The 57,671-nt window shown below is 57.7% G+C and carries 47 protein-coding genes (2 of these 47 cut by a window edge); 9 read left to right on the top strand and 38 right to left on the bottom strand.

The features are described 5' to 3' along the window. From atpG to J4E00_RS06150, 8 genes are all read right to left on the bottom strand, one after another. Positions 1–498, bottom strand: the 5' portion of a protein-coding gene (gene atpG / locus J4E00_RS06185; RefSeq protein WP_208174243.1) for an ATP synthase F1 subunit gamma. The gene continues 387 nt to the left of window position 1, outside the view; 498 of the gene's 885 nt are visible here — the first part of the coding sequence; its start codon is at positions 496–498; its stop codon lies beyond the left edge, outside the window. An 86-nt stretch (positions 499–584) separates the two neighbouring features. Then, positions 585–2,168 carry a F0F1 ATP synthase subunit alpha gene (gene atpA / locus J4E00_RS06180; RefSeq protein WP_208174242.1) on the bottom strand — a complete coding sequence of 528 codons (1,584 nt, stop codon included), beginning with the start codon at positions 2,166–2,168 and terminating at the stop codon, positions 585–587. A gap of 117 nt (positions 2,169–2,285) precedes the next feature. Next, entirely contained in the window at positions 2,286–2,846 is a 561-nt protein-coding gene (gene atpH, locus J4E00_RS06175) for an ATP synthase F1 subunit delta (protein ID WP_208174241.1), read from the bottom strand. Between the two features lie 96 nt (positions 2,847–2,942). After that, positions 2,943–3,440, bottom strand: a complete 498-nt coding sequence (locus J4E00_RS06170; RefSeq protein WP_208174240.1) for a F0F1 ATP synthase subunit B — start codon at positions 3,438–3,440, stop codon at positions 2,943–2,945. Between the two features lie 153 nt (positions 3,441–3,593). Beyond that, positions 3,594–3,866, bottom strand: a complete 273-nt coding sequence (atpE, locus tag J4E00_RS06165) for an ATP synthase F0 subunit C (protein ID WP_208174239.1) — start codon at positions 3,864–3,866, stop codon at positions 3,594–3,596. A gap of 126 nt (positions 3,867–3,992) precedes the next feature. Next, positions 3,993–5,054, bottom strand: coding sequence for a F0F1 ATP synthase subunit A (atpB, locus tag J4E00_RS06160; RefSeq protein WP_208174238.1), 1,062 nt, complete (start codon positions 5,052–5,054; stop codon positions 3,993–3,995). A gap of 39 nt (positions 5,055–5,093) precedes the next feature. Then, positions 5,094–5,498, bottom strand: coding sequence for a hypothetical protein (locus J4E00_RS06155; RefSeq protein ID WP_208174237.1), 405 nt, complete (start codon positions 5,496–5,498; stop codon positions 5,094–5,096). Between the two features lie 136 nt (positions 5,499–5,634). Further along, entirely contained in the window at positions 5,635–5,868 is a 234-nt protein-coding gene (locus J4E00_RS06150) for an AtpZ/AtpI family protein (RefSeq protein ID WP_208174236.1), read from the bottom strand. A gap of 172 nt (positions 5,869–6,040) precedes the next feature. On the opposite strand from J4E00_RS06150, the gene J4E00_RS29795 reads away from it, so the two are divergent. The 3 genes from J4E00_RS29795 (at position 6,041) to uvrC (ending at position 13,614) form a co-directional block, all read left to right on the top strand. Further along, entirely contained in the window at positions 6,041–9,133 is a 3,093-nt protein-coding gene (locus tag J4E00_RS29795) for a hypothetical protein (protein WP_208174235.1), read from the top strand. A gap of 122 nt (positions 9,134–9,255) precedes the next feature. Further along, a complete protein-coding gene (locus J4E00_RS06140; RefSeq protein WP_317196596.1) occupies positions 9,256–11,595 on the top strand; it encodes a penicillin-binding protein 1A in 2,340 nt (779 codons plus the stop codon). Positions 11,596–11,778: 183 nt separating this feature from the next. Continuing rightward, entirely contained in the window at positions 11,779–13,614 is a 1,836-nt protein-coding gene (uvrC, locus tag J4E00_RS06135; RefSeq protein WP_208174234.1) for an excinuclease ABC subunit UvrC, read from the top strand. A gap of 79 nt (positions 13,615–13,693) precedes the next feature. Here uvrC and gldN read toward each other — a convergent pair whose 3' ends face one another. From gldN to lipB, 10 genes are all read right to left on the bottom strand, one after another. Continuing rightward, complete coding sequence (gldN, locus tag J4E00_RS29440) at positions 13,694–14,665, bottom strand: gliding motility protein GldN (protein WP_236049526.1); 972 nt, start codon at positions 14,663–14,665, stop codon at positions 13,694–13,696. A 58-nt stretch (positions 14,666–14,723) separates the two neighbouring features. Next, the gene (gldM, locus tag J4E00_RS06125) at positions 14,724–16,304 is read right to left on the bottom strand and encodes a gliding motility protein GldM (protein WP_208174233.1); all 1,581 of its coding nucleotides are present in this window, start codon (positions 16,302–16,304) and stop codon (positions 14,724–14,726) included. Positions 16,305–16,362: 58 nt separating this feature from the next. Further along, complete coding sequence (gene gldL, locus J4E00_RS06120) at positions 16,363–17,172, bottom strand: gliding motility protein GldL (protein WP_208174232.1); 810 nt, start codon at positions 17,170–17,172, stop codon at positions 16,363–16,365. Positions 17,173–17,258: 86 nt separating this feature from the next. Continuing rightward, positions 17,259–18,278: an SUMF1/EgtB/PvdO family nonheme iron enzyme gene (locus J4E00_RS06115; RefSeq protein WP_208174231.1), complete on the bottom strand. Its 1,020-nt coding sequence runs from the start codon at positions 18,276–18,278 to the stop codon at positions 17,259–17,261. A gap of 248 nt (positions 18,279–18,526) precedes the next feature. After that, entirely contained in the window at positions 18,527–19,672 is a 1,146-nt protein-coding gene (locus J4E00_RS06110; RefSeq protein ID WP_236049525.1) for a PorP/SprF family type IX secretion system membrane protein, read from the bottom strand. Between the two features lie 30 nt (positions 19,673–19,702). Continuing rightward, on the bottom strand, positions 19,703–20,533 hold the full coding sequence (locus tag J4E00_RS06105; protein WP_208174230.1) for a uroporphyrinogen-III synthase: 831 nt from the start codon (positions 20,531–20,533) through the stop codon (positions 19,703–19,705). A gap of 75 nt (positions 20,534–20,608) precedes the next feature. Continuing rightward, positions 20,609–21,799, bottom strand: coding sequence for a DUF4271 domain-containing protein (locus J4E00_RS06100; RefSeq protein WP_208174229.1), 1,191 nt, complete (start codon positions 21,797–21,799; stop codon positions 20,609–20,611). Positions 21,800–21,803: 4 nt separating this feature from the next. Then, the gene (locus J4E00_RS06095) at positions 21,804–22,886 is read right to left on the bottom strand and encodes an MraY family glycosyltransferase (RefSeq protein WP_236049519.1); all 1,083 of its coding nucleotides are present in this window, start codon (positions 22,884–22,886) and stop codon (positions 21,804–21,806) included. Positions 22,887–22,958: 72 nt separating this feature from the next. Beyond that, complete coding sequence (locus J4E00_RS06090) at positions 22,959–23,378, bottom strand: hypothetical protein (RefSeq protein ID WP_208174228.1); 420 nt, start codon at positions 23,376–23,378, stop codon at positions 22,959–22,961. A gap of 66 nt (positions 23,379–23,444) precedes the next feature. Continuing rightward, positions 23,445–24,254 (bottom strand): lipoyl(octanoyl) transferase LipB, encoded by an 810-nt coding sequence (gene lipB / locus J4E00_RS06085; protein ID WP_208174227.1) that lies wholly within the window; start codon positions 24,252–24,254, stop codon positions 23,445–23,447. A 156-nt stretch (positions 24,255–24,410) separates the two neighbouring features. On the opposite strand from lipB, the gene J4E00_RS06080 reads away from it, so the two are divergent. Beyond that, entirely contained in the window at positions 24,411–24,770 is a 360-nt protein-coding gene (locus tag J4E00_RS06080; RefSeq protein WP_208174226.1) for a YraN family protein, read from the top strand. Positions 24,771–24,845: 75 nt separating this feature from the next. On the opposite strand, the gene J4E00_RS06075 is transcribed toward J4E00_RS06080, so the two are convergent. Both J4E00_RS06075 and J4E00_RS06070 read right to left on the bottom strand, forming a co-directional pair. Next, complete coding sequence (locus J4E00_RS06075; protein ID WP_208174225.1) at positions 24,846–25,901, bottom strand: toxin-antitoxin system YwqK family antitoxin; 1,056 nt, start codon at positions 25,899–25,901, stop codon at positions 24,846–24,848. Between the two features lie 213 nt (positions 25,902–26,114). Further along, entirely contained in the window at positions 26,115–26,930 is an 816-nt protein-coding gene (locus J4E00_RS06070) for a cyanophycinase (RefSeq protein WP_208174224.1), read from the bottom strand. Positions 26,931–27,214: 284 nt separating this feature from the next. Here J4E00_RS06070 and mgtE point away from each other — a divergent pair, with 284 nt between their 5' ends. Both mgtE and J4E00_RS06060 read left to right on the top strand, forming a co-directional pair. Further along, positions 27,215–28,591, top strand: a complete 1,377-nt coding sequence (gene mgtE / locus J4E00_RS06065; protein ID WP_208174223.1) for a magnesium transporter — start codon at positions 27,215–27,217, stop codon at positions 28,589–28,591. Between the two features lie 52 nt (positions 28,592–28,643). After that, positions 28,644–29,387: a hypothetical protein gene (locus J4E00_RS06060; protein WP_208174222.1), complete on the top strand. Its 744-nt coding sequence runs from the start codon at positions 28,644–28,646 to the stop codon at positions 29,385–29,387. Positions 29,388–29,611: 224 nt separating this feature from the next. Here J4E00_RS06060 and arfB read toward each other — a convergent pair whose 3' ends face one another. From arfB to J4E00_RS06035, 5 genes are all read right to left on the bottom strand, one after another. Beyond that, a complete protein-coding gene (gene arfB, locus J4E00_RS06055; RefSeq protein ID WP_208174221.1) occupies positions 29,612–30,016 on the bottom strand; it encodes an alternative ribosome rescue aminoacyl-tRNA hydrolase ArfB in 405 nt (134 codons plus the stop codon). A gap of 140 nt (positions 30,017–30,156) precedes the next feature. Next, entirely contained in the window at positions 30,157–31,104 is a 948-nt protein-coding gene (locus J4E00_RS06050) for a 3-oxoacyl-ACP synthase III family protein (RefSeq protein WP_208174220.1), read from the bottom strand. 290 nt (positions 31,105–31,394) lie between these two features. Further along, complete coding sequence (locus J4E00_RS06045; protein ID WP_208174219.1) at positions 31,395–32,111, bottom strand: head GIN domain-containing protein; 717 nt, start codon at positions 32,109–32,111, stop codon at positions 31,395–31,397. 79 nt (positions 32,112–32,190) lie between these two features. Continuing rightward, positions 32,191–32,787 carry a Uma2 family endonuclease gene (locus tag J4E00_RS06040; protein WP_208174218.1) on the bottom strand — a complete coding sequence of 199 codons (597 nt, stop codon included), beginning with the start codon at positions 32,785–32,787 and terminating at the stop codon, positions 32,191–32,193. Between the two features lie 53 nt (positions 32,788–32,840). Continuing rightward, complete coding sequence (locus J4E00_RS06035; RefSeq protein ID WP_208174217.1) at positions 32,841–34,277, bottom strand: carbohydrate porin; 1,437 nt, start codon at positions 34,275–34,277, stop codon at positions 32,841–32,843. Between the two features lie 104 nt (positions 34,278–34,381). Here J4E00_RS06035 and J4E00_RS06030 point away from each other — a divergent pair, with 104 nt between their 5' ends. From J4E00_RS06030 to J4E00_RS06020, 3 genes are all read left to right on the top strand, one after another. Further along, complete coding sequence (locus J4E00_RS06030) at positions 34,382–35,164, top strand: alpha/beta fold hydrolase (RefSeq protein WP_208174216.1); 783 nt, start codon at positions 34,382–34,384, stop codon at positions 35,162–35,164. Between the two features lie 661 nt (positions 35,165–35,825). Further along, a complete protein-coding gene (locus J4E00_RS06025; RefSeq protein WP_208174215.1) occupies positions 35,826–38,582 on the top strand; it encodes a PQQ-dependent sugar dehydrogenase in 2,757 nt (918 codons plus the stop codon). 398 nt (positions 38,583–38,980) lie between these two features. Continuing rightward, a complete protein-coding gene (locus tag J4E00_RS06020) occupies positions 38,981–39,688 on the top strand; it encodes an SAM-dependent methyltransferase (RefSeq protein WP_208174214.1) in 708 nt (235 codons plus the stop codon). Positions 39,689–39,771: 83 nt separating this feature from the next. Here J4E00_RS06020 and J4E00_RS06015 read toward each other — a convergent pair whose 3' ends face one another. From J4E00_RS06015 to feoB, 13 genes are all read right to left on the bottom strand, one after another. Further along, on the bottom strand, positions 39,772–41,139 hold the full coding sequence (locus tag J4E00_RS06015) for an ammonium transporter (protein ID WP_208174213.1): 1,368 nt from the start codon (positions 41,137–41,139) through the stop codon (positions 39,772–39,774). Between the two features lie 120 nt (positions 41,140–41,259). Further along, positions 41,260–42,573, bottom strand: a complete 1,314-nt coding sequence (locus J4E00_RS06010) for a sensor histidine kinase (protein WP_208174212.1) — start codon at positions 42,571–42,573, stop codon at positions 41,260–41,262. A gap of 152 nt (positions 42,574–42,725) precedes the next feature. Next, a complete protein-coding gene (locus J4E00_RS06005; protein ID WP_208174211.1) occupies positions 42,726–44,114 on the bottom strand; it encodes a sigma-54-dependent transcriptional regulator in 1,389 nt (462 codons plus the stop codon). A 184-nt stretch (positions 44,115–44,298) separates the two neighbouring features. After that, positions 44,299–45,006 carry a head GIN domain-containing protein gene (locus J4E00_RS06000; RefSeq protein ID WP_208174210.1) on the bottom strand — a complete coding sequence of 236 codons (708 nt, stop codon included), beginning with the start codon at positions 45,004–45,006 and terminating at the stop codon, positions 44,299–44,301. Positions 45,007–45,149: 143 nt separating this feature from the next. Continuing rightward, a complete protein-coding gene (locus J4E00_RS05995; protein ID WP_208174209.1) occupies positions 45,150–46,349 on the bottom strand; it encodes an ABC transporter permease in 1,200 nt (399 codons plus the stop codon). Positions 46,350–46,510: 161 nt separating this feature from the next. Further along, complete coding sequence (locus tag J4E00_RS05990; RefSeq protein WP_208174208.1) at positions 46,511–47,773, bottom strand: ABC transporter permease; 1,263 nt, start codon at positions 47,771–47,773, stop codon at positions 46,511–46,513. Then, positions 47,755–47,922, bottom strand: a complete 168-nt coding sequence (locus tag J4E00_RS05985; protein WP_208174207.1) for a hypothetical protein — start codon at positions 47,920–47,922, stop codon at positions 47,755–47,757. The genes J4E00_RS05990 and J4E00_RS05985 overlap by 19 nt, the downstream gene beginning before the upstream one ends. A gap of 12 nt (positions 47,923–47,934) precedes the next feature. Next, entirely contained in the window at positions 47,935–48,603 is a 669-nt protein-coding gene (locus tag J4E00_RS05980; RefSeq protein WP_208174417.1) for an ABC transporter ATP-binding protein, read from the bottom strand. Positions 48,604–48,702: 99 nt separating this feature from the next. Continuing rightward, positions 48,703–50,160: a TolC family protein gene (locus tag J4E00_RS05975; RefSeq protein ID WP_208174206.1), complete on the bottom strand. Its 1,458-nt coding sequence runs from the start codon at positions 50,158–50,160 to the stop codon at positions 48,703–48,705. Between the two features lie 12 nt (positions 50,161–50,172). Further along, entirely contained in the window at positions 50,173–51,420 is a 1,248-nt protein-coding gene (locus J4E00_RS05970; protein WP_208174205.1) for an efflux RND transporter periplasmic adaptor subunit, read from the bottom strand. A 178-nt stretch (positions 51,421–51,598) separates the two neighbouring features. Beyond that, positions 51,599–52,744 (bottom strand): PepSY-associated TM helix domain-containing protein, encoded by a 1,146-nt coding sequence (locus tag J4E00_RS05965; RefSeq protein ID WP_208174204.1) that lies wholly within the window; start codon positions 52,742–52,744, stop codon positions 51,599–51,601. A gap of 148 nt (positions 52,745–52,892) precedes the next feature. Next, complete coding sequence (locus J4E00_RS05960) at positions 52,893–55,343, bottom strand: TonB-dependent receptor (protein WP_208174203.1); 2,451 nt, start codon at positions 55,341–55,343, stop codon at positions 52,893–52,895. Positions 55,344–55,481: 138 nt separating this feature from the next. Beyond that, positions 55,482–57,671, bottom strand: the 3' portion of a protein-coding gene (feoB, locus tag J4E00_RS05955) for a ferrous iron transport protein B (RefSeq protein ID WP_236049518.1). 3 nt of this gene lie beyond the right edge of the window; 2,190 of the gene's 2,193 nt are visible here — the last part of the coding sequence; its start codon lies off the right edge, out of view — the gene reads right to left on this strand; the stop codon is at positions 55,482–55,484.

The raw sequence follows: 57,671 nt of genomic DNA, 5'->3' as shown, positions 1-57,671 counted from the left end.
CAGCCCGTCGCGGAAGCCTTGCATGGCTACCTCGGCAGCGGCCCGCACCGTCTCGAACGACAGTTTGGCGAAGACGTGGGTGTAATCGCCCACAGTTTGGCCACGGCGGCCGTAGTAGTCGTGCGCCTTCTTGCCAATGGCCATCACCGAGATGTTGGCCGCCGGCAGGTTGCTGTAGCGCGAAGCAATGGCTGCGTTCACGCCCTTAAACACGTTGGTGTTAAAAGCACCCGCCAAACCGCGGTCTGAAGTGATGGCAATCACCAGCACCTTGCGTACCTCGCGAGCCACACCGTAGTCGCTCACAATGTCATCGTCAGCATTGCGGGTCAGGTTGCTCAGGATGGCATTCAGGCGCTGGGCGTAGGGCCGCATCCGCACGATGTTGTCCTGGGCCCGGCGCAGCTTAGCCGCCGCCACCATCTTCATGGCTTTGGTAATCTGCTGCGTGCTGCTCACCGACTGAATGCGGTTGCGGACTTCTTTTAAGCTTGCCATTTAAACTTGATATCAGTTATTGGTTGTCGTCAGATGGCCGCCAATCATTAGCCAGAGCTAACAACTGACAACCCATAACTGACAACTTACTTGGCCGCGTAGTTCGCCGAAACGTCCTTAGCTACCTCGCGGATGGCCTTGGTGCCGGCATCCTCCAGCTTGCCGGCCTTCAGGGCCTTCAGCACGTCGGGGTAGCGCGAGTTCATCGTCTGGCCGAACTCCTTCTCAAACTCGCGTACGCGGTTTACAGGTACGTTGTCGAGGAGGCCGTTGGTGGCGGCGTAGATAATGGCCACTTGGTCCTCCACCTTCACGGGCGAGTACTGGGGCTGCTTCAGGATTTCGAGGTTGCGACGGCCGCGCTCAATGGTGAGCTTGGTCGAGGCGTCGAGGTCGGAGCCGAATTTGGCGAAGGCTTCCAGCTCGCGGAACTGGGCCTGGTCGAGTTTCAGCGTACCGGCCACTTTCTTCATCGACTTAATCTGAGCATTACCACCCACGCGCGATACCGATATACCCACGTTGATGGCCGGGCGAACACCTGAGTTGAACAGGTTGGTCTCAAGGAAAATCTGGCCGTCCGTAATCGAAATCACGTTGGTCGGGATGTACGCCGATACGTCACCAGCCTGCGTCTCAATCAAGGGCAGTGCGGTCAGCGAGCCGCCGCCTTTCACCAGGTGCTTAATGCTGTCAGGCAGGTCGTTCATGTCGCGGGCGATTTCGTCCGAGGCATTGATTTTAGCGGCACGCTCCAATAGGCGGCTGTGCAAGTAGAATACGTCGCCGGGGTAAGCCTCACGTCCGGGAGGACGACGGAGCAGCAGCGACACCTCGCGGTAAGCCACGGCCTGCTTCGACAAGTCATCATACACTACGAGAGCCGGACGGCCCGTGTCGCGGAAGTACTCGCCGATAGCAGCACCGGTGAAGGGGGCGTAGAACTGCAGAGGAGCAGGGTCCGAAGCCGAAGCCGACACCACTACCGTGTAGTCCATAGCACCGCCTTTGGTGAGGGCCTGCACTACCTGCGCCACCGTCGAGGCCTTCTGGCCCACGGCTACGTAGATGCAGAATACCGGCTGGCCGGCTTCAAAGAACTCGCGCTGGTTGATGATGGTATCGATGGCCACAGCCGACTTGCCGGTCTGGCGGTCACCGATAATCAGTTCGCGCTGACCCCGACCAATCGGAATCATGGCATCAATCGACTTGATGCCGGTTTGCATCGGCTCGGTCACCGGCTGACGGAAGATTACACCGGGAGCCTTGCGCTCTAGGGGCATCTCGTACAGCTCGCCGGCAATGGGGCCGCGGCCGTCGATGGGCTGGCCCAGCGTGTTTACCACGCGGCCCACAATGCCCTCGCCTACTTTGATAGAGGCGATTTTGTTGGTCCGTTTCACCGTAGCGCCTTCCCGGATTTCCGAGTAGTCGCCCAGCATTACCGCACCCACGTTGTCTTCTTCCAGGTTGAGCACGAGGCCTTGCAGGCCGTTCTCGAATTCAATCAGTTCGCCGGCCTGAGCTTTGCTCAAACCGTAGATGCGGGCCACGCCGTCGCCGACCTGCAACACGGTGCCGACTTCTTCCAGCTCGGCTTCCGACTTGAAATTGGACAGTTGCTGCCGCAGGATTGCGGAGACTTCATCCGGACGTACTTCTGCCATTTGTATTGGGAATTAAGTAGTAGTTAGTAGTAAGTAGCTAGTAGCAAGTAGTTGGTATCCATAGGAAAGCGTAGCGTTAGCTAACTACTTATTACCTGATACTTAATACTTAAAACCCTACAGTTTGCTTTGATATGAATTTTCTTGCAGCGAAGTGCGCATTCGGCGGAGGCTGGTGCGCACGGAATCGTCAATTTGGTTATCGCCTACCCGCAGTATGAAGCCACCGATGAGTTCGGGGTCTACTTTCTCGGTGAGCTGCACCTCGGCGTGACCGGTCTGCTGGGTCACCAGCTTGCGAATTTCGAGGCGGGCAACAGCCGTCAGAGGCGTGGCCGACGTTACTTCCGCCGACTGGATGCCTTGCATGGCGTTGTATTGTGCCAGAAACTCGGGCCCAATGCCTTCGATGGCCGCCTCACGGTTTTTCTCGGTGAGGATGGTGAAGAAGCGCAACGTCATGTCCGACACCTTGCCTTCGAAGATGGCCTTCAGGATGGCCAGCTTCTTATCGTGCTTCACAATCGGGTTCCGCAGCAGCAGACGCAGCTCGCGGCTTTCGGTCATGGTCTTGCTCAGCAGGTCCATGTCGTCTTTCACTGCGCTCAGGGTGCCCATCTCCTTGCCCAAGTCGAGGAGCGACTTGGCGTAGCGGGCCGCTACTCGTTGGTCAGCCATATTTAGTAGTAGTTAACGGTTAATGGTTAGTGATTATTTTTTTCAGCACAATGGCTAGCGTATATGCACTAACCACTGACCGTTAATCATTAACCGTTAATTCAGTTTTACGTCTTTCAGATAAGAATCGACCAGTTGCGTTTGGGCGGCAGGGTCGGTCAACTCGCGGCGCAGGATGCGCTCGGCGATATCAAGCGACAGCTTGGCGGCGGTGTTTTTAACTTCGGCGAGGGCCGCGTTTTTCTCCGTCTGGATGGCTTCGCGGGCTTGCTGAATGATGTTGTTGGCTTCGGCCGTAGCGCGGGCCTTTTCGGCTTCGCGGTGTTGGTTGGCCATTTGGGTGGCTTCCTGCATCATGCGGTCGCGCTCAAGGCGGGCTTCGGTCAGCAACTTCTCGTTGCCGGCTTTCAGCTGCTGCATTTCAATCTTGGCTTGGTCGGCCATGCGCAGGGCGCCTTCGATGCTGTCTTCGCGCTCTTTGAGGGCGAGCAGAATCGGCTTCCAGGCAAACTTCGCCAGCAGGAACAATACCAGCAGGAAGATAACCAGTTGCCAGAAAATCAGGCCGAGTTCGGGGGATAAGAAAGCTGGCATAATAAGTATTAGAATGGGAAGCTGGCTTAACAAAACCCGGCTTCAACAATTACTGGTAGTAGGAGCAGGTAAGCCCGCCGCGCCACCTGCGTATTGCAGCAGCGGGCGGCGGGCTTCCTAGCTACTTCCGGGCTCGGAGCCCGGCAAAACTTCTTAGAGTTTGGTCCAGATAAGTACGCAGACTACGACTGCGAACAGGCCCAGACCTTCAATCAGAGCGGCGGCGATAATCATAGCCGTCTGGATTTTGCCCGAAGCTTCCGGCTGACGGCCGATAGCATCCATGGCGCTGCCGCCGATACGGCCGATGCCCAGACCAACGCCCAGAGCAACCAGACCTGCACCGATACCGGCACCCATTACAGCCAGACCAGGACCGTAATTAGCTGCCATAGCAGCAACTTGCAACAACAAAGAGAGCAACATAAAAATTGGAAAAAGGGGATAAGAAAAAGTTCGTCAGTCCCGCAGCGGGGGGGGGGGGATTGCCACGGTCTGGCCGAAACAGCCAGGGTGCTAAACGCTAACTGCGCCTAGCAGTGAAATCAGTTATTAGTGGGCGTGGGTCGAGGCCGAACCGTCGTCGTAGCCCATTTGCATGTCGGCATCGTGGTGCTCCTCCACCGCGCCACCGATGTACATCGAGGTGAGCAGGGTGAAGATGAAAGCTTGTAGCAAGGCTACCAGCAGTTCGAGCACGTTGATGAATAAGCCGAAAGCTAGCGTCACGGGTGCTACGGCCCACGATTTGAAGATGAACACTAGGCTGATAAAGCTCAGCACTACGATGTGGCCTGCCGTGATGTTGGCGAACAGACGAATCATGAGCGAGAAGGGCTTGGTGAAAATACCAATCACCTCCACAATAATCATGATGGGCAACAGCGGCTTGGGTACGCCGGGCGTGGCGAAGATGTGGGCCCAGTAGTATTTGTTGCTCGAAGCCAGCGTGATAATCAGGGTCATCACAGCCAGTACCATGGTCACGGCAATGTTGCCGCTGAGGTTGGCCGCACCGGGCGTGAGGCCCAGCAAGTTGTTGAACCAGATGAAGAAGAACACCGTGAGCAGGTATGGCATATAACGCTCGTACTTAGGACCGATGTTTTTCTTGGCCACTTCGTCGCGGATGAAGATGATGATGGGTTCGAAGAACGACTGGATGCCTTTGGGGGCACGGCCGTGGTTCTTCTTGTAGCCGCTGGCTACGGCGGTAAACACAACCAGCATCAGCACGGCACTGCCGAGGAGAGCAGCAATGTTTTTGGTGATGGAAAAGTCGTAGACTTTGCTGCCATCGGTGCTCACGAGGTGCTCGTGTTCTAGTTTCAGGCCTTCGTATTCTTTAGCGGCACCTTCCGATTCACCGTTCGAAATATGCTTCGAAGAGAACACCGACAATCCTTTGCCAGGGCGGTAGGCGATGATGGGCAGGTAGGTGGTAAAATTGCCGTTATCGGTGGCTAGCCAGTGCCACTCGTGCGAATCGCCGATGTGGTGCAAAATCATTTCGCCAGGGTTGAAGCCTTCGGCCTTTTCGCCCTCGGCAGCAGGTTCGTTAGCGAAAACGGACAGGGAAACGAAACAAAGAAGAATCGAGAGTAAACGCTTCATCCAAAGTTAATTAATGACTAATTTCAGGCTAACGCATTATCATTGCGTGACTTGCTTTCCTGAAATCGGCCGCAAGTTACTCAAAGTAGCCCAGATTTCAAACCCAGCCCACGAAAAGTACAGGATGAAGAAGGCTCCGAGGAAGGTCCAAACGCCCTTCGGCTCCTTGGCAATTCCACCAGCTAATAGGACGGTGACAAGAGCCAACGAAACCAATAAACGTACCGTCATACCTATCAGGTAACCGATGCCGAGGCTGGACGGGTCGCGGGCCACGAGCCGCGCCGTGAGGCTGTAGGCAAAATAGGTGAGTGCGGCCATGACCACAAAAATGAGCCCAGTACGCGGGTGCACCACCGCCGGGCCATACGCCAGGTGCAGCCCGTAGATGGGTAGGCCCAGAGCCACGGCGAAGATGAAAAACTGGCGCAGGAATTTGGGCATTGGAAAGGTAACGTTAGTAAGAAGGACGTCATGCCGAGCGGAGCCTAAGCATCTTGCGGGGCTCATTACACCAATTGAGTTACTGCTACACGCGTAAGATGTCTCAGCGGTGCCCAACACGACGGAGCGTGACCTTTTACAAAGATTCTTTGGTAAGGCTGCGAATGACCTGGAACACGGCTATGAACACCCCGAGCAGCAACAGCCCGATGGTGAGCCACGGGCCGGTACCCATCCGGCCATCGAGCCAGTAACCGAGCCAGGCACTGCCACCGATGACGACCAGCATCTGAAAGGCCAGGCCGGAGTACTTGAGGACAGCCTGCATGCGGCCGGTACCGGCGGGCTGAGGGTCGGGTGGAATGGACATTGGGCGGGAGTGGAAAGGCGGCAGACAAAGTTACGGCGCGGGCCGGGCTGTGTTTGCCCGAGGAAAAACGTAATTTTACCCGTGCGGCTTCGTTAACGTGCGGAGTTATCGAACATTTCCGGGAGCTTTACGCGTTTTGGCCGCTCTGGCTCGTCCTTCTTTCGCTTTGATTTTGACACATACTTCGCTGAAATACCGTTGGTCGGCGCTGCTCCTGTTCTTACTAGGAGTAGGCGTGGCCAGCTGCGCGTCGGATAAAAACCTGGTTTCCCACGCGTTCAACAACGTGGCGGCCCGGGACAACGCCTACTTCCTGGCCCGCGAGAAGCTGCACGCCACCGAGGACAAGCTTTATGCGGCGCGGGTGAACGACTACAATCAGACGCTCCCGCTTTTCCCGACACTGGACAGTGCCAGCGTGAAGGCCAACCGAGCCGATCTGAACGATATTATTAAGAAGGCATCAATGCCGATTCAGCACCGGCCGGGCTCCGACTGGACGGATGACGCCTATGTGCTGGTGGGCTGGTCGCGCTTCTACCAGATGCAGTTCGACGACGCGGCTCAGACATTTAAGTATGTCAACTCGACCAGCAAGGATGCTAACGCCAAGCACGAGGCCCTGATTGGCCTGATGCGCACCTTCGTGGCGCAGGGCGAATTGGAGAGCGCCAAGGCCGTGTCGGACATGCTGGATAAGGAACAAGGCCTGCCCGAAGATGCCCGCCAGCTGTTCCTGACGCGGGCCGACTACTACATCCGAACCGATGAGCCAGCGAAGGCCATCCCACAGCTAGAGAAAGCCATTCCGCTGATTGAGTTCAAGAACGAACGGTCGCGCACCCGCTACATCCTGGCGCAGCTGTACCAGGATGCCGGCGAGAACAAGAAGGCCTACCAGCAGCTCGACCAGATTTTGGCCCGTAACCCGCCGTATGAGCTGGACTTTCAGTCCAAGCTGATGATGGCCCAGGTCTCGGAGCTGAGCCCGAAAGACCGGGAGCGGCTGAACAAGAACTTTGCTGGCTTGCTGAAAGACCTGAAAAACAAAGACTACCGCGACAAGATTTACTACGAGATGGCGCGGCTGAACTACCGCGAAAAGAATTACCCCGAGGCGCTAAAGCTGCTGCAAAAGTCCATCAAGGCCACGACAACTAACCGGACCCAGAAAAGCTATACCTATCTGCTGGCGGGGCGCATCTACTACGAGAACCTGCAGAAGTACCGCCTCGCCGCTGCCTATTACGACAGTACGGTGCAGAACCTGGCTAAGGAAGCCAAGACCTACGCCGCCATTAAAGAGCGGAGCGACATTCTCCAAGAGTTTGCTAAGCAGTACACCATCGTTGAAACGCAGGACAGCCTGCAAGCCCTGGCCCGCCTCGCGCCTGATGCGCTAACGCAACAGCTTAGCACGTATGCTGATGCGGAGATTGCAACCAAGGCCGTGGCAGCCGCAAAGCTGGCCGCCAAGCAGAAGGAACAGGAAAAGGCGGCCGAGTTTGCCGCCCGTACTACGTCCAGCAGCAGCAACCTAGGCAGCAACCTTCCCAGCGGCGCCCCCGCCCCCGACCCGATGGCCTTTGACCCCACAGCTTTGGCTTCGGGCGGGCAGTGGTATTTCGATAATCCGACCTCATTGGGTACGGCGCGGGCGGAGTTCATTCGCAAGTGGGGCGACCGGCAGTTGCAGGACAACTGGCGAACCAGTCGCCAAGCCAGCAGCTCACCCAACACCACTGCTAATGGCGGGGCACCGCTTGCGCTGACCGGCAACGACGGCACCCGCGTGAATGGCGGCCAGACCGACTCGGTGAAGACGGCCGCTGCTGCTAACCCGGATGCCGCGAGAAACGCCCTCGTAGCTCAGTACCGGAAGGACATTCCCACTACACCTGCCCAACTAGCTGCGTCCGATAAACAGGTGGAAGCAGCGCTGTATGAGTTGGGCGGCATTTATAAGGAGCAGCTGAAGGAGCGGGAGAAAGGCTTCGAGACGTACGAAAAGCAGGTGACCCGCTACGTGCGAGGCGAACACGCTCCCGACGCCTACTACCTGCTCTATATCTATTACAAAGACAAACCCGATGCCACCAAGATGGCACTGTATGCGGCGGCTTTGCAGCGTGAGTTTCCCCAGTCGATTTATGCCAAGCTCATTGCCGACCCACTGTACCGCGAGCACGAGCTGGCCCTGCACAATGCCGTAGCCAGCCGCGTCGATTCGGCTTTCACTTATTACAAGGACCAACAGTTTCGCAAAGCGACGGCGGTATTGGCCCGTACTGAGAAGCAGTATCCCAAAAGCGACCTCAACGACCGGGTGGCTTACCTGAAGACGCTGCTGGTTATCCGGACCCAGCCGCCGCTCACGGCGCGCTCTTCGGTGGAGAAGTTCTACAAAGACTACCCCGACAGCCCGCTGGTGCCGCAAGCCCAGGCACTGGCCGAAACCTATAAGAAGCAGAATACTGGCCAGATTGCCGGAGCCTTGGCTTCCACGGAAAAGCCGGTAGTCTCCGTGTTCCGGCCCGGTGAAGTTGACAACCGAATGCGCATTTTCTTCCGCGAAGATGAAAGCCCTGCCAAAGCACTGGGACCGCAGCCGGCCGCCCCGACTCCCGCCGCGCCGGAGCCGGATAAGTTGGTACCAATGAAAAGCCCTGCTACGATGCTGGCTCCCGCCAGCTCGGCTGAGATGGCTCCTGCTACTCCGGTACCAGCGGGCAAGGGTAACCCCAACACCAAAGCGCCTGTTGGCGCACCAGTTCCCACCAATACCCCCGCTCCAGCTGCTCCCGCTACTGTGCCCGTTACTCCGGCTCCGGCTCCGGCTCCTGGCGGTAGCCCAGCCCCTACCATTGGTGCCAGCACCGCTTCATCGGCTCCCACCACGGCCTATACCACGCAGTTGAGTGGTGCCCACGCGGTAGTGCTAGTGTTTCCGAAGTCTTCCCCGGCCGCTACCGGCCTGGGTCCGCAGCTGACTACTTACAACAACCGCTTCTTCAAAGCCAATAACCTGCAAATTGAAACGCCCTCCCTGGGTGCCGAGCAGGATTTGTTTGTGGTGCGGGCATTGCCAGGGGCCAAGGTAGCTCAGAGCTACGCCACCAAGCTGCGCGGCCCGCAGTCGCCGCTGGCACGCCTGCGCGGCGCCGGCTACCAGACACTTGTCATCAGCCTGGAGAACCTGACGCTGCTGCAAAGCAGCGGTGACTTGACGGGTTATCAGAGCTTTTACCAGCGCGTATACAAATAAGTGGGCGCTGGCCGCTGTTGACCATGCCATGAGATGGGTGACCAATGCGTCCAAACCGTATAAAGCCTCCGTCCACCATCGGAGGCTTTATTTTTGCCTGATTATTTCCGTTTTCTTTCCTTATGCCGACTTCCCCTCCTACTCGCCGCCCCAAGCCCCAACCTTTAAAACCGGCTCGCCCGGGGCGGTTTACGGCGTTTGTGCGCACCATGTGGGTGCTGTTTGGCTTGGGTGTGGTGGGCCTTGGACTGTTCGTGTTGGCCGTGAGCGGTAACTTCTTAAACCTGTTCGGGCGCATGCCCAACCTCAAAACCCTCGAAAACCCACGCTCCGAGCTGGCTTCCGAGATTTATTCGGCTGATGGGGTGCTACTGGGCAAATACTTCCGCGAGAACCGCACGCCCGTCGAGTTCAAGGACCTGCCCCAGAACCTGATTGATGCCCTTATTGCCACCGAGGACGTGCGCTTCGAGCAGCACTCGGGTATTGATGCCAAGAGCGTGCTGCGGGCTGTAACTGGCGTACTCACCTTTTCGCACAGCGGCGGCGGCTCCACACTCACCCAGCAGGTGGCCAAGGTGCTGTTTCGTACCCGCGCCGACCTCAACGACGGTACGCTCAATGGCACTGGCAAGCTGGGATTGCTCATCACCAAAACCAAGGAGTGGATTCTGGCCATTCGGCTGGAGCGCAACTATACCAAGCGCGAAATAATCCGGATGTACCTGAATACGGTGGAGTTTGGGTCCAACTCGTTTGGCGTTAATGTAGCAGCCAAGACCTTTTTCAACAAAGCCCCCAAAAGCCTGACCACGCCCGAAGCCGCCACCCTTGTGGGCATCGTGAACGCGCCGGGCCGCTTCAGCCCGGTGGTGCACCCGGACCGCTCGCGCCTGCGTCGCAACTGGGTGCTGCGCCAGATGGCCAAGGCCAACTACATCACCAAAGAAGAGTTGGCCCAGGATACCGCCAAAGCCATTGTGCTGCACTACTCGGTGGAGAACCCCAGTAAGGGCCTGGCCCCTTATTTCCGGGCCGAGGTGGTGAAGTCGCTGCTGGCCTGGGCCAAGGAAACCGACCACGACCTGTACGCCGACGGCCTGAAAATCTATACCACCGTCGACTCCCGCATGCAGGCTTATGCCGAGAAGTCGCTGGCCGAGCACCTGGCCCTGCAGCAAAAGTGGTTTACCGCCCACTGGAAGGGCCAGCTGCCCTGGCGCGACGAGAACGGAAAGGTTATCCCCGACTTTTTGAACAATGCCATGCGCCGTACCCAGCGCTACAAGTCGCTGATGGCGCAGTACGATGGCAACCGGGACTCCGTCAATTTCTACTTGCGCCGGAAATATAAGATGCCGGTGTTTACCTGGCAGGGCGAGAAGGAGATGCTCATGTCGCCGCTCGATTCGCTGGCCTACTACAAGCGCATGCTGCAAGCCGGCTTTATGGCCATGAACCCCCTCAACGGCCATGTTAAAGCCTGGGTGGGGGGCCCCAACTACAAGTTCTTCAAGTTTGACCACGTGCGGCAGGGCAAGCGCCAGCCCGGCTCCACGTTCAAGCCCATTGTGTACGCCGCTGCCATCGAGCGAGGCTACTCGCCCTGCTACCCGCGCCCCGATGTGGCCACTACGTTCCCTGGCGTGGCCGGCCGGCCGCCTTACACGCCCAAGAACTTTGAGGGCGGGTACTCGGGCCGCGTGTTCACGCTACGGCAGGCCCTGGCCCGGTCCATGAACTCTATCACGGCCTGGCTGGTGATGCAGATTGGCCCCGAGAAGATTGTAGAGTGTGCCCAACGCCTCGGCATCACCTCCCCCATCGATGCGGTGCCTTCCGTCGGTTTCGGGGCTTCCGATTGCAGCATTTACGAGCTGTGCGGGGCCTATTCAGCCTTCGTGAACAAGGGCGTCTGGACTTCGCCCATCATGGTCACGCGCATTGAGGACAAGAATGGCAACGTGCTGCGCGAGTTCGTGCCCCGTACCCACGAGGCCCTCAACGAGGAGCATGCCTACCTCATGACCTATATGCTACAAGCCAGCACCACCGAGCCCGGCGGCACCAGCACCATTCTGCACACGGGCTTCAAGTTTCCCTATGAAATCGGGGCCAAAACCGGCACCACGTCCAACTATTCCGATGCCTGGTTTATGGGCATCACCCCTGACCTGGTGTGCGGCATGTGGATTGGCGGGGAAGACCGCAGCATCCACTTCCGCACCGGTGCTTATGGCCAGGGCGCCCGCCTCGCATTGCCGCTCTACGGCCTCTTCATGCAAAAAGTGTACAAGGACAAGAGCATTGGCATCAGCACCGCGCCCTTCCCCAAACCTACCGCTCCGCTCAGCATGGAAATCGACTGCTCGAAGTATTACGGCGGTCAGCGCGACACCATCCCCTACGACCAGAAGATGAACGCACCCGACGCGTCTGAGCTGGACGACAAGGACATCTAGGCTAACTCATCGGGTCGGCTTCCTCAACTCATCGGGTCGAGTTGGGTAAGTCGACCCGGCGAGTTGCGCAAATTCCCGGCGGCATGATGCGTCAACCACAAAACCCTTGAAAATTTTGATATGGCTGGCGACTTTCGTCAGCCATATTTCGTTAAAAATAATCCCCCGCTAAATCTGCGATTCATGGCTGCCAAACCCGAGCTTCAAGCCCAAATAAATGCCCTGCCCCACAAGCCCGGCATCTACAAGTATTTCGATGACGAAGGCATCATCTACGTGGGCAAAGCCATCGACCTGCGCAAGCGCGTGAGCAGCTATTTCACCAAGCAGGACCACAACAAGAAGACCCAGCAACTGGTCCGTAACATCAAGCGCCTGGAATTTACCATCGTAGACAGCGAGTCTGATGCCTTTCTGCTTGAAAACAACCTCATCAAGCAGCACCAGCCCAAGTACAACATCCTGCTGAAGGACGGCAAAACCTACCCCTACATCTGCCTCACCAACGAGCGTTTCCCGCGCCTCATTCCCACCCGCAACAAGATTAACGACGGCTCACGTTACTACGGCCCTTACGCCAACGGCACAGCCCTGAACGTACTTCTGGAGCTCATCCGGGCCCTCTACCCGCTCCGTACCTGCAACTACAACCTCACGGTGCAGAACGTAGAAGCCGGCAAGTTCAAACCCTGCTTAGAGCTGCAAATCGGTAACTGCAACGCCCCCTGTGTAGCGAAGGAAGACGAGGCCACCTACAACACCTACATTCAGCAAATCCGCCAGATTCTCAATGGCGACCTGCGCATTCCCAAGCAGTATTTCCGTGAGAAGATGGCTGCTGCCGCTCAGGAAATGCAGTACGAGCTGGCCCACCAGTTCAAAGTGAAGCTCGATAAGCTGGAAGACTTCCAGGCCAAGTCCACCATCGTCAATGCTTCCCTCACCAACATCGATGTCTTTGCCATCGCCAGCAACGAGAAGTCGGGCTTTATCACCTATCTCAAGGTGATGAACGGCAGCATTATCCTAACCCAAAGCATCGAAGTCACCAAGAAGCTCGACGAAGAAGATGCCGAAATCCTGGCCCCACTCATCATGCAGATGCGCCAGGAGTTCGAAAGCGAATCGCGCGAAATCCTCACCAACGTGCCTGTCGACCTCCCGTTGCCCGGCGTCACTCTCACCGTTCCTCAAATTGGTGACAAGCGCAAACTCCTCGAACTAGCCCTCAAAAACGTGCTCTACGCCCGCAAGGAGAAGGAGAGCATGAACGAGCGTAGCAAGGACCTCAACGAGGTGCGCATCATGGAAACCATTAAGAAAGACCTGCGCCTCACCGAGCTGCCCAAGCACATCGAATGCTTCGACAACTCCAACTTCCAGGGCGATAACCCGGTATCGGCTATGGTCTGCTTCCGCAACGCCAAGCCCAGCAAGAAGGATTACCGCCACTACCACGTCAAAACCGTCATCGGCCCCAACGACTTCGACACCATGTACGAAGTCGTCACCCGCCGCTACCGTCGCCTCGTCGATGAAGGTGCCAGCCTCCCCCAGCTCGTTATCATCGACGGCGGCAAAGGCCAACTCAGCATGGCCGTCAAAGCCCTGAAAGACCTCAACCTGTGGGGCCAGATTCCAGTCATCGGCATCGCCAAGCGCCTCGAAGAAATCTACGTCCCCAACGACCCCCTCCCGCTCTACATCGACAAAAAGAGCGAATCCCTGCGCCTTTTCCAGCGCATGCGCGACGAAGTCCACCGGTTCGGCATCACCTTCCACCGCTCGCGCCGCGACGCCGCTACCCTCAAAACTGAGCTAACTGACGTCAAAGGTCTTGGTCCCATCACTGCCGAGAAACTCCTCAACAAGTTCAAGTCCGTTAAGAAAATCCGCGAGCTCACCGAAGCCGACCTAATCGCCGAAGTAGGCAAAGCCAAAGCCAAAGTCCTCCAAATCTACTTTGCCGAAAACGAGGCTCCCTCCCTTCCCATGCCTGCCCGCCAGCTTCCTACCTAGCCAATTATTCTATTAAGCTGATAAAAAGAAAAGCCCTCGCATCACTACGAGGGCTTTTCTTTTTATCAAACCGATGAGGCTAGAAGCTCCACAGGTTGTATTCGTATTCCACTAGGTCAGCGGCAGTCTGCTGAGCTGCCAGAATGCCTTGCTGGGCACCACCGTAGATGTCATCCAGACGGCTATCGCCAGCGTTCGAAACTTTGGTGATGTAAGAGTTGAACAACCACAACTCAAAAGCATCAGCGAGGTTCTTGTGCTGCGCATCATTCTCCGCATTGAACCAGATGGCGTTTTGCGGATTGCTGCGGAAAACCTTCACCAAGTCGCTATACTTGAAGTAGCCAATCGGCTTCTCAATGCCCGAGGTGTTAGATGAAAGCGTTGAAGGAACGAACAATCCAATCGACTTAATGTCGTGATACATTCTCGACCGCTTCTTGTCGAAAATCATATCCTCTTTAATCTCCATCTCATACAAGTCCTTGAAACGATACAAGTTTACGGGTGGAGGGGGGGGAGGAGGAGGCGTTACCGCTACGGTTTCGTAAATGATTTGGCCTCTTCTATCCCGCATGGGCCGGCCGTTAGTACCCAGCCGGGGCTGACGTACTGTTCTAGCGCCAGCCGCACCAGCCGCACCATTTCTGGGCCGTGGATTATTCCAGTCACCTGTATCATCCGTCAAGCCAGCAGCAGCTTCATCTGCACTCAAGCCAGCCTTTTCTTCAGCAATCGACATGTTGCCGCTTACTTCGGTGGGAGTATAAGTGGAGGTCAGCGAATCGTTTTTGTAGGCTTGCAACTCTCCGCGCTTCACCGCTTCGAGAATAACCCGACTAATTTCTTTGCCTTCCGAGAACATCGGCTTATTCTGCTTCTCGCGCAGGTCAACTTGACGCCAGATGCTCTTGCGGAACATTTGGTCGGAAGGTGGTATGGGCCGATGCGAGCCCGTGCTGCTCGCCGTGGTAGCCTGCTCCTGGGCCGACACCGTCAGGGACAGTGACAATCCAGCGGCAATAGCGGCCAAAGTGTGAATGGATTTCATAACGGGCAAAAGCAAATTGATTGTAGGATAGTTCGCTAACGAGACTAAAGAGAAAATATTATAGCAGCGGAATATTAAACTGCTTCGACACGCTTACCGGCTCGATTTCGTTGCGGAAGTTCATACGCTGAACGTCTTTCACTTCAATGTATAGGCGGTCGCCTTCACGATAGGAGTTCACTACATCGCTCAAGTCAGCAGTCGGACCGCTAATTGTTTTCGTGGGCATAGCAGGGCGACGGCCACGAACCAAGGTGACTTCATAACGAGCCACGCGAAAACGAGCATCCTCGGGCAGGAAGGTAGCGAAACCAGCATCCGGTACAGCCTTCAGGTTCATCGAGCGCACAGCGGTACCAGGAGTACCCTGCTTCTCGTTAGCCTGACGGCCACCTACGTAGCATTCGATAGTAGGCTTAGGAATCGGACGTACTTGGAACGTTTGCGAACCGATAGCATTGCCGCCGCTGCTCACGTTCAGAGTTACTTCCTTGGCATTAGGCACGAGGGTCACGTCGCCCACTTTGCTGCCAGGAATAGCTGCTGCACCCGAAGCCGAGAAACCAGGCTTGTACTGTGCCCCAAGAGCAGGCACTGAAACATTCAGTTTGTTGCCGCACTTGAAATAAAGGGCCTGAACCGACGCCGACTGAATCTGCATTACTGGTTTAGTGATGGTATAAGGCACCATTACTTTAAAGGTGGTATCACGACCATTCTGGTTGAAACGAATCGTACCAGTCCAGGAAGCCTTTGCAGTACCTTCAGCATTGAATGCACCAGGCCGAGCAGTGAACTCAACTTTGCCGTGACCATCAGGACCAACTGCCAGTGAACCACCGTTCAGCGTCATCGTAGGATGGATGCTTGAGGCAGCAGCCGTCAGGAACAATTCAGCCTTGTATTTGGTACCAGCAGCTACCGTATTCGACTCAGCGCTAGCGAAAGCACCAATTTTGTCAAAAACAATCGTTTTGGCACCTACTTTTTGAGCTTGAGCTGACAGTGCTTCTGCTTCATACTTCAACACTTCGGTTTCCTTTTGCGAGATAGTTGCCAAAGCAGCTACTACAGGGGTGTTCTCGAAGTTGATTTCAGCAAAGTTTTTGTTCTTCTGTGCCTTCTCAGTTACGCGGCTATCTTCTTTACCATCAAGTGCCAAAGGTGTAGCAGATGGAACGAATTTTTTGATAAATTCCGAATATTCATTCAGTTTTGGCTTCAACTCCTTATAAGCAAGACCGTCATTCTTGCCGCCCAGCATGGTTATAGCTACTTTGTCCTCACCACTCAGGTTGGTCATTTCGGGACCAGTATTCTCAGTGGCTTTCAACAATTTCTCGCGCAGACCACGCAAGTAAGCCGTCATCTCCTTGGTCTTGGTCCGAATTTCTTCGCTTTCTGCCAAGACTGCTTTATCACGGGCCTGATTCTGGTTTTTCGTCACGGCTTCGCTGATACCCTTGATGGTGTTATCAGCTGCCACTGACGTTTTATCGTTGACGCCCAAAAGGCTGTCGTCGATAAACTTGAACTTCAGCAGAATTGCTGAGTTCACTTGGAGCGCCAGAAGAGCGGTTAGCACGAGATACATCATGCCAATCATCTTCTGCCGCGGGGATTCTTTTCCGCCTGCCATTATCTGTTTCCGCTAAAAATTGGAATAAGAACTAATTTTTTGCTTCTTCTGCCAGCAATTAAGCCTGGGCAGGAGCACGCATGGCATTCAGCATGTTGCCATACACCCGGTTCAGCGAGGTCAGGTTGCCGGTCAGGTCAGATACTTGCTTCTGGAACTGCTCGGTGTCTTTGCCAGCCTGGGTCATGTTGTCCATGGCTTTGCTGAGGGTACCATAGAACTGGTTCATGGATTTGAGGTGCGTGTTGGCATCCTGCAATTCCATTTCATACACAGCATTCAAAGCGCCAAGGTTTTTGGTCACGTTCTGAACCTGCATGTGGTACTCCTTAGCATCAGAGGTAGCATTCGACATTGCCGAAATAGCATCTACCGTGTTCGAGTAAGCCACGTTGATTTTTTCGAGTGAATCGGCAGCCGAGCGAACTTTTTTGGTATATTCGTCGGTCACATTCGTTGCCTCGCCCAATTGCGACAGCTGTGAAGTAGTAGTGCTGAGACGGTTTAGGCCTTGGCCCAGGCTAGTGAGGGCTTCAGGAGTAACATTGGCATTTTTCAGCATATCGTCCAGCTTCATTGTGAGGCCTTTTGCATTGCTGGCTTCTACAGCTTTAGTACCACCTGTCGAGGGGTCATAGCCATCATTCAGTTCAGGATATACCAAGCTCCAATCGGGCTCGTGAGCGGCGGGTTGGAATGCGCTAAGGAAAAAGATAACGGCTTCCGTACCCAGGCCTACAATCAGCATCGTATCGGCACCTTTCCAGTGTTCGATTTTAAACAATGCACCAACAATTACAACGGCTGCACCGATACCGTAGATTTTGGGCATCAGCGTATCATAGAGAAAACTTTTTTGGGCTGCCATGGGAGTCTAACTAATTGAGAAATGTTGAAGTAAGGTGAGGGGAGGGTGTTTGAGTAATGGCCTTAGCCTTTTATAATAGTTAGGTATTAGTTAAGCGCGCTGTTAGTACCCATGCCAATCTGAATCATCGAGCAGCGGAAGCCAATGTAGGAGCGGGCAGAATCTTGGTATTCGAAATTCCGAGTACCAGTTTCGAGGAAATACGCAATGTCTTTCCACGAGCCGCCACGGACTACTTTGCGAGGTTCGTTGTCATCCGGGTTGGTAGGGTTCAAGTCCCAAACAACGGGCACCGAAGCTTCCATGTAAGCATCATCGCACCACTCCGAAACGTTACCAGCCATGTCATACAAACCAAAGTCATTGGGGAAGAATGAACCAACTTCCGATGTATAAGCGAAGCCATCGGAAGCGTAATCGCCACGTCCAGGCTTAAAGTTAGCCAGCATGCAGCCTTTGGTATTGCGCAGATAAGGACCACCCCAGGGATAAGTAGCCAAATCGCGGCCACCGCGAGCAGCGTACTCCCATTCAGCCTCAGAAGGCAGTCGGAAGTTCGGGTCGCTAGCTAAGCCTGTTTCTTCGCGGGCAGCATTCCGGAACTTGGTACGCCAGTTGCAGAAATATTTAGCGGCAAACCAGTCAACCCCCACTACCGGATAATCATCGAATGCAGGGTGCGTATAGTAGTACTCCAGCAATGGGTCGCCCATGTGATAAGTGAAGTCGCGAACCCATACCGTGGTATCGGGGTAGAGTTCAGTCATCACATATTCTTCACCTAGTACATCAAGCGAGTCCTGCTTAATGGCATCGACAAACTGACGGTATTCGTTGTTAGTAATTTCGGTTTCATCCATGTAGAAGCCGGCTATGGTCACCTGCTTGTTCATGTTAACCATCGAAGCCGATATATCTTGGTCGGTCTGGCCCATGTGGAAGGTACCGCCGGGGCAGGGTACCATTCCAAAGGGAACTTCCTGTGGGTTAAAGAACGGACGGTCTTCGGAACCTACAAGGTCGCCCGTAGGACCTTTACCAAAACCGCACCCGCCTAATAATGCCCCGGAAATAGCAAAAAGGGATAATGCTAAAATCTTGTTCATGAGAGTTAGAAATCTGTTTTAATTGTCGATACCGCTAAAGTACAGTTGGATGGTATGGCAAATCTACACTCTTTTCGGGCAAGGTGCAATACCTACATTCCGATTTAAGAGACCAAATTGTTGGTAAACGCGTTGAATAGCGTAAATAAGCCGGTTAATCCGATTTATTGGCCAAAGGGCCGACTAAATTTTATCCTAACTCAATAGGACAATGCTCATCTTTAGTGCAAGACAAGAAAATAGGAGTATTAGAAGCTGTAGCGGGGCGTGCGGATAGCAGGGCGAGTAGTTGGGCCTGGCTTCGGCAAACGGTAGGTGAGCATAATTTCGTGCGAGCTGAATGCACGGGCATCCTGATTGAAAGCAATGAAGTCAAATGCGTAGCCTACACGGATAGCATTGTCTTTGGCAAAGCTCAAGCCCAGCAGACCCGACACAGACTCTTCGTGGCGATAGTTAGCACCAATCCAGTATTTGTCATCGATAGTGGCACGAACGCCACCTTCAAAAGAGTAGTTCTTTGCGTTATCAAATTTGCTAGAGCTAGAGAACTTGCCTGGTAATACGGCTTTAGCCAGTACCATTGGAGTCACGATAACGGAAGACGAGGCTTCGATATTGTATCCGGCAGTGAAGTAGGCGTGGTTCTCAGCAAGGTATGGGCTTTTGTTGCCTTTGGTGCTGCCGTCGGCACTCTTGAAAGAGTACTCTGAGCGGAGCAGATTATTCATGCTGATGCCAGCGTAGAACTTTGGCGATTCGTACCAGATACCAGCACCAGCGTCGAACTTGTTGTCGGAAGCATCTTTAGGCACGTTGATGTCTTCCGGGTCAATAGCGATGTAAGTGCCTTTGCTCAGGTACGTGTAGATGCCTTGAATGCCAATGCCCAGTTTACCCGAACCCAGCTTGATGTGCTGCGAGTAGGACAGCGCAGCATTGGTCATTTTGGCCTGACCAACTTGGTCGTAGTACACTGCCAAACCTACACCACCGCTGAGCGCAGGAACAGGCAATGAAACGGTAACGAGGCCCGTGCGGGGGGAACCGTTGTTGCCGTCAAAAGTACCGTTGTAATTGAGGTACTGATAGCGACCAATTAGGCTTACTTCACCTTGACCCTTGATGCCCGCATAAGCTGGGTTTAGAGACATGCCGTTGAGGCCGTAGTGGGTGAATTGGGGCTGTTGCTGAGCAAGCGCCGAGCCAGCTGCTGCCGTTAGCAGCAGGGTCGCGAGTAACGTTCCTTTCATAGAAGCGGGGGTGGTGATGGTGGAAGAAGAGGGAGGTGTCTTGAAAGAGATGGGGGTGGCTGCTACAGGATGAATAGCTTCCAAATGTAAGGCAAAAACCTGCTTTAAAAAACTTGGCCAAAAAAAACCGGCGCAAAGCAAGGTTGCGCCGGTTATGTGCTCCGTAATGGGCTAAACGTTTGGTCGGGTATTTTTAGTACTTGCCTTACCTACATCTGGTTGGGCATGTTGCCGGATGTAAGCCTCGATTGCTCCGGTCATGGATGGAGCATTAGGTTGAGGTGCTTCAATGTCTAAAATGAGCCCGGCATCAGTGACTGCTTTAGCAGTGGTAGGACCAAAAGCCGCAATACGGGTTCCTCCCTGCACAAAATCAGGAAAATTTATAAACAGAGAACTGATGCCAGATGGACTGAAGAAGGCGAGGCAGTCGTATTTCACATCCGACAAATCGGACAAATCGCTGGCTACGGTACGATAGATAACGGCCTCCGAAAACTTGAGATTATTGGCCCGCATAAACACCGGCAAATCGTCTTTGCGGATATCCGAACAGGGGTACAAAAAATTCTCACCTTTATGCTTTTTGATGATATCAAAAAGGTCAGCAGCGGTACGTTCGCCCACGAATAGCTTACGCTTGCGGAGCACAATGTACTTCTGAAGGTAGTTAGCGGTCTGTTCCGAAATGCAGAAATACTTCATTTCGGCTGGCATTTCCAGCTTAGCCTCTTGACAGATGCGAAAAAAATGGTCGACGGCGTTACGGCTGGTAAAAATAACCGCCGTATAGTCCAATATATTTATTTTTTCGCGCCGAAAATCCTTATAGGATACTGGCTGCACTTCAATAAACTCCCGGAAATCTACCTTAATGCCGTATTTCTCGGCAATGGTAAAGTAAGGGGAAACGTCGGTGGTGGGCTTGGGCTGGGTAACCAGGATGCTACTGATGCGCGTGGCGTGCCGGCCTGTGCCCGGCTTTTCTGCACTATCGGCCATACAGGGAAGAAAGGGTAATGCTTAGAACGATATGAAGAAGGAAATGAACTAAGGCGAACAGCCCCAGGAGGCCAATCAGTACGTGAAGACGATAAGCTTAAGCAAAACCAATAAAGGCAGTACTTCGGTAGCACAAAGGTAGGCAAATAAATGCAAATTCAGCAGCGAGGCATGATGATGCAACGTACGCCCTACCCGCAATACTGACCCAACCAGAACGATGCCTATTGCTGCACTAGCGGCCCAAGCCACTGATTGTGGAAAGGCATTGTTGAGGCTTAAGTAGAGAAGCAACACTAATGGCAGAAACAGGCCCGCCAGCAATGTGGTGCGCAGAAACTCACGGTACTGAATATCGACTAGCGGCAGCAGGTCGAAGATGTAGGCCATGATGCCAACAAACAGGTATTTGCCAAAAACAAAGGCAGTAATAATACCGGTGTAAAGCAGCACGCGCGCAACAATGGCGGTTTCGGGCACATTGAAGAACCGGCGTAGGAACGGCAGGTTTTGCAGGTCGGTATGGATAGCAGTGAGGAGGAGTGCAAAGGACAGCGCGAAGAGCAATACCAGCAATAGGTTGAGCAACGAAAAAGCTGGCTTGGACAAAAAAGCCTGCTGGTCGCTGCCGCGCCCAAATAGCTCGTCAAGCTGGAATATGCGGGCTAGGCCGGGCTGGTAAGTGGTGCGTACGGCTCCATAGGACAGGCCCAGCACCAAGAGCAAACTCAGGTATACGCTTTGGCCTTGCGGACCAGGCAAGCGCGGCTGAGCTTGGCCAACAAGCGAAGCCGTGCTGGGGCTGGTGCTACTGCCTTGGCGCACACCAGAGAACGAAGCAAGCGCCGGAATACCATCGGGCTGCCAGACAGCTAATAGGTGGCGGCCGGCTGGCAGCCGGGCTGGCAACAAATGCGCTAAGTCGAGCGAGTAGGTAGTAGCGGAGCGCGCCGTGAAAATCAGCTGATTATCAAGAAACAAGCTGAGGCCGCGCTGAGCGGCGAATGACAAAGGGAACGACTGGCTGCGGCTGACTTGTACCCACTGGTAGTAGGCGTGAGCAGGCTGGTGGTAGCCGGGCAAAAAGAAAATCAGGCGGTTACGGGCGGCATCGTGAATCAGCCAGTCGGCCGACAAAGATGCTGGGGCAGCGGGTGGCAACTGGCGGTACTCGCTGGCGAAAGTGGCTATACTGCTGGCCAGCGCTAGCCCCAAGACCATGGTGACCCGCCATGTGAGGTAGAGCCAAAACTTCCGGGCAATCATGACGCTAATTGCTGGTTTCGGAAGCCAGCAGTTGACGGCGGGAAATGCGGCTTTGGTATACGCCGAAGAAGATGCTTAATAACGCTGAGAATACGGCCAGGGCAGTAATTAAAGCCGTGTTGCCAAGGTAGGCGAAGTGAATCACCAAAAGGGCAACCAAGATATTCAGCAAGCCAAGCAGCAACACCGTGCTTATTTGCTGAAAGCCCATGGCCAAGATGCGGTGGTGGATGTGGTTCTTATCGGGTGAGAAGGGCGACTTGCCAGCCAGCATGCGCAGCGAAAATACCCGTAGCGTATCAAACAGTGGCACAAACAGGATGCCTACTGCTACCGATGGAGCCGATGAGCCAAAGGGCTGCCCCACCCGCAGGCCCATTTCTATAAACTGAATGGCTAGCACCGACACGATGAAACCGCAGACAAGCGAGCCCGTGTCGCCCATGAAAATGGGCGCACGGTGGAAGTTATAGCGAAGGAAGCCCAGCAAGCCCCCAATGAGGCAAACCGCTACGTAAGCATAGTTGCCGTAGCTGGCACCGCCATATTGATAGAAATAATACCCAAACGTGCCGCAGATAATCAGGACGATGGTGCCAGCAAGGCCATCGAGACCGTCGATGAGGTTGATGGCATTGGTAATGCCCACGATAACGCCCAGCGTAAAGGCATAGCTAATGCCGATAGGCAGGGTACCAATGCCCAAAATACCCTGAAAGCTGGTGATGCGCACATCGGCCATTATCATTACAATACCCGTAGCAAGCAGCTGGCCCACAAATTTCTTGGAAACCGACATACCCACAAGGTCGTCCTTCAGACCCACAAAAAACAGGATGATGCACCCGGCCAGCAGCTCTTTGGCGCCGTTTTGCAACGGAGCGAAGATGGTGAGTGCTGACATAAAGCCCGCAAACACCGCTACGCCACCCAAACGTGGCGTAAGCGACTGGTGCACAGTGCGGCCGTTGGGCGTATCAAGCATGTTTTTGAGGTGGGCAATGTAGATAATGGACGGCACGGCGAACAGCGACACGAGCATTGCCCACATCCAAGAAAGGCCCAGGGGTATATCAAAATGAGTCATAGTGGAACAAAGTACGGGTTGGAGGCATTGGCAAAACCGCCGAAAAGCCGCGTGGCAGAATAAAGGTTGGCACTAGCTGTGCAAAATGCCTACTCGGTCAAGCAGGGCAATGTGCGTGAAATTGTCGGGCACAATGGAATCGGGCACGAAGATGAATTTTTTGTCAAAAATTTGGGAGCCGTGGTAGTAGCTCACCCAGTATTGATTGTTGAGGTGAAACAGAGCTGGGTCGAGGGGTTCAACAGGGATGGCGGTGTGCGCTGGTACCTCCTCGAATAGATAGCGCAGGGTGGAAGTCCGTACTTTTTCACCGTCTTCCTGCTGGCCATAGCCATTGGCATTGACGATGACACTGGTCAGCGGAAAATCATTGTGGTTGAGCAGGTATACCTGCCACAGAGGGTGGCCGTCGGGCGTCAGGGCATTATCGGCCGCGGGCACAATGGCAACCGAAACGCCTTCTACCTGTTCAAAAGGGATGTCTTGCTTCACAGGACCTCGGGATTTTAGCGGGGGTTGATAAACTAAAACAGCTGTACTGCAGCCGCAAGCACTTAATCAGGCAGCTGTTGTGTTAGCAGTTGGTGTAGCACCCAGCAGTTCTAGCAGGTGGGGCAGCAGCCGTTCTTGCACTTCGGCCACCGATACAACAGTGGCGCCGCCCAGCTCTTGCGCCAGGGAAGTCACAGCTTTATCGGTGATGCCGCAGGGCACGATGTGGCCGAAATACGAGAGGTCGGGATTTACGTTGAGTGCAAAACCGTGCAGGGTTACCCAGCGGCTGCATTTCACGCCGAGGGCGCATATTTTGCGGGGGTTGGCTGCGCCTTCTTCCCAATCGAGCCACACACCGGTGAGACCAGCAATGCGGCCGGCATTCAGGCCATACCCGGCGAGGGTACGGATAACGGCTTCTTCCAAAACCCGCAGGTACCAGTGGATGTCGGGCCGGAAATTATCGAGGTCGAGGATGGGATAGCCCACCAGTTGACCGGGGCCGTGGTAGGTGATGTCGCCGCCCCGGTTGATGCGATGGAAGCTGGCTTCATGGGCTTCCAGCGCGGCTTCGTTCAGCAGCAGATGCTCAGGCTTGCCGCTTTTGCCCAGGGTGTAGGTATGCGGGTGCTCGCAGAGCAGCAAGTGGTTGGGGGTGGGCTGCGGGGCTTCGCCGGTGGTTTCGGCCTGTCGGTTCCAGACTTTGATGGCCAGCGTGGCATCCATCAGGGTTTCCTGAAGCTGCCAGGTGGGCACGTAATCGACCAAACCCAGGCGCTGAACCTGAACCGTGCGGTTGATGGGAAAGCTGGCGTCGTCGGGGAGGATGGCGTCGAGCAGTTGCGGACGAAACTGTTCTATAGAGGAAGCCATGGGCTGGGATTTATGAATCGGGACGCAAAGGTACTAAGCACCGTAGGCATTAGCTTGCGGCGACTTGCGGTTGGATTATCCCCCTTCACCTTGGCTTATAGTCATCCGCCACGGACTACCAGCACTCCCAATACTTCTTTCACTCAACTGTTGCACATGGCCCATGCTCCTCATGAACTAGGTCGGGCCGGCGAGCAGGCTGCCGCCGACTACTACCAGGCCCAGGGATTTGAGGTGCTGGCATGCGGTTACCGGCACGGCCGGGCCGAAGTCGATTTAGTGCTCCGGCGCGGCAATGAGTTGCTCGTGTTTGCCGAAGTTAAAACCCGCTCTTCCAGTCAGTTTGGCACGCCAGAGACATTTGTATCAGAGCGCAAGAAGGAGCTGTTTCGCCTTGCGGCCACGCAGTTGCAGGAGGAAATGGACTGGCGCGGCGACATCCGTTTCGACATTCTGGCCCTGACCTTGCTCAGCCAGGGCTTTCGCATCGAGCAATTTGAGGATGCGTTTTATTGAACAACACGGAAGAAGTGATGTGGTTAATGGGAAGGTTCTTGCCTTGCCATTAGCCGCGCATTTACACCATTCTCTTTACCGGCGCTTGGGCGTCACTTTTGGGGCGGCCTTGGGCACGGTGCGGGGCGTGTAGCCCGGCCGGCTCTGATTAGGACGAGTGGGAGAATCAGCCTGGCCCCGGGTGTCAATATTCTTCTCTTTATCGTAAATCAGCTTGGCATCGCGGTTGTATTCGCGAATGAGCTCCGGCTCGGCTACTTCAGGGTCGTAACCGGTTTCGCCGTATTGGTACTCGTAGCGGCGACGGCCCCGGAAGCCCCAGAACTTGGTCCAGGTGCCCACGCGCTTGCCATTTTCAAACTGGCCGCGCCAGTCGGGCTGGCCATTGAGGAGGAATTTGGCGTAGTCGCCTTCCAGTTTGCCATTTACGTAAGGCACCACTTCATTGATTTTGGCACGGTCCTCGCCGTAGTAGCTCACGTTGGCGTCGCGTGGGAAGCCCATTTCGTAGTGGGTTTTGGCCAGGAGCACGCCGTTTTTATCGAACCGCTCCCAGCGCAGGTGGCGGGTACCCAGCGCGTAATAGCCGGTTTCGAGCACCTTATTGTTCTGCATCTTCTTATAAGGGCCATGCAGCACCTTAAGGGAGGTCATGTTCTCATCAATGGCCGCCAGCTTCAGGACTTTATGCTTCTTGGTGTCGTAATAGTAATGCGCCGGGGCATAGTCGGCAAGCGGCCGGGGGTACTTGAGGTAGTAGAAGATTTCGATAATCTGGTTGCGTCCTTTCGGGCCTGACTTGGCAAAGGCCTTCTTCATCTTCTCGCCCAGGAAGACGTTCTTTTTCTTCTTCTTGGACTTGCGCTGGTCGGCCTTTTCCGAATCCTTAGCAGCTTTTTCCTGCTCTTTGGTAAGCACCACCTTGCGCGCGGTGCTCAGTGAGGGCTTGCCATTGAGGGAGTCGCTGGTGTGTGTGAGCGTATCGGATACCAGCACGGCCGCAATGGGCTGCTCGGGGGTGCTGTTAAAGGAAACGGTTTTGCGGGTGCAGGCCCACGGCAAAAGCGTGAACAGCACCAGTGCCAAACCCAGGAAACGCAGCGGCCGCAGCCACAAACGAGAGATACGCATGAATCGCACGGAATATTTTCGGGGCATCAACGCAAAGGTATAGGACTTTGGTGCCCGGCGGGGTGAGACGGTTGGGGTGGAAGGATATGGCGGCATTCGTCATGCTGAGTGGCGCGCAGGCCCCCTCATAGGTACGCCGTTTAAAATTACTGCAAACCGCTCAGCAGTGGTAAGGCCCTTTGTGCCGCTCAGGATAACGGACGACTCCGACCCTCACACCCCAACCGTGCGTGCGGCCACGTCCAGCTGCTGGCCCTTCACCAGCAAATGCACGCGCAGGTTATGGGCACTGATTACTTCGTCTTCGGGCAGGTTAGGCAGGTTGTTGTGCGTGAGGCTGGCGGCATCTACTACCACTACGGCTTCCTCGCCAAACACCTCGGCGGGCTGACCGTGGCGAATAATAAGGCCGGTTTCTTCGCTCAGGCCAATGCCCAACAGGGTGGGCTGGGCCAGCACGGCGTGCATGAGGCGCGGGTAGCGGCCCCGCTCGGCAAAGTGTTGGTCGAGGAGCACGCCAGGCAGCAGGCCCAGGCCGGGCTTTACCTCAATATGGCCAGCGAGCAGGCTGCGCCAGCCGTGGCCGTTCACGAGCATGAATTCGGCTACGGCGGAGGCGCCGGCGCTGGTGCCCGCCAGGATGAAGCCGGCTTCCGTCTGGTATTTGTGCTTGAGGATGGAGAGAAATTCGGTGCCGAGCAAAAAATCGATGATGCGCTCTTGGTCGCCGCCACTCATGAATACAAGCGTGGCCCGGCGTAGGCGCTGGAGGGTTTCGGGGTCGTCGGCCGGATAGTCTTCGCATACCTGGAGGTGGCGCACGTGCGGGCAGCCCAGCTGGTGCCACGAGTGGGCGTAGGCGGCGGCCGTGCGGGCGGGCTGGCGGCGGGTGGCCGTGGTTAGCACTTCGATGGGGGCGTTGCGGTCGGCCAAGAGGCCGGCCAGGCAGGCGATAAACCGGTCGTCGTCGCCGCCGCCGAGCACGGCAATGGTGCCCAAGGGAGCGGCTGATGGGGATTCGGCGGGCATAAGGGCAGGGTTTGAATCGGCAAGATGGGGCGGCGGGCTAGAACGATGCTATACGCTGTCCTGCTGAGCGCGGCGAAGGACCTTCTCCTATTCGCAATAATTGATTTTATGGCAAACTGTTCAAACGGACGAAGGTCCGTTGCTGCGTTCAGCTTGACGGAGGTATTGCTCTTTCTACCGGTTTCAATACTCGTTTACCGCCGGCTTAGCCCTACTTTTGTGGGGCTTATTTTCTCCATCAACCCCGCTTGCCTAGCGAAGCATCTCCCCTCCCCTCTTTTTTCATGCAGCCGCAGACCGTGGAAACCATCACGTCCCTGATTCAGGAGGGCGAATTTTTTAAGCTCAAGCAGCTGCTCCGCGATTTCCAGCCCTCGGAGCTGGTAACGCTGATTGAGGCCGAAGAAGACCGGGAGCAGCTCATCATCTTCCGGCTCCTGCCCCTCAAGCTGGCTACCGAGGTGTTTGAATACCTTGATTTGGAGGTGCAGCGTCACTTTCTGGATAACCTGGCCCAGGACAAGATGGCCGACATCCTCAACGAGATGTCGCCGGATGACCGCACGGCCTTGCTGGAATTTCTGCCCGCCAACTTCGTGGCCGAGCTTGTGCAAAGCCTCTCGGAGGAAGAGCGCAAGGTGACCTTGCAGCTGCTGGGCTACCCCGAGTACTCGGTGGGCCGCCTGATGACGCCGGACTACATTGCCATCCGCGAGAACTGGACGGTGCAGCAGGTACTCGACTACATCCGGCAGCACGGCGGGCAGTCCGAAACGCTGAGCATGCTCTACGTGACCGATGCCCACGGCGTACTGATTGATGACATTCGCATTCGGGAGTTCCTGCTGGCCGCGCCCACGGTGCGGGTGCGCGAGCTGATGGACCGCCGCTTCGTGCAACTCACCGCCAACCAGGACCAGGAAGAGGCCATCGATATTTTCCGGCGCAACGACCGCAACGCTCTGCCCGTGGTGTCGGACCAAGGCATCCTGCTCGGCATTGTGACAATTGATGACATCCTGAGCATCCGGGAGCAGGAAGACACCGAGGACATGCAGAAGCTCGGCGGCTCCGAAGCCCTCGACGAGCCCTACCTCACCATGCCGCTCATGCGGCTGGTGCAGAAACGGGCAGGCTGGCTGGTAATCCTGTTTCTGGGCGAATTGCTCACGGCTTCCGCCATGCAGTTTTTCGAAGGAGAGCTGCAAAAGGCCATTGTGCTGATGCAATTTGTGCCCTTGATTATCAGCTCGGGCGGCAACTCTGGCTCGCAGGCCACGTCGCTCATTATCCGGGCCATGGCGCTGGGCGAGTTCACGCTGGGCGAATGGTGGCGGGTGCTGCGGCGCGAGATTATTACGGGCCTGGCGCTGGGACTGATTCTGGGTTTTGTGGGCTTCGGGCGCATTGCCATCTGGCAAAGCATCACGCCTATTTATGGCGAGCATTGGGTGCTGGTAGCCCTCACGGTGGGCATTGCGCTGGTGGGCATTGTGCTATGGGGCTCATTGGCAGGCTCCATGCTGCCGCTCATCCTTAAGAAGCTGGGGCTGGACCCGGCCACGTCTTCGGCCCCCTTCGTAGCCACGTTGGTGGACGTCACGGGCTTGATTATCTACTTCACCGTGGCGCTGCTGCTGCTGCGCGGCACGCTGCTGTAGCGTTTCCAGCCCGTCGGGCCTACTTATCTATGCGCTGCATAACGGGCTGTAAATGACGTTCTGGAAAAATCATCGCCCCCGCCTGATGCTGTGCCGTGGCTTAGTTGTACCGCACCTGCTGCTGGCTAGTACACTGGCGTTGAGCAGTTGTGCTGTGGTGGGCCACGTCACCCAGCTCGATGATGACTACTACCGCGTGGTGAGGCGCAAAGCTTCCGACTCGCTGGTAGTCCGGCTACCGGCCCAGCTCTACGTGCAGCAACGGGCCGATACGCTGCTTCTCACCCCGGATGTGCCTGCGGGGGCTCCCGTCACCATCCACTACCACCTGCGCCCCGACCGGCATTTGGTGTTACTGCGACGCCGGCTCGACCTTGATGTGTTTACCATTCCTTTTAAGGTGCGGCCGCCGCAGGGGGGAGTGCCGGTGCAACTCAACACCAATTTCAACGCCGCTATTTACGTAGGGCGACGGCTCGATTTTTACTCCCTCCGCACCAAGCGCAGCACCCCGTTTGGGCCCACGGCGCACATTCGAGCCACGGGCCTGGGCTATGGCGCGTTTGTGGGGGCGGGCTCCACTTTCATTACCGCCGATGTAACCGGGCCGCGTCCGAGCACCACCGAATACGAAGGCGTAGTGCTGCACGGCGGGCTGGCCACCATCTACGATGCCCGGGCTTTCAACATTGGCGTGGCAGCAGGCATCGACCAATTGCTTGGGCCTGATGGCAGCTACTGGGTGTACCAGCACAAGCCTTGGTTTGGGGTGCTGTTTGGGCTGGATTTGAACTAGCCGGGCCACTCCCTTATTTCATCGCAATACGTTGCGGGCCACATTACCACTGTGCCCGACCCCATCTCACGCATGTGTAAGGCATGTAGTCATACCCCCCGTACCTATCGCACGCATGTGTAAGGCATGTAGCCACACCCCCCACAGCCATTACACACACGTGTAAGCCATGTAACCACACCCCTCATGCCTACCGCCACGTGTTGCGATGGCTTTGCCGGCTCTTATTCCAGCTTGCGCCGGCTGGCCTTCTTCTCTCCCTGAAGTTTCTTGCCCTCCAAGCGTTTGCGCACGGCGCTTTTACTGGGCTTGGTGGCCTTGCGGGGCTTGGGCCGGCGCAGGCTGCGCACCAGCAGCTCATGAAACCGGGCCAGGGCCAGCTCCTTATTGCGGAACTGGCTGCGGTCGTCCTGTGCCACTACCAGCAGCAGGCCCTCGGCCGTGAGCTGGTTGCCGACTTTCTCCAGAATCAGGGCCTTTTGCTCGTCAGTCAGCACCTGCGAATCCATCAGGTGCCAGCGCAGTTCCACCCGCGACTCTACCTTGTTCACATTCTGCCCACCCGGCCCGCTGGCTCGGCTGGTCTGGAAAGTGATTTCGGGCAGAAAGGCCGCAGCGGGAGGTAGCATGGAGGTAAGAATTATTACACAAAGAACGTCATGCCGAGCGCAGCCGAGGCATCTCGCGTGTCACCACTAATCCTTTCTGTCGGATTACTGCTGCCCACGAGATGCCTCGGCTGCGTTCGGCATGACGGCCGTTTCAGTTCTTATTTGTTCAGCAGCATCGCCCCGTAGGAGTACCCGCCGCCGAAGACGGTGATGATGATTCTATCGCCTTGCTTGATAGTGTCCCACACCTCGGCTAGGCCAATGGCAGCACCGGCGCAGCCCGTGTTACCGAGGCGCTCGATGTTGCTCACGGCGCGGGCCGGGTCGAGGCCCAGCGACTTGGTCACGTTTTTCGAGATGCGCAGGTTGGCCTGGTGCGGGATAAGGTAGGTGAGCTCCTCGGTGGGGATGTGGTGTTTGTCGAGCAGCGTTTGCGTCACGCGGGCCATGTAGGTGCAGGCCTGCTGAAACACATCGCGCCCAAATGGCATCACGATGCCACGCTCCACTGGTTTTAGGGTCACGGCTTCATCGGCCTTGCTCACGGGGGCAGCCCCGCCGGTGATGACCTCGGCAATGTGCAGGTCATCGGGGCTGATGCGCTCTTTGCTGATGAGCAGCGTCGCCGCCCCATCGCCCCAGAGGTGGCCGGCCATGGTATCTTCCTCGTTGTTGTAGGCTGTGTTGTGCTCGCTCACTACCACCACGGCACGGGTGGCCTTGCCCATGGCAAAGTAGCCCTCCACGATTTCGACCGCATTGAGCAATGACGAACAGGCCGAAGAGATGCTGACGGTCGGGATTTCGTTGATATCCAAATCGCGCTGCACGGCATGCGCGGCCGTAAAGATGGTATCGTGCGGCGTATAGGTACCAGCCACAATAAGGTCGACACTATTCTGAGCAAAGGCGGGGGCGGCAGCCAGCGCGGCGCGGGTTGCGGCAATGGCCATGGTGTTGGCGTTTTCGCCAGGGGCCGCTTTGCGACGCTCCTGGATGCCGGTGCGCTCAATTATCCACTCGCTGGCCAGGCCATTCAGACGGGTGAAATGAGCATTGGTGACGACGGCCTCCGGAAGGTAGGCCGCCACATGATGAAGGTACACGGAATGGTATTGGGTGGAAAACGTAAGCGGGCCTTTCGGCCCGGCAAAGGTACGCCTCCCAGCCGCCGGCGGTCGGGCTGGCTTGGTAATATGCCTAAATCTTATACACCAGGCGCTATTTGTCAGTGTTGACGTGCTGCATCATGCAGGCCGGCACCGTCTGTCATCATGCCTTTCCTACCTGTTATCCAACGCTCGCGAAGGACCTTACCACGTTCGCAGTGAACCGACTTACCGCGAACTGCTCTTCGGTGCGCATGCCTTCGCAAGCGCTGGATGACAAAACGCACCTACTCCTTCACAATGCGACCACTGCCGTGCACCGAGCTGCTAAGCTGTGCGCCGCCGGCCACATACACACTGCCCGAGCCCGAGATGCTGGCATCGGCCGAGCGGCTGGCGTACACATGGGCATCGCCCGAGCCACTGATGCGGGCCTGGCAGGTTTCAGATTTCAGGTCGTGGGCTTTCACTTGGCCCGAGCCGCTGATGCGGAGCTGCTGGCGCGGGCAGGTTCCGCCCACCAGCAAGTCGCCGGAACCTGATAGGTTGGTTTCGAGGCTGCTGGCCGTGAGCTGTGGCACTTGCAGCTTGCCCGAACCCGACACATCCAGCTTCATAGCATCGGCTTTCAGTGGGCCATTGACCTCAAATTTGCCCGAACCGCCCACGCGTAGCGCCGTCAGGCTGGGCGCCGTGATGTATACCGTAACAGGCCCCTGGTCTTTGTAATTGCCCATCTTGTTTCGGTTGGCCAGCCGCAATTGGCCGCCATTCACCACCGTTTCAAACTCGGCCAAAGCTTCCGGGCTGGCCTCAACCACGACACTTTGGGGGCTTCCCTGCTTGAGCACTACCCGCGCCGAACCGCCCAGGTTTACCTCGGTGAATGCCCCCACCGAACGGGTTTCGCGCTCAGTTTCAGGCCGGGCGGCTATAAAGGACGATAACATCCCCACTGCAAGCAGTAGGTTGGTCCAGAGGGTTTTGGTTTGTTGCAGAGCCATCGAAAAAAGGAGAAAGGTGAATGATTAGCCACGATTACCGCAATGATGCCCGCAACGTTACAGGGGTTGCCTGCATTATTTATGCTTCGGCAAATACCTCACTCCACTCCAGCTCCAGGCCTGACAGGATGCGCACCGGAATGGGACCGGGCTCGTAGAACTCGCCCGCCAGCTGGTACTGGTCTCCCTCCAACACATATACCGCTACCGTTTTCACCCCCGGAAATACAATCCAGTATTCCAGCACCCCACTTTCCTCGTAGAGGTCGAACTTGATTTTGGTATCGCGGGCCGTATTGCCGGGCGACAGAATCTCCACAATCCAATCCGGCGACCCTACGCAGCCGCGGTCATCAAGTTTGGTCCGGTCACAGATGACGCAGATATCGGGCTGCACCACGGTCGTAATCTCCTGGTCACCATTGACGCCAGCAGTATTCAGGCGGACGTCGAAAGGAGCCACGTAAACCTGACAGGGCTTTCCTTTCAAATACTGCCGAATCTCAGCAGCAATGTTCAACGAGTACACCTGATGAAGTCGGCTAGACCCCGCCATCGGCCGCATAAGCCTGCCTTTGATGAGCTCCACAAACTCGTCGAACTTCCAGGTCAGATAGTCGGCGTAGCTGTATGTTTTGGTTGGGTCAAGCTGCGATAGCGAGGTGATTGCAGACATAATTCAGGGCCGAACGGGTTTCTGTAAAGATACAGGTCGGCTCCGTCCGCCTTCTAAAACTCTACATGCAGCCGCATGGCCACCACATGCACCGGCCCGCTCCGGTCGCGGTTGTAGGCAGGGTTGATAACCAGCTGGTAATCGGGGCTGATGCTCGCATGGTATTGCGGCAGTGCGAAGCTGTAGTACACCTCCCCAATCTGCTCCAGGCCATAGTTCAGGGCGCCATCGCCCACGATGAAGCCGTAGCCACCAGCGGCCAGGTAGGCACGGTGCTCGGGGCTGATGCCGTTGGCTACAATGGCCGCGCCCAGACGGTCGTCGGGCCGCTGCCAGCGGGCGCCGGTGCTGGCAATCCCCAGGCTGGCACTGTGGTCGATTTCGGTGAAAGCCCAGGTTTCGTTCTTGCCATCGTTGTAACTCACGCGGGCAAACAGCCCCACATTGTTGGCAATTTCCTGCTCGGCATTCAGGCTGAAGCCCACCTTGGTGTGGCCGTCGCGGCGCACAGCCGTCACATCGGGCTGCTCGCCGATAAGCTGGGCCAGTCGGATGGCGGTATTATAGGTAGCCATAGCCGCTACGTTGCGAAAGCCCAGCGCCCGGATGGTGCCCTGCCGGCCGTTGAGGTGGTAGGTTTTGGTCAGCTCCAAGGTTTCGGCGTGAGCTGTGCCGTAGTGGAAGTCCAGCGTGGGGCCATTGGCCAGCGTGGGCATGAGCGTGGAGCCGAAGCGCACCGTGAACCCGGGCGTCACGTACTCAAACACGCCACCTACGGTGTAGCCGCGGGTATTGGCGGCGTAGTCCCAGGCCCCGGCGCTCATCAGGCTCCAGTTCAGGAACTGGGTGCGCGGGTCGTGCGAGTAGCTATTCTGGTCGAAGAAATCGGCGGTGCTGAACTTGCCCAGCGTGACAGCGAAGTAGCGCTGCGGACTGGTACCGGCCAACTGGTTGAGGTCGTCGAGGTCCACATCGGTAGCCGTACCCAGCGCAAATACCTGCCGCAGATAGAGCCGCGCCAGGTACAGGTTTGGAGCCGGGTCGCCGATACGAAACGTTTCGCCGTTGGTGAAGCCGGCCACGCCGCGCGCACCGCTCAGGCCACTGCCGCCAGCTACTTCCGGGTTGAAATACAGAGCCGCCCCCTTCCACAGCCGCCGCCCAATGAAAAGCGTGCTGGTGAAGGAAAGCTTCGCCGATTCGCGGTCGGCTAGGCTATAGTTGCCGGCATACGGTGTGGTCAGGTCATTGTGCCACTGGTCAATGAGTGTCTGCTGGAAGTGCAGGCTCCAGTTGCGGGGCGCTTCGCTGGGCTGGTGCATGGGCTCCTGGGCCGAGGCGGCATTGGGCGGAACGGGCGGTGTAGCAGCTCCGGGTGGCGTGACCTGGGCACGGGCCTGGCCGGCGCAGAGCAGTCCGCTGGCTATCGCCAATAAGGCAAGACGGGTTTTCAGCACGATGAAAATAAAGCGCTTAGGACAGTAGCGCATCTGAATAGAGCGGCGAAGCTCCGTGCTGCCAGGTGTCGCTTTGATGAAGTACACGTTTGCAGGCCTGCATCGGCGCAGCCCGGTGCAGGCCGTACTTTTGCATCATGCCTTTGCTTCATTACCTCGACCAAGGCCAGGGCCAGCCCCTGGTTATCCTCCACGGCCTGTTTGGCACCCTCGACAACTGGCAAACCCTGGCGCGGCGCTGGGCCACTGAAGCCGGCCTGCGCGTGATTAGCGTCGATTTGCGCAACCACGGCCGCTCCTTCCACTCGCCCGAGCACACCTATGCGCTCATGGCGCAGGATGTGCTAGCCCTGTTCGACTACCTGCAGCTTGGGGCCGAAACCACGCTCATGGGCCACAGCATGGGCGGCAAAGTAGCCATGCGCTTCGCCCTCGACTACCCCGAGCGTCTGGCACGACTCATCGTGCTCGACATTGCCCCGCGCTTTTCCAACATGGAGCATCAGGACGAAATTCTGGCCGGTCTGCAATCCGTCAACCTTGCCACCATCACCAACCGACAGGAGGCCGACGCGGCGCTGGCCCAGCACATCCACAGTGTAGGCGTCCGGCAGTTTCTGCTGAAAAACCTGTACCGACAGGAGGACAACAGCTTTGCCTGGCGCATCAACCTCCCGGTATTAGCGGCCCAGTTAGCGGCTATTGGCGAAGAGACCATTAGCGCGACGCCATTCCTAAAGCCAGCTTTGTTTATCCGGGGCGGCAAGTCAGATTACATCACAGCGGAGGATAAAATGACCGGCATTCCGGCGCTATTTCCCAACTCGCAGGTGGCGACGGTGGTCGATGCCGGGCACTGGGTGCATGCCGAGAAGCCGGAGGAAATATTTGGGATGGTGAAGGCCTTCGTGGGCGCTTAGGCGCATTATTATAGAGTAGGTCGGCCCCGTTTTCGCGCTCAGGCACCCAGTCGGTACCCAAGCACGAAAACGGGGCCGCGTATCTATTTAGAACGCCTGCCGGATTAAGGCATTACCCTCAAGGGCAGATTCAAAGCGCTGAGGACCTACATCTTTAAGGGCAGAGCGAATTGATTAATAATTCGTATTATTATATCTCCTAACGGCCAGTTCCGGGCCGGGTGTTCGCACGCATTTTAGCCTTATTACCGAAGGGCACTCAAGCCAGAACAGCGGCAAGAGCCCAACTCTTTCCAGCCACTTCGCATATTTCAGCACCTGGCTTTTTCAGCGTGCAGGAAAAGTTAGTACCCGCATTTCTGAACTTCAGGCTGAGTGAAATGAAGTACCGCCCGGTCTGTCAGATGAAGCCGTAAGGCTGCTTCTTCTCCGACCAGCAGCGCTTTCCTGATACTTCCCCAGCCTACAAGTGCCGACAACCCATTCGGCTAGGCCCCTTACCGCACGACTGGTTCCAGCCCCTAGTTGCACAACTCAAATAGTCATAGCCACCAGCACCATGTTTCAAAACCACTGATTCCTGCTGTTGCATCAGCTTGGAGAGTGGGAGGATTTCAGCCGTAACTACCTACACTTTACCCTTTCAACTCCCAACAAGCCTATGAAAAACATGCTTCAATCTATCCGCCTTTGCTGCAAGGCCATTGCGCTGCTTGTGGTACTTTTCGCCCTGCCACCGCGCCTGGTGTGGGCGCAAACTTTTCCAACCAACTTTGCCGGCGTGCAAATTGCCACTGGCCTCGACCCTGTGGGCATGGACGTGGCCCCTGACGGGCGCATTTTTCTGGCCGAGAAAAGCGGACGGGTGAGAATCATTAAGAACGATGTCTTGCTTCCTACTCCTTTCATTACCATTCCCAACGTGGATAATTTCAACGAAAGGGGCTTGCTGAAGGTGCTGGTGGACCCGAACTTCAGCAGCAACGGGTACGTGTATGTGTATTACACCTACAAAGCCAGCGCCACTGTGAGCAACAACCGGGTAAGCCGCTTCACGGCCTCCGGCGACCTGGCCGTGGCCGGGAGCGAATTGGTGCTTATCAACATCGACCCGCTGGGCCCCGTTGGGTACCACAACGGGGGCGGGCTGGCCATAAAAGACGGGAAGCTTTTTATCTCCGTCGGCGAAAATACTGTTGCGGCTAACGCGCAATCTTTCACCACTTTGAAGGGAAAGATACTGTGCATCAATACGGATGGCAGCATTCCGACCAGCAACCCTTTCTACACCTCGGCCACGGGCATCAACCGGGCCATCTGGGCGCTGGGCCTGCGCAATCCATTCCGGTTGGCGGCCCAACCCGGCACCGGCCGGCTTTTCATCAACGACGTGGGCAACAGTGCCTGGGAGGAAATCAACGATGGCATTGCTGGCAAAAACTACGGCTGGCCCGGCATTGAGGGCGTAAGGACGACCCAAACGCCACCCACCAACTACCAGGACCCTTTTTACGCCTACAGCCACAGCTCCGGCTGCTCCATCACGGCCGGGGCATTTTACAACCCCACCACGGCCACTTTTCCTGCTTCGTACGTGGGCAAGTACTTTTTTGGAGACTATTGCAACGGTTGGATTAAGACCATTGACTTGTCCACCAAAGCCGTGACGACTTTCGCAACTGGCATCGACCGCCCGTTGGATGTGGCAGTGGGCCGCAACGGCACCTTTTATTTTATCGCCCGCGGCGGCCTCAGCGGCGGCTCGGATGAGGCCAACACTTCGAGCACCAACGGCGTGGTATGGAAGGTAAACTACACCGGCAATGGCCTGCCGGTCATCGCCGTGCAACCCACCAACAAGTCCACTTCCATTGGGCAGCCCGTTACGTTCGCCATCCTGGCTTCTGGCAACCCGACCCCCACCTACCAGTGGCAACGCAACGGGGTTGCCATTGCGGGCGCCAATACGTCGAGCTACACGTTGCCGAACCCGGCCCTGACCGACAGTGGGGCACGGTTCCGGGTAGTGGTCAGCAACTCGGCGGGCACGGCTACCAGCAGCGAAGCCACCCTAACGGTAATCAACAACCAGTCGCCCGTCGCCACCATCACGACCCCGGCGGCCGGGCAAACGTATTCGGGTGGCGACGTCATTTCCTTTGCCGGCACAGGAACCGACAGCGAAGATGGCACACTACCTGCCAGCGCTTTCACCTGGAAAATTGACTTGTATCACTTCGATACTCCGACCCATAGCCATCCGGCCCTGGAACCCACCACGGGCGCCACCGCCGGCACCTTCACCATCCCGGTCGAAATGGAAACCTCCGCCAACGTCCTGTTCAGAATATTCCTGACGGTCGTTGATGCGCAGGGCGCTACCAATACGGTTTCTCGCGACATTATTCCCGTGACTTCCACCACTACCCTGGCAACCAGCCCGGCCGGCTTGGCAGTGAAGCTGGATGGCAGCGCTGCCACGGCACCGCTTTCGTTCACGGGGGTGAGTGGGATTCTGCGGGCTGTCGAAGTCGCATCGCCCCAGACGGTAAACGGCATTACCTACGCATTCGCATCCTGGTCCGATGGCGGCGCCCGTGTGCACACTATCTCCACCCCAGCCACCAACACCACGCTCACCGCCACGTTTGTTCCCGTCACGGGGGGCGGCATCACGGCCGGCGGCGTGTATGAACTCGAACCGCAGCACGCCCTGGGACAACGGCTGGACGTGCGGTCTCTTAGCACCGCCGACCAAGCCATTGTCGAATTGTATCAAAGCAATGGAGGAAAAAACCAGCAGTGGAAATTCATTAGCCGCGGCAACGACATCTACGAACTGGAGCCGCAACACGCCCTTGGCAAACGCCTGGACGTGGCAGGCCGTAGCGCCGGCAACAATGCCGCCGTGCAGTCCTACACCAGCAACGGAGGAACCAACCAGTTCTGGAAGGCAATTGCTTTGGGTAATGGCATTTACGGATTCGAGCCGCAGTGTGCCGTGGGCAACCGCTTGGACATTGGCCCGCTGAGCGGCGTGACCCGGGCCGTGAGCATCGTGGCTAACACCAGCAATAGCCAGCGCTGGAAGCTCTACCCGGTGGCCGCGAACCGTTCAGCAAGCGGCGGAACGGCGACAACGCAGGATGCCTTCGCGGTGAAAAACGCTCTCTCGGCATATCCGAACCCATTCAGCGCCCAAACGACCGTCAACTTTCAACTACCGGCCAAAAGCCAGCAGGCCTCTATCCAGGTTTATAATCTACAAGGCCAATTGCGGCGCAGCGTTGACGTGGGGGGCAATGAAACAGGCCGCATCCAACTCAATTGCCAGGACCTAGCCGCCGGCGTCTACCTGTATAGCTTGGTGGTGGACGGAAAAGCCGTGGCCAACAACCGCCTGGTCGTGAACCCTTGATAAGGCTATTCCTACTTCGGTTAATGTCCGATAGCCTTACTGCTGCCGGCTATAATGGCGAAGCACACAAGGCCGTCAAGCTAGTGCCCGGCAGTGCTGGTCAACTAATTGTAATGAAACCCTATTGCTGGTCGAGCGACCGACAATAGGGTTTTGTTTTGACGTTAGTTGAAGCCGTTGTTAGCACTGAATCTGTAACTGAATATTTTTAGTTGCGGGCATAGCTGGTTGAAATGCTTTCATCGCACGAATACTTTTGCTCTCCGCAGGTACCCGGTATTCGAAGAGCGGTGCAATGTTTTCCAGAGCCTACACGAAGGTGAGAACTACCCTAATTTCGCACTTCCTTATTGAACGCGCATTTTCTCGCTCTTACTTCTCCTTCTCACACTAGCTAAGTGTCAACCCTCTTTCTCATTCCCACACCACTCGCCGATGACACGGCTTCGCAGGTACTGCCGCCGCAAGTCATTCAGGCGGTGGCGGCTCTCCCCTACTTCCTGGTAGAGAATGCGCGCACGGCCCGCCGCTTCGTGAAAAGCGTGGCTCCACACCGTGTGATTGAGGACATCCGCTTCGTGGTTATCGATAAAGACAGCACCGACGCAGAAGTAAAGGCTGCCCTGACACCCCTTCTGAAAGAAGGAATTGATGCCGGCATTCTGAGCGAAGCGGGCTGCCCTGGCATCGCCGACCCCGGCGCGGCGCTGGCACGGGAGGCGCACCAGCAGGGCCTGCGCGTGGTGCCGCTGGTGGGGCCGTCGTCGCTGCTGCTGGCGCTCATGGCTTCAGGCCTTAATGGCCAGCAATTCGCCTTTCACGGGTATCTGCCCATTGAGAAAGCGCCGCGCGTGGCGGCCATTAAGGCGCTGGAAAAAGAGGCGCAGCAGCGGCAGCAGTCGCAGCTATTTATCGAGACGCCGTACCGCAACGGGGCGCTGTTTACCGATTTGCTGGCGCACTTGCAGCCCGGGACCCGCCTGTGCGTGGCCGCTGACGTGACGGGCGCGGGCGAATTCATTAAGACGTTGAAGGTAGCGGACTGGAAGCGCCTGCCCGCCCCGGAGCTGCACAAGATTCCGACGGTATTTGTGCTGGGGATGTAAAATGTGTACCCCGAATTTCCAATTCGGCATGCTAGAACCTCACCGTTCCAACGAGCCAAATTGGAAATTCGGGGTACACGTTTTTACGAAGCCCGCACTACAAACTTGGGCTCACTTACAGGCAGGTGCTCGTGTGGTGCGGGTAGCACGGTTTCGCCGTGCTGGCTCAGGTCGAGGCCGTCGGCTTCGTGCATGGCGTTGACGCGGATGGGGATGAGCAGGTTGGTGAACTTGTAGAGCAGGTAGGAGCCGCCGAAGGTGAAGACCGAGATGAAGGCCAGCGCGCCGAGGTGCTTCGTTAGCAGCACCCAGGAGCCGGTGGTAACCAGGCCGCCGTCTTTGGCGAACACCGCCGTGAGAATCATACCCACGATGCCGCCCACGCCGTGGCAGGGAAATACGTCGAGGGTATCGTCGAGGGTAGTTTTGTTCTTCAAATCAACCGCGCCGGCACTGATGGCGGCCGATACCACACCGATGAACAGCGCCGGGCCGTAGCTCACGTAGCCCGCCGCCGGGGTGATGGCCACCAGGCCAACCACCGCACCAATGGCCGCGCCGGCCGCCGTGGGGCGCTGTCCGCGCACGGCCTCAATCATCATCCATGTGAGCATAGCGGCGGCCGAGGCCATGTGTGTCGTGAAGAACGCCTGCACCGCCGTGGTATTAGCGGCCAGGGCCGAGCCGGCGTTGAAGCCAAACCAGCCGAACCACAGCAGGCCCGTGCCGATGAGGATGAACGGCACGTTGGGCGGAATGTGGGTGTGGCCTTCGAGGTGGCTGTGGCGGCGGCCCAGGGCCAGCGCACCAGCCAGCGCCGCAAAGCCGGCCGAGATGTGCACCACCGTGCCGCCCGCAAAATCGAGCACGCCCCATTTAAACAGGAAGCCATCGGGGTGCCAGGTCCAGTGGGCCAGCGGACAGTAGATGAGTAGGCTGAACAGGCACATGAACAGCAGGTAGCCCCAGAACCGAATCCGCTCGGCGAAGGCGCCGCTGATAAGGGCCGGCGTGATGATGGCAAACTTCAGCTGGAAGGCCGCGAAGAGTACCAGGGGCAGGTTGGTAGCCAGGCGGGCGTGGGGGGCAGTGCCCACGTTATTGAACATAAAAAACGTCATCGGATTGCCGATAACGCCGCCGATGCTGTCGCCAAACGCCAGCGAAAATCCCACCACGTACCACAGAATCGAAATCACGCCCAGCGCGATGAAGCTCTGAAGCATGGTGGAAATGACGTTGCGCTTGCTCACCATGCCGCCGTAGAAGAAGGCTAGGCCCGGCGTCATGAGCAGCACGAGGCCGGAAGCCGACAGCATCCACGCCAGGTCGGCGGGGTTGAACGCGTCGGGCTTGGCGTCGGGGTGGTTTTGGGGCAGGAAGGCGGCAATGCCAGCCAATAATAGAATGAGGCCCAGGCAGGCCGTCGCTAAATATTGTTTACGAGTCATAACGGTAGTAAAATTAGGGCTGCCCTGCTAATTTACGCTACGATTTTCTCTGTTCCCCATTAATTTCAGAGGGCACTTATAAAAAAAATCCCCTTTAGCACAACCAAGATACCTATTTCCTTAGGCAGCTTCCTTCCTGAAGGCAATGGTGAAAGCCGTGCGTTTCGCCGGATTAGTGGCCAGTTGAAACTGGAAGCCGTGGGCCAGCAGCACGTCGCGCACCAGCGTGAGGCCGATGCCCTGCCCGTCGCGCTTGGTGCTGAAGAAGGGCGTGAATAGCTGCTGACTGACGGCCGGCGTGAGGGTGGGCCCATCGTTCTCAATGGTGAGCGTGGGGGGGTCAAGTGTGGTGCGCACCCAGATATTGCCGTCGTGGTCGATGGCTTCGAGGGCATTTTTGGCCACGTTCAGCAGGGCTTGCTCCAGCTGCTGGGGGTCGAGGCTGATGACCAGCGGGGACGGGGCTAGCTTCAGGTGCCATTGGATGCGGCGCTCTTCGCTCTGGGGCTGGTACAGGCGGCAGATGCCGCGCAGGAGGGCGTGCAAATCGGTGGGCTGGAGTGCGGGGGCGGGCAGCCGGACTAGGTGGGCGAAGTTGGCAATAAAGTTGGCCAACTGGGTATTGCGGGCAATGCTTACTTCGAGGGCCTGGGTGAAATCGGGCTGGTCATCGGCGGCTAGCTGGGGGGCGTAGTGCCCGAAGCTGTGCAGGATGGAGTTGATGGCACCGATGGAGTTGTTGATTTCGTGCGACATCATCCGGATGAGCTTGCCATAGGCTTGCTTTTCCTGCTGCATCAGCTCCTGGGTGAGTTCTTCGAGCAGGATGAAGCGGCGCGTGAAGCCCCGGTCCAGGAAGTGGGCGGCGTGGGCGCGGTAGGTGGCCAAGCCCGAGAGGCGCAGGGCCTGCGGCTGGTCTTCGGCCAGGTCGGCCAGGGCGGCGCCCCAGGCGCCGGGCAGCTCGGTGGGCAGCTGGCCCGGCAGGGCGGCTCCGGGTTGGTCCAGCATGCGCTCGGCGGCGGGGTTGGCGCTTTCGATGCGGCCGTCGAAATCGAGGACGAGGATGCCGGCGGGCGAGGCCTGGATGAGGCGTTCGAGCAGGAAGCTTTTCTCGTGCTGGCTCACGCGCTCACGGCGCAGGGCATCAATCATGTCGTTATAGACGGTGATGAGTTGGTCCATCTCGCGCTGGCCCACGGGCACGAACTTCATGCTGAAATCCTTGGCCTGCATGGCCGCCGTGCCGGCCGCAATGAGCTCAAAGGGCCGCACAAAGCCCCGGTACAGCCGCACGGCGAGGATGATGCTGGCTATCAACAATACTTCGCTGCCGAAAAAGAGCAGCAGGTTGGTGGTGCGCAGCTGCCACGCCAGCACAATGAGCACGGCGTGGATGAGGGTGACGAAAAGGAGGAACTGGAGGCGAAGGGACATGATATAGGAGCGGCGGACTATAAAAGAACGTCATGCTGAGCGCAGCCGAAGCATCTCGCGTGCAATAGTCAATCTGATTACTACTGCGGGAGAGATGTTTCGGCTGCGCTCAGCATGACGTTCTTTTCTATTGGCGATGGACGTTTCGGGGCCTACTCGTCGTACGGGATGCCGTGCTTTTCGAATCTTCTGTAGAGCGCGCCCCGGCTCAGGCCCAGCGCCTTGGCCACGCGGCTGATATTGCCCTCGTAGTGCGCCAGGCTCTGCCGAATCATTTGGGCTTCCAACTCGTCGAGGGTCATGGTGCCGGGGGTGGGCAGCTCGCCGGGCTGGGGCTGGTGAGCGGGCAGGCGCTGGGCGTTGGCCTGGAAATCGTCGGGGCCCAGCTCTTCTTTGCCGCTGACGAGCACAGCGCGCTCCACCAGGTTTTTCAGCTCGCGGATGTTGCCGGGCAGGGCCTGCTCGCGCAGCCAGTGCAGGGCGCGGGTGCTCACTTTCAGGGCCGGGCGCTGGTAGGTGGCGCGCAGCTTATCCACGAAGTGCTGGGTGAGCAGGGGAATGTCCTGCGGGCGCTCGCGCAGGGCGGGCAGGCGCACCGAAATCAGGTTGATGCGGTAGAACAGGTCTTCGCGAAAGCGGCCCTGCTGCACCATCTCGGCCAGGTTGCGGTTAGTGGCGGCGATGACGCGGATGTCGAGGCGGCGCGGCTTGCTGTCGCCCAGCACTTCGTAGGTGCGGTCTTGCAGCACGCGCAGCAGCTTCACCTGGCTGGCCAGCTCCAGCTCGCCGATTTCATCGAGGAAGATGGTGCCGCCGTTGGCCAGCTCGAAGCGGCCCACCCGGTCGGTTTTGGCATCAGTGAAGGCTCCCCGGCGGTGGCCGAACATCTCGCTTTCAAACAAAGAAGACGAGATGCCGCCCAGGTTCACCTTCACAAAGGCCTGGTTTTTCCGCTGGCTGTTGCGGTGGATGGCCTCGGCTACCAGCTCCTTGCCGGTGCCACTTTCGCCCTCGATGAGCACGGCCGCATCGGTGGCGGCTACCTGGCCCACCTGACGCAGCACGTGCAGCAGCTGCGCATCCTGCCCAATGATGTCGCGGAAGGCAAACTGTTGGTCCAGCTGGCGGCGCTGCCGGGCGGGGGCCTCGGCGGGGTCGGTGCCGGCAGGCGTTTCCTGCATGGCCAGTACGGTGCGGATGGTCTGGAGCAGGGCCTCGTTGTGCCAGGGCTTGGTGATAAATTCAGCCGCGCCGGCCTTCATGCCTTCCACGGCTAGGCTGATGCTGCCCCAGCCAGTGATGAGGATGACGGGCACCTGCGGGGCCAGCGCCTTCACCTGGCGCAGCAGGCCCAGGCCGTCGGCCCCGGTGGTATCGAGCGAGTAGTTCATGTCCATCAGCATGAGCCGGGGCGGCGTTTCGCGCACGATGGCCAGCGCCTCGGTGGGCCCGGCCACCGCCTGCGCGGGGTAACTGGCCTGCTTCAGCAGCAGCTTGAGCGACGTGCGGATGGCTAGGTCGTCGTCGATGATGAGTACCATGATTGCAGAAAGGTGGTGGTGAAAAAGGGCAATGGCGCTTCCGCAACTTTGCGGAGTGCCCCCGGCGGACGTGCGGAAGCCAGCCTGAGTCCTCTGGGGGTATTCCGCTGAAGTGCGGAAGCCTGCTTGCGTCCGTTGGGGGCACGCTGCTGAAGTGCGGAAGGGTCAGGTCGCTGTGAGCGGCTTAGCGGCTCTTAACGGTGCCGCCGCTGCTGGTGTGCTTGGTGAGCTGCGGCGAGCCAGCGTAGCGTACGTCGCCGCCGCTGGAGGCATTGGCGGTCAGCTTCTCCTGCACGGCCACGGCAATGGTGCCGCCGCTGGAAGCATTAGCGTCGCAGGTGGCGGCCTCCACGTCCTGGCCTTTGAATACGCCGCCGCTGGAAGCATGCACATTCAGGCTCTGCACCTTGCCGCCGAGGCTGGCTACGCCTCCGCTGCTCACGCTGGCTTGCACACTGTTGGCCGTGAGCTCGGGGGCAGAGATGACGGCACCCGACGATGCTTCCAAGTTGAAGTTGCCCGCAGCGTAGGCGTTTTTCACCTCAACCCGGGCTCCGCTGCTGGCATCGATGCCCGTGAGCGGGGCGGCCACGATGCTCACGCGCAGGTTGCGCGGGCGGTTGTCTTTGCTCCAGGCCTCATTCAGCTTGTGGTCGAAGCTCACTTTGAGCACGCCGTCGCTCACTTCGGTTTTGATGCGGGCCAGGAACTCGGGCGTGTCGGCACTGGCCTCCACGCGCTGGGTGGCGCCCGAGGTGAGCGTAACAATGATGCCATCGGACGCTTTCAGGGCGCGGAAGGCACCCACGGAGCGCACCTCCGGATTGATTTGGGCGAAGGCGGGCACCAATGCCAGCAACCAGAGCAGAGCGAAAGCGGTGAGGGTTTTCATAAAGCTGCGAGAAAAAAGGTGAGTGTTGAAAGGGTTTATAAAGATGCAGATGCGCATCGGGCGCCTCCGGTTGCCCGGCTACCGGCGTGGGCCTCGCTTCGTTACAGCGTGCCTAAAAATACTTCAACTCAGCAAGCACTTCGCTACTCCTCCCGTAGCGCCACTGCCGGTTGAATGGCCGCTGCCAGCCGGCTGGGCTGCCACGCGCACAGCGCCGTGATGAAGTATACTGCCCCCGCCGCCGCGCCAATGGCCAGCACGTAGGGCTGGGCGGGCAGGTCGAAGGCATTGAGCAGGGGGAACTGCGCCGCCAGCAGGCTGCCCAGCACCACGCCAAAAGTGGTGACCACCATCATCTCGCCCAAAAACTGCCAGCCGATGCCCGCGCCCGTGGCCCCCATAGCCCGGCGCAGCCCAATCTCGGCCCGGCGCTGGCTGATGTTGTACCACAACACCCCAAACAGCCCCAGCGCCACGTTGATGATGAGGAACAGGCCCATGAGGCACAGGCCCACCACCGGCACCAGCGTAAACATGCGGCGGTGCAGGCGGTCATCGTCCATCACGCGCACTTCGGTGGTCCACTGGCGGGTGACGCCAGCCACGGTGCGGGCTATTTTCTCCTGTAGTATGCCGCCTTCGCCGGGGGCCACGCGCACCAGCACATTAGCCGTTTCCCAGTGGGTGGTGTCGAAGGGAATGAGGCGTTTCCACACGGCAGGGATGGGCGCCGAGAAGTCGCTTTCCATGTTCACGTTGTCGACCACGCCCATCACCTGGAACTCGTCTTCGGGCTTGGGGTCTTTCCCAGGTTCGCCGTAGGTGAAGATTTTACCCAGCGCCGGCTCATCGCCGAACATGCTTTCGCGCAGGTCCTGGGTGATGACGACTGGGCGGTGATTGCTGCCATCATCGGTTTGTGCGAACCAGCGGCCCTCGCGCAGGTGCATCTGCATGACTTCGGCGTAGTGGTCGTCAGCGTCGTAATTATTGGTAACCGGCGATTTCTTGCCCTTGTAAGCAAATTCCGAGTTATTCACACTGAAAATGAACGGGACGTTGCCGCTGGTCAGAGCCACGGTTTGCACGCCGGGCAGGGCTTTCACCTGGCGCAGCACGTCGTCGAGCTCGGCGCGGGGCATCTTCGAGCCTTGACCGGCGCGCACTTCCAGCCGCCACACCTGCTCGTAGTTGAAACCATGCGGAGCCAGATAGTTTTTGCCGACGGTGATGAGCACCGCGCCCACTCCAAACAGCACTACGAACGAGAAAAAGACTTCGGAAATCAGCAGCAGGTTGGCCCGCTTGCGGTTCCAGATGAGGGTAAAGAGATGGCGAAGCATGGAGATTGAATGGGAAATAGGGTAAAAGGACCGTCATGCAGAGCGCAGCGAAGCATCTCGCCCACCACCAGTAATCAACGACGTCCTCACGATATGGAATTAGTGACCGCGGGCAAGATGCTACGCTCTGCATGACGTTCTCTTGCCCTACCGTCACCCTATCATTTTTGCTCCCCACTGCCGCGCAGGGCAGCCACGGGGTTCAGGCGCGACATTTTCCAGGCGGGGTACACGCCGCTCATCAGGCCGAAGAGCAGGGTGAGCACCATGCCCCAGCCAAACACCCGCCAGCTCAGGCTAAAGTGGGCATAGGCCACGGGATGCGCCTCGTTCACGAGAGCCAGTGCGCCGGCCGCCAGGCCCAGACCCAGCAGGCCGCCCACCAGGGCGAGCACTAGGTTCTCGACCAGAAACTGGCTCACCAAATCGGAGCCGGCCGCTCCGAAGGCCTTGCGCACCCCAATCTCGCCGGAGCGCTCCAAAATGCGTGTTACGTTGAGATTCACCAGGTTTAGAGCGGGCAGCAGCATGAATAGTAAGGCCAGCCCACCTACTATCAAGTAGAAGGACGTGAGGTTGTCATCGTCCACGGTCTGGTCATTATGATTGAGCAGGGCCCTTGTGAATCCGGCCAGCATAGGGTCGGCGTAGGAGAAAATGGCTTTCACCTCCTTCGGATTTGGGATTTCTACCCGCTTCAGCATCTGCTGATACTCTTCGCGCACAGCCGGCAGGGCCTGCGCTGAGGGCGCCAGCAGCAGCACCAGAAACTCCCCACCCAAGCGGTTGTCCTTGTAGAACTCGGGGCTCAGGGTATAGGGCACCCACACGTCGGCATAAGCATATATCTGGGCCGCCGATACGTTGCGCACCACCCCAGCCACGCGGTAGCGCTTCAGGTCGATTTCGATGGTGCGCCCCACTACGTCGGTGCTACCGAAATAGGCGCGGGCAGTAGCCTCGTTCAGCACGCATACCTGCTGCGCATTCTTCACTTCCTCGGGTGTGAAAGCTCGCCCGCCCACAAAATCAAAGTCCATAATCTGCCAGAAGTTGCCATCGGTATAGGACATATCCAACGCCAGCAACTTGCTCTTTGTGAAAGCTGTAGCATTGGCCGAGGTAGTGGTAATGCCCACCTTCTCCGGCGTTTTCATCTTCCGCACGTAGTCATCCACGAAGTGAATGCTGGCCGGCATATTCATCCAGCCATGGCCGTCCACCATCTGGTGCCGAATGACGTTAACGAACAGCATTCGGTCCACGCGCTTCACCGGCGCGGCCGGCCCCACCAAATGGTCGAACATGGCCATTACCACCAGCAAAATCATGAGCGTGAAGCTCACGCCAAACAGGCTGATGAAGGTGAAGAACTTGCGGCGCATAAGCACCTTCCAGGCAATTTTCAGGTAAGAACGGAGCATGGTGAAGCAGGCGAAAGGTGGAATTGCAGAAAAAAGTAAGTGGGCCGGGCCGGCACGAACGGCGGCTGGAGCGGCGGGGCCGGCCGATGGGCTAACACCGCGCCCAGGGCGGCCAGCAGCAGGCCCCACGTCCAGCGTTGCGGATTCATCAGTTCAGTGCCTTAGCTAACCTGGCTGCCGTCGAAGAAGCGGATGACGCGCTCGGTTTTCAGGGCCTGCTGCTCGTCGTGGGTCACCATCACCACGGTCACGCCGTCGCGGCGGTTCAGGTCCATGAGCAGCTCCATAATCTCCTCCCCCATCACCGAGTCGAGGTTGCCAGTGGGTTCGTCGGCCAGAATGATTTCCGGCCCGCCAGCCAGGGCCCGCGCAATGGCCACCCGCTGCCGCTGCCCGCCCGAGAGCTGGCCGGGAAAGTGGGCCGTGCGGGCGCTTAGCCCCACTTTGTCGAGGGCCGTGAGGGCGCGCTGGCGGCGCTCCTTACCGCTCATGCCCTTGCGGTAGAGCAGCGGCACCTCCACATTGTCCACCACCGAGAGGTCGTTTATCAGGTGGTAGCTCTGGAAAACGAAGCCGATTTTCAGGTTGCGCAGGTTGGCCAGCTCCTTATCGGAGAACGAGGTCACGGCGCGGCCGTCCACTTCAATGGTGCCGCTGCTGGGCTCGTCCAGCAAGCCCATCAGGCTGAGCAATGTGGATTTCCCGCAGCCGCTCGGCCCCATAATGGACACGAACTCGCCCCGGTTGATAGTCAGGTTCACTTGGTTGAGCGCCACCGTTTCGATGGTTTTGGTCTGGTACACTTTTTCGATGTTGGTGAGCTGGAGCACGGGTGTGGCGCCGTTCGGCACTGCTGCCGGCTGCGTACGATGTTCGGGGGAGTTGGCGAGCAGATTTTCCATGAGATAAAAAAGGATTTAGGGACTGGATTAGCGAGTGGCGACGATGGGTGCCTGTTTTTCAAAATCGTAAAGCGTCAGCGCCCGCAGGCGGTAAAAACCTACCCACCCAGCCCGTAGCGCGAAAATGTAGCCGCGCCGCGCCCCATCCTTCGCCGCCGAGGCCAGGGTCAAATCCGTGAGGCTGATGCGGCCCAACAGGTAGGTAGCGCGGGCAATGTCGTAGCGCCGCTGGGCCAGCGAATCGGCCCGGCCGGCGAGCCGTAGCTGCTCGCTAAGTGCAGCTACCTGACTGGCCTGCGTCAGCACGGTTTGCTCGAAGCTGCGTTCCTCCTGGCTAACGGCGCGCTGGGTTTGGTCGCGGTTCAGTTCGGCAGTTTTAATGATGGACTGGCGGCGCCCCCAGTCCACAAGCGGCACACTGAAGGCCAAGCGCACCTGCTGCTGGTTTTGCAGATTAAGATAGGTATTGCCCAGGTTTTCCGCCTGATTCACGTAGCCCAGGTTAGCCGTAAGGGCCGCCTGAAAACCAGTAGTGCCGTGTGCCTGTGCCACGGCTCGCTCGGCTTCCAACAGCCGACGGCGGAAGGCCAAGGTGGTGCTGCGGTTTTGGCGGGCCTGCTCCAGCGCCAACAGGGGTAGCACGGCGTGCTGCGGAGCTGGTGCGGGCACAGCCAAAGCAGGTGCTTCATTGCCGGGCAGGCCGGTGTAGGCTTGCAAAGCCACGGCGGCATTCTGGGCATCGAGCTGCGCCTGGGTCTGGGCCTGGCGGGCATCGAGCACGTTTAGCTCCAGCTGCAACAAGTCGCTTTGCGAAAGCCGCCCCAGCCGAAACCGCTCCTGCCCGATGCGCAACAGCTCGGCGGTGGCCTGGGCATTTTGGCGGGCCACATCGGCGTTCACCTGTTGCAGCAGCACGTCGAAATACAGCTCCGTGACACGCTGGGCAATGGTTTCGCGCTCCTCCACGTACTGGCGCTGGCTTTCCTGATAGCGGAGCGGCTCAATGCGGCGCGCCCACAGCAGGCCGTTGAACTGCCCCAGCGGCTGGGTTATGCCTACCGTAAAGGGCTGGTTATTATACCGCCGCAGCCCGCCGTTGAAGTCATCGAACCGCTGCACCACCGAGCCGATATATACCTGCCCGCCGGTCAGACCCAGGTTCTGGCTTAGGGTCAACCCCAGGTCAGAATTATTGATGCGAACCGACTCGAAGCTGGTCGTACCATCGGGCTGCACCACGGGCGTAATGACGCGGTTGAAATTGGGTACGGTACCCTGCAGCCCTAGTTGGGGCCGGTAGTTAGCCTGGTAGCCGCGCCAGGTCCAGTAGCTGGTTTCGCGGGTGGTCACGGCCTGTTGCCCGGTGGCCGAGTGATTGACGGCCTGGGTTATAACTTCATCGAGCGTAAGACTGGTTGCCTGGGCGGCTACGGGCTGGGCAAACAATAGCCGTAATGGCAGTAATAAAAGGATGCGTGGGTTCATGGTCGGGCCGCCTTAGTCGTGAAGCGTCAATTCCGGCGTTTCCAGGTGGTCCTTCATATCCGACACCACAATCTCCTCCCCTGCCCGCAGGCCGCTCACTATCTGCACGTAGTCGAAGTTGCTGTCGCCGAAGCGCACCGTGCGGCGCACCGCCCGCCCATCTACCAGCACGAATACTGGCTGCTCCTTGCCACCCGAGTAGTACGGGCCGTTTTTCACCCGCAGCACGCCGTGGTGAGCGCGGGTAATCACGAATACATCGGCCCGCAGATTGGGCCTTAGCGCCGGGTGATGTGGGTTATTCAGCTGGGCATAAAACGTTACCACCCCCTTTTCCACGGCCGGGCTGATGCTGGCCACCACGCCGCGCAGGTCGGTGTCATTGATTCGCACCGTCACCGAATCGCCTTGGTGCAACGCGTCGGCGTAGCTGTCTGAAATGGTGGCCCGGACGCGGAAGCTGCTTAGGTCGGCCACCTTGGCCAAGGCGTCACCGGCCTGCACAGTCGTGCCGAGGTTATCGTTCACCCAAGTCAGCACTCCCGGCTGCTGGGTGCTGATGTTGGCCTGCCGCAGCTTGGTAGCCAGTTCCGAGATGCTGCGCTGCTGCATCGAAACAGTGTAACCCAGCTCGCGCACATCGGCCGCGTTGGAGCGTTGCTGGGTCTGAATCTGGCGGGCCAGGCGGCTGGCTTCCAGCTGCGCCACGGTCAGGTTCAGTTCGGCCTGACGCACGTTTTCGGCCGTGCCGCCGCCTATTTTCAGCAGTTGCTGCTCGTCGCGCAGGGCCGATTGGAGGCTGCGCACTTTCACGGCCTGCACCTGGGCCTGGGCGCGCAGGTCGTTGAGGCTACGCTCCAGGTTGAGCTGAAGCTGGGAGTTCTTGTTCTGATTGCGTAGTTGCTCGTCATCCAGCTTAGCCAGGGCCGAGTTTGTCAACTCCTTGTCCAACTCCAGGATGGTTTCGCCCGGCTGCACCCGCGCGCCCACCACCACTGCCACTCGCCGGATGGTGCTCTGAATGGGACTCGTAATCACCGCCTCCCGGCCCGGAATGATGGTACCCGCCGCCGTAAGTGCGGCTTCCACATCACCGGTTTCTACCGTAGCCATCAGAATGTCGCCGCGCCGCAAGCTGGGCTTGAGCGCCGTCCGGAACGCCAGCACTGCCCCAAGCCCGAGCACCAACAGGCCAGCTACCAGCAGCCAGCGACGGCGCTTGCGTTGGGTTTGCGTAGAGTCGGCAATAGCTCTGTCCATTTTCGTGCAGAAATCAGGGAGGTTTCTACCAAGAAGGCCAAGCCATGTGCCAAATTCATATTACATTGACTATCATTAACTAATAGGCAAATTCAGGAAAGCAAACGTTAAAAAAGGTGTCCATTTCTGAACACCTTGTCTTTAACCGGACAGTCAGTACAAAGCGGAATTTTAATCCTCACCGAGTGACCAAGGGCTTCGGGTGTTTCCTGGCTTTCTTGCTCTTCTGCTTGCGGCCCCACCAAAGCACCGTTCCCGTCACAGGCAGGCTGGCCGAAATCAGGCTGGCCAGAAAGGCAACGATTTTACCGCCCAGGCCCAAAATCTGGCCAGTGTGCAGGTCATAGTTCATATCAGACAGCTTGCCGCCGTTGCTTTTACTGGTGTGGAAGCGCGCCTGCAAGACCTCGCCCGACACCGGATGAAACGCATAGTCGTCGCGGTGGTAGTAGTGCAGCGTCCGCTGATAAGCCCAGCAGTAGGCTGGAGCTTTGCCCATGCCGGTCGGTCCGATGAGCACCATCTCGGCTTGCGGGGAGCGGCGCCGCACGGTGCGGTAAACCAAATCCGGCACGGGCTGGTTGGCAGCCGTTACGGCTTGCAGGGTGTCAACTTTAGCTACATCCTTTTCCTGGGGATATTCCCGCCCACCATTGGCCACCAGCACGGCCGAATCGAGCAGCCCGGGGAAAACCATGAATAAGCCCGTGAGGGCCAGCACCGCTGCAATGCTGGCGGCGTAAAACCCCAACACATTGTGCAAGTCGTAGTTGACGCGCCGCCAGCGGGCGCCCCACTTGATGGTGAGCCGCTGCTTCCGCTCCTGCTTGCGCTTCGGCCACCACAGCACCAACCCCGTCACCAGCATCACCACGAAGATGATGACGCTGCCACCCACCACCCATTTGGCCACCGCTTCGGGCAACAGCAGCGTCATGTGAATGGCCTGCACAATGCTGAAGAAGTGGTAGCGCAGGTTTTGCTCGTGTAGCACGCGGCCAGTGTAGGGGTTCAAATACACCTGCGTGGGCGTGCCGGCCGGGTCGGTGAAGAATACCGTGGCTGAGCGCTCGGGACCGAAGTAGGTTACCCAGGTAGTGGCCTTCTTCACCTCCGGATGCTTCACCAGCGCAGCCTCCTGCAAGCGCGATGGCAACAGTTGAGCCGTGGCCTGCGCCTCCACCTTGCGCCAAGGCTCGGTCAGGTCCCGGATTTCATCCTGAAACACGAAAATGGCCCCCGTCAGACTCACAATAAATACCACCAGTCCCGAGGCCAGCCCGAGCCACAAGTGCACTTTCCCAACGGCTTGCTTAACGGTCATGGGCTATCTATTATGGTAGCATAAATAAGAAGAGCGTCATGCTGAGCGCAGCCGAAGCATCTCTTCCACATGAGTAATCGGTTTTACTAGTGCAGTAGAGACCCTTCGGCTGCGTTCAGCATGACCGTTTTATCAATCAGCTAATTCCTCAAAACTTGTACGCTACGCTGCCCACAATGCTGCGCAGCTTCTGTGCATTCATGGTAGTGTAGCCAATCCAATACTTCTGGTCGGTCAGGTTATCAACCTTGGCCGAAATGCGGTACTTGGGTTGGTCGTAGAAAATACTGGCGTTGAACACGGTGTAGGCCGGCAGCGTGAAAACGCCCTGCGAAGCGCTGTTCAGAATCTTGTTGTCGCTGGCGTAGTTGCCGCCAAAGCCGGCGCCCAAGCCCTTCAGCACACCTTCGGGCTGGCGGTAGCTCACCCAGGCATTGGCCAGGTAAGGTGCGGAAGCAGTATTGGGCCGGCGGCTGTTCAGGTCCGTATTGGTATCTACAAACTCCGAGTAGTTGTAGGCGAAACCGCCCACCACGTTTAGGCTGCGCACCGGGCTGGCCACCAGGTTCAACTCCACACCCCGGCTTACCTGGTTGCCATCCTGGGCTTGGGTGGTGGGTGTAAGGATGCGCAGTAGGTTTTTCACCCGAATATCGTAGTAGCTCGCCGTAAGGCTCAGTCGGCCTCCGGCTGCATCCAGCTTCACACCGCCTTCTAGCTGATTAGCGTGCTCGGGTATCGTATTGCGGGTCTGGCCTTCCGCATTTATATAGCTGGTGTTCTGGTTCCGAAAGCTGTTCTGGTGATTGGCAAACAGCGAAACCCGGTCCTTCACGGGCTGGTACACCAGGCCAAACTTTGGCGAAACCGCCGTTTGGTTGTACCCGTCCACCGCACTGTAGTAAACGCCACCGGTATTGTCGTAGCGGTCCACGCGCACGGCGGCCAATACGCTAAGCTGGTCGGTCAGATTAAGCACGTCTGACGCAAAGGCGCTGTAGGTATTCACTTTAGTTGTCACCAGGTAGTGCGGGGGCGGGCTGGCTGTGTAGGTCGCATTCACGGTTTGACCATTGAAGGTGCGGTAGTCGTAATCCGGCACATTCACGGGGATGGCGTCGATGCGGCCACCCAGGAAATCCAATCCAGAATCAATACGCAGGAAGTCGAGCCCAAACACCACGCGGTTGCGCAGGCTACCCAGCTGAAAATCTCCATTGAAAAGCTGCTGCACCTCGTAGGTCTGGCTATGGCTGTTTTGCGTCGACTGGTCAGCCCGGAATAGCGCGCCAACGCCTGCCCGGCGTGCAAAGCCCGTCGGTGGAGTATAAACGCCAAGAGCAGCCAAGGAGTCGAGTGCCACCACCGTGTTCGATACCAAGTAGAAATAAGGTCCTTTGCCCTGCGAGTAGCTGCGGCTCGATGTGAGGTAGGTGGTGGAGGTGAAGCTGGGCGAAATGCGGTAGCGCACCTGCGCAAACAGGTTGGTGCTGCGCGAGTCCTGCGTCAGGCCCGGGCCCTGGTACGACTGGCGGTAGTCGAGTGGAGCCTCATTGGCTCGCGAAAAGCCCAGATAACTCGTTTTCTCGCGGTAGTCGAAGTAAATAAGCTGCTTGCCCACATTGGTGCCCCGGTATATTTCCGCATCCAGGTTAATGGTAAGCCGCTCATTGGGGCTGAATTGCAGGCTGGGGGCAATGGCCAGGCTTTTCACAAAGCCGGCGTAGCCCACGTTCTGGAAGTTGTCTTCGTAGTTATAAGCCGTGTTCAGACGGAAGGCCAGGGTTTTGGCCGCATTAAGGGGCGTGTTCACGTCGGCACTCACCCGATGGAAGCCGTAGCTGCCGCCTGACACCGCCACTTCCCCACCAAATTTTTCGAACGGCTTCTTGGTCACGCGGTTGAGCAGGCCACCGTACGAGGTCAGCGAGCTGCCGTACAGCGTAGCCGACGGCCCCTTGATGACTTCCAGCTTCTCCAGGTTCACGGCGTCAATGTCGCTGGTCACGTTGCCGGCCACGCCGTTGCGCAGCTGGCTCGATACCACGAAGCCCCGGCTGGCGTAGAACGCGCCGCCGTCGCCACCGCGGCCGGTAGCGTCCCACATTTTCTGCAAGCCGGGCACGTTGCGCGTGGCATCCTCTACCGAAAACACGAGTTGCTCCGTCAGCAGTTCTTTGCCCACTGTGGCATACACCTGCGGGTTTTCGAGGTTGCTCAGCGGCATCTTGTTCACGTATTCCGACGACTTCCGGGCGAATCTATTGGCGCGGTCACCCATCACCGTCACCTCGTTCAATTCCGCATTGCTTTCCTCAACGGCAAAATCCTGAGTCACGGTCTCGCCCGCCACTACCTGTACCCGGCGGCTTTGTGATGCGTAGCCCACCAGTCGCACAGTCAAAGTATGTGCGCCAGCCGATAGGTCCGCCAAACGATAATTGCCGCTGGCATCGGTGGTGGCACCCACCGTTGTACCGGTCACTAACACTGCAGCCCCGATGAGCGGCTGACCATTAGCCTGCGTAGCTCGGCCTTGCACGGAGCCCAGATTTTGGGCATTTGCTGAGCTGCTTGCAAAAGCAAACAGGCTCACCATTAATACTATAAAAGACCAGTAAGTTGAGAATCGAATATTCGTCATGCCGCGTTGTTTGCAAATGAAAGTGCAAAGCAACAGCAGACAGGCGGGATTTCCTATACTATTTAGACAAATTCTAAATAAGCATCGATGTACTTACGTCAGCGCTTGGTAAACCATAAAAGCTGCCGCATAGGCCAGCCCAGTCATGTAAATAAGCTGGGCCAGCGGCCAACGAATGCTCTTGGTTTCGCGATATGTCACCGCCAACGTGCTCATGCACTGCATGGCAAACACATAGAACACTAGCAGTGAAAACGCGCGGGCTGGCGTAAAAAATGGCTGCCCGTTCGCGTCGCGCTCGGCGCTCAGCTTTTGTTGCAGTGTGCCCATATCGGCATCTTGTCCCACACTGTAAATAGTAGAAATGGTACCCACAAACACCTCCCGCGCCGCAAACGAGGTGAGCAGCGCGATACCAATTTTCCAATCGTAGCCCAACGGCCGAATGGCCGGCTCAATCAGATGACCGAAAACCCCCGCATAAGAATTTTCCAGACGGGCAGAAGCTACCTGACGGTCAAGATTCGCTTTATAATCCGGGTGCTGCTTATAGAACTCCGCCACTCCCCCCGGCGAGTTGAACCCAATATTCTGCCGCATAATCAACTGGCTCACGGCAGCTTCCTGCCGCTGACCGGGGCCGTAGCTGGCCAGCACCCACAGCAGCACCGAAATGGCCACAATTACCTTACCGGCCTGCAGCACAAAAGCCTGCACTTTCTGGTAGATAGTCAGGCCCACGTTCTTCCAGCGCGGCCACTGATACACCGGAAACTCCATAATGAAGTAGCTCCGCTCCCGCGCCTTCAACACCTTTTTCAACACCCAGGCCGAACCCAGCGCCGAGAAAAGCCCAAGCAGATATAGCGACATCAGGGCTACGCCGCGCAGGTTGAAAATGCCCCAGGCAGCCTCATCGGGCACCACCAGCGCCACCAGCACCGTGTACACCGGAATTCGCGCAGAGCACGACATAAGCGGCGTCACGAAAATCGTAATCATCCGGTCCTTCCAACTCTCAATCGTGCGCGCGCCCATGATGGCTGGCACTGCGCACGCCAGCCCCGAAATCAAGGGCACCACGCTCTTGCCGCTCAGCCCAAAGGGCCGCATCAGCTTGTCCATCAAGAAAGTCACGCGAGCCATGTAGCCCGTTTCCTCCAACACAGCTAAGAAACCAAACAGCAGGGCAATCTGCGGGATAAATATCAGCACGCCGCCCAAGCCAGCCAGTACGCCCTCCGTCAGCAAGCGGATAAGCGGCCCGTGAAAGTTTTCCTGAATCACGGCGCTCAGCCCCGAAATGCCCTGGTCAATCCAGTCCATCGGATACTGTGCCCAGGCAAAAATGGCCTGAAACAGCAGAAACAGAATGCTCAGAAAAATTAAGTAACCGCCGACCCGGTGCGTCAGCACTTTGTCAATGCGGTTGCTCACCGGCTCGTGCTGTTCGGTGCGCGTCACCGTCACCGTTTCGAGCAGTATCTCGTTGATGCGGGCGTAGCGGCCAATGGTTTCAGCCGCTTGCTGCGCCGTAGCATCAAACGCATATTTCTGGGTCAACTCCTGAATATGCGTCTTTTCATCGGCACTCAGGAAGCCAATCTGCCGAAACTGCTGGGCGTAGTGCAGCGCCAGGTAGTCGTTGTGCAGGTTAAAGTAGTAGCGAATCTGGCGCACCAGCGGCAGCATTTGCTCATCGGGTTCCCAGAAGCGCACCGGCGGCGTATCCAGCCGCTGTGCCATCACAATCTTGAGCGCTGCCACCCCAATGCCCTTCCGGGCATTCATCGGAATAATAGGCACGCCCAACTCCCGTTCCAACTCCGGCAAATCAATGTTTACCCCGTGGCGTTCGGCCACGTCCATCATGTTGAGTGCCAGCACTGCCGGCAGCCCTAAATCGCCCAATTGCGTGAACAGCAATAGACTGCGCCGCAAGTTGTTCGCATCAACCGTCACTACCACAAAATCGGGGTAATTATCAGCCCCCTTATCGTAAAGCAAATCGGTTATCACCTTCTCGTCCAGGCTCTTGGGATAGAGCGAATAGGTGCCTGGCAAATCGATAATCTCTGCCCGCTGAGTGGCCGTAAGCTGCGCCACGCCGGTTTTGCGGTCCACGGTCACACCGGGGAAGTTGCCTACCTTCTGGTTGAGCCCGGTGAGTTGGTTGAACAGCGATGTTTTACCGCTATTCGGATTGCCAATCAGGGCAATGCGCAACGGGCGCACCGTAGTGGAGGCGGCCTGCTGGCCGTCCGCTACATCCGCCGGTTTGCT

This window comes from Hymenobacter negativus (genome assembly GCF_017571495.1).
GTDB lineage: Bacteria > Bacteroidota > Bacteroidia > Cytophagales > Hymenobacteraceae > Hymenobacter > Hymenobacter negativus.
This window is presented reverse-complemented; position numbering and strand designations above follow the sequence as displayed.

Excerpts from the sequence above, each read along its gene's own strand:
- atpA (WP_208174242.1), bottom strand. The coding sequence starts at position 2,168 with ATGGCAGAAGTACGTCCGGATGAAGTCTCCGCAATCCTGCGGCAGCAA.
- atpH (WP_208174241.1), bottom strand. The coding sequence starts at position 2,846 with ATGGCTGACCAACGAGTAGCGGCCCGCTACGCCAAGTCGCTCCTCGAC.
- J4E00_RS06170 (WP_208174240.1), bottom strand. The coding sequence starts at position 3,440 with ATGCCAGCTTTCTTATCCCCCGAACTCGGCCTGATTTTCTGGCAACTG.
- atpE (WP_208174239.1), bottom strand. The coding sequence starts at position 3,866 with ATGTTGCTCTCTTTGTTGTTGCAAGTTGCTGCTATGGCAGCTAATTAC.
- atpB (WP_208174238.1), bottom strand. The coding sequence starts at position 5,054 with ATGAAGCGTTTACTCTCGATTCTTCTTTGTTTCGTTTCCCTGTCCGTT.
- J4E00_RS06155 (WP_208174237.1), bottom strand. The coding sequence starts at position 5,498 with ATGCCCAAATTCCTGCGCCAGTTTTTCATCTTCGCCGTGGCTCTGGGC.
- J4E00_RS06150 (WP_208174236.1), bottom strand. The coding sequence starts at position 5,868 with ATGTCCATTCCACCCGACCCTCAGCCCGCCGGTACCGGCCGCATGCAG.
- J4E00_RS06140 (WP_317196596.1), top strand. The coding sequence starts at position 9,256 with ATGCCGACTTCCCCTCCTACTCGCCGCCCCAAGCCCCAACCTTTAAAA.
- uvrC (WP_208174234.1), top strand. The coding sequence starts at position 11,779 with ATGGCTGCCAAACCCGAGCTTCAAGCCCAAATAAATGCCCTGCCCCAC.
- gldN (WP_236049526.1), bottom strand. The coding sequence starts at position 14,665 with ATGAAATCCATTCACACTTTGGCCGCTATTGCCGCTGGATTGTCACTG.
- gldM (WP_208174233.1), bottom strand. The coding sequence starts at position 16,304 with ATGGCAGGCGGAAAAGAATCCCCGCGGCAGAAGATGATTGGCATGATG.
- gldL (WP_208174232.1), bottom strand. The coding sequence starts at position 17,172 with ATGGCAGCCCAAAAAAGTTTTCTCTATGATACGCTGATGCCCAAAATC.
- J4E00_RS06115 (WP_208174231.1), bottom strand. The coding sequence starts at position 18,278 with ATGAACAAGATTTTAGCATTATCCCTTTTTGCTATTTCCGGGGCATTA.
- J4E00_RS06105 (WP_208174230.1), bottom strand. The coding sequence starts at position 20,533 with ATGGCCGATAGTGCAGAAAAGCCGGGCACAGGCCGGCACGCCACGCGC.
- J4E00_RS06100 (WP_208174229.1), bottom strand. The coding sequence starts at position 21,799 with ATGATTGCCCGGAAGTTTTGGCTCTACCTCACATGGCGGGTCACCATG.
- J4E00_RS06095 (WP_236049519.1), bottom strand. The coding sequence starts at position 22,886 with ATGACTCATTTTGATATACCCCTGGGCCTTTCTTGGATGTGGGCAATG.
- lipB (WP_208174227.1), bottom strand. The coding sequence starts at position 24,254 with ATGGCTTCCTCTATAGAACAGTTTCGTCCGCAACTGCTCGACGCCATC.
- J4E00_RS06080 (WP_208174226.1), top strand. The coding sequence starts at position 24,411 with ATGGCCCATGCTCCTCATGAACTAGGTCGGGCCGGCGAGCAGGCTGCC.
- J4E00_RS06075 (WP_208174225.1), bottom strand. The coding sequence starts at position 25,901 with ATGCGTATCTCTCGTTTGTGGCTGCGGCCGCTGCGTTTCCTGGGTTTG.
- J4E00_RS06070 (WP_208174224.1), bottom strand. The coding sequence starts at position 26,930 with ATGCCCGCCGAATCCCCATCAGCCGCTCCCTTGGGCACCATTGCCGTG.
- mgtE (WP_208174223.1), top strand. The coding sequence starts at position 27,215 with ATGCAGCCGCAGACCGTGGAAACCATCACGTCCCTGATTCAGGAGGGC.
- J4E00_RS06060 (WP_208174222.1), top strand. The coding sequence starts at position 28,644 with ATGACGTTCTGGAAAAATCATCGCCCCCGCCTGATGCTGTGCCGTGGC.
- arfB (WP_208174221.1), bottom strand. The coding sequence starts at position 30,016 with ATGCTACCTCCCGCTGCGGCCTTTCTGCCCGAAATCACTTTCCAGACC.
- J4E00_RS06045 (WP_208174219.1), bottom strand. The coding sequence starts at position 32,111 with ATGGCTCTGCAACAAACCAAAACCCTCTGGACCAACCTACTGCTTGCA.
- J4E00_RS06040 (WP_208174218.1), bottom strand. The coding sequence starts at position 32,787 with ATGTCTGCAATCACCTCGCTATCGCAGCTTGACCCAACCAAAACATAC.
- J4E00_RS06035 (WP_208174217.1), bottom strand. The coding sequence starts at position 34,277 with ATGCGCTACTGTCCTAAGCGCTTTATTTTCATCGTGCTGAAAACCCGT.
- J4E00_RS06030 (WP_208174216.1), top strand. The coding sequence starts at position 34,382 with ATGCCTTTGCTTCATTACCTCGACCAAGGCCAGGGCCAGCCCCTGGTT.
- J4E00_RS06025 (WP_208174215.1), top strand. The coding sequence starts at position 35,826 with ATGAAAAACATGCTTCAATCTATCCGCCTTTGCTGCAAGGCCATTGCG.
- J4E00_RS06015 (WP_208174213.1), bottom strand. The coding sequence starts at position 41,139 with ATGACTCGTAAACAATATTTAGCGACGGCCTGCCTGGGCCTCATTCTA.
- J4E00_RS06010 (WP_208174212.1), bottom strand. The coding sequence starts at position 42,573 with ATGTCCCTTCGCCTCCAGTTCCTCCTTTTCGTCACCCTCATCCACGCC.
- J4E00_RS06005 (WP_208174211.1), bottom strand. The coding sequence starts at position 44,114 with ATGGTACTCATCATCGACGACGACCTAGCCATCCGCACGTCGCTCAAG.
- J4E00_RS06000 (WP_208174210.1), bottom strand. The coding sequence starts at position 45,006 with ATGAAAACCCTCACCGCTTTCGCTCTGCTCTGGTTGCTGGCATTGGTG.
- J4E00_RS05995 (WP_208174209.1), bottom strand. The coding sequence starts at position 46,349 with ATGCTTCGCCATCTCTTTACCCTCATCTGGAACCGCAAGCGGGCCAAC.
- J4E00_RS05990 (WP_208174208.1), bottom strand. The coding sequence starts at position 47,773 with ATGCTCCGTTCTTACCTGAAAATTGCCTGGAAGGTGCTTATGCGCCGC.
- J4E00_RS05985 (WP_208174207.1), bottom strand. The coding sequence starts at position 47,922 with ATGAATCCGCAACGCTGGACGTGGGGCCTGCTGCTGGCCGCCCTGGGC.
- J4E00_RS05975 (WP_208174206.1), bottom strand. The coding sequence starts at position 50,160 with ATGAACCCACGCATCCTTTTATTACTGCCATTACGGCTATTGTTTGCC.
- J4E00_RS05970 (WP_208174205.1), bottom strand. The coding sequence starts at position 51,420 with ATGGACAGAGCTATTGCCGACTCTACGCAAACCCAACGCAAGCGCCGT.
- J4E00_RS05965 (WP_208174204.1), bottom strand. The coding sequence starts at position 52,744 with ATGACCGTTAAGCAAGCCGTTGGGAAAGTGCACTTGTGGCTCGGGCTG.
- J4E00_RS05960 (WP_208174203.1), bottom strand. The coding sequence starts at position 55,343 with ATGGTGAGCCTGTTTGCTTTTGCAAGCAGCTCAGCAAATGCCCAAAAT.